At 52.1% G+C, this 44497-nt stretch carries 48 protein-coding genes and 1 rRNA gene (1 of these 49 only partly in view); 31 read left to right on the top strand and 18 right to left on the bottom strand.

Annotated features, from left to right (window positions below; genetic code table 11):
• Window positions 1-129 precede the first annotated feature (129 nt).
• A 5S ribosomal RNA gene (gene rrf / locus ACIGG6_RS07140) occupies window positions 130-245 on the top strand.
• Between the two features lie 97 nt (window positions 246-342).
• On the opposite strand, the gene ACIGG6_RS07135 is transcribed toward rrf, so the two are convergent.
• The 4 genes from ACIGG6_RS07135 to flgA all read right to left on the bottom strand — a co-directional run bounded on the left by ACIGG6_RS07135 (window position 343) and on the right by flgA (window position 2678).
• Complete coding sequence (locus tag ACIGG6_RS07135) at window positions 343-1083, bottom strand: SDR family NAD(P)-dependent oxidoreductase (RefSeq protein WP_399843475.1); 741 nt, start codon at window positions 1081-1083, stop codon at window positions 343-345.
• A 71-nt stretch (window positions 1084-1154) separates the two neighbouring features.
• Complete coding sequence (locus tag ACIGG6_RS07130; protein ID WP_089675587.1) at window positions 1155-1604, bottom strand: flagella synthesis protein FlgN; 450 nt, start codon at window positions 1602-1604, stop codon at window positions 1155-1157.
• Between the two features lie 8 nt (window positions 1605-1612).
• Window positions 1613-1879: a flagellar biosynthesis anti-sigma factor FlgM gene (gene flgM / locus ACIGG6_RS07125; RefSeq protein WP_089675588.1), complete on the bottom strand. Its 267-nt coding sequence runs from the start codon at window positions 1877-1879 to the stop codon at window positions 1613-1615.
• An 85-nt stretch (window positions 1880-1964) separates the two neighbouring features.
• Entirely contained in the window at window positions 1965-2678 is a 714-nt protein-coding gene (gene flgA / locus ACIGG6_RS07120; protein WP_089675589.1) for a flagellar basal body P-ring formation chaperone FlgA, read from the bottom strand.
• Between the two features lie 195 nt (window positions 2679-2873).
• On the opposite strand from flgA, the gene flgB reads away from it, so the two are divergent.
• From flgB to flgL, 11 genes are all read left to right on the top strand, one after another.
• Window positions 2874-3305 (top strand): flagellar basal body rod protein FlgB, encoded by a 432-nt coding sequence (gene flgB, locus ACIGG6_RS07115; protein ID WP_253502247.1) that lies wholly within the window; start codon window positions 2874-2876, stop codon window positions 3303-3305.
• Between the two features lie 25 nt (window positions 3306-3330).
• Window positions 3331-3741: a flagellar basal body rod protein FlgC gene (gene flgC / locus ACIGG6_RS07110; RefSeq protein ID WP_058576990.1), complete on the top strand. Its 411-nt coding sequence runs from the start codon at window positions 3331-3333 to the stop codon at window positions 3739-3741.
• A gap of 2 nt (window positions 3742-3743) precedes the next feature.
• Window positions 3744-4433, top strand: a complete 690-nt coding sequence (locus tag ACIGG6_RS07105; RefSeq protein ID WP_089675591.1) for a flagellar hook assembly protein FlgD — start codon at window positions 3744-3746, stop codon at window positions 4431-4433.
• A gap of 32 nt (window positions 4434-4465) precedes the next feature.
• Window positions 4466-5983, top strand: a complete 1518-nt coding sequence (flgE, locus tag ACIGG6_RS07100) for a flagellar hook protein FlgE (RefSeq protein ID WP_399843470.1) — start codon at window positions 4466-4468, stop codon at window positions 5981-5983.
• A gap of 29 nt (window positions 5984-6012) precedes the next feature.
• Window positions 6013-6771 carry a flagellar basal body rod protein FlgF gene (locus ACIGG6_RS07095; RefSeq protein WP_089675593.1) on the top strand — a complete coding sequence of 253 codons (759 nt, stop codon included), beginning with the start codon at window positions 6013-6015 and terminating at the stop codon, window positions 6769-6771.
• A 30-nt stretch (window positions 6772-6801) separates the two neighbouring features.
• On the top strand, window positions 6802-7584 hold the full coding sequence (flgG, locus tag ACIGG6_RS07090; protein WP_089675594.1) for a flagellar basal-body rod protein FlgG: 783 nt from the start codon (window positions 6802-6804) through the stop codon (window positions 7582-7584).
• Window positions 7585-7621: 37 nt separating this feature from the next.
• Entirely contained in the window at window positions 7622-8311 is a 690-nt protein-coding gene (locus tag ACIGG6_RS07085; protein WP_083026288.1) for a flagellar basal body L-ring protein FlgH, read from the top strand.
• Between the two features lie 114 nt (window positions 8312-8425).
• A complete protein-coding gene (locus ACIGG6_RS07080; protein WP_244154957.1) occupies window positions 8426-9481 on the top strand; it encodes a flagellar basal body P-ring protein FlgI in 1056 nt (351 codons plus the stop codon).
• Window positions 9481-10500 (top strand): flagellar assembly peptidoglycan hydrolase FlgJ, encoded by a 1020-nt coding sequence (flgJ, locus tag ACIGG6_RS07075; protein WP_399843466.1) that lies wholly within the window; start codon window positions 9481-9483, stop codon window positions 10498-10500. Before ACIGG6_RS07080 ends, flgJ begins: the two co-directional genes overlap by 1 nt.
• Before the next feature lie 63 nt (window positions 10501-10563).
• Complete coding sequence (gene flgK, locus ACIGG6_RS07070) at window positions 10564-12507, top strand: flagellar hook-associated protein FlgK (RefSeq protein WP_399843464.1); 1944 nt, start codon at window positions 10564-10566, stop codon at window positions 12505-12507.
• A gap of 18 nt (window positions 12508-12525) precedes the next feature.
• Entirely contained in the window at window positions 12526-13818 is a 1293-nt protein-coding gene (gene flgL / locus ACIGG6_RS07065; protein WP_399843461.1) for a flagellar hook-associated protein FlgL, read from the top strand.
• 52 nt (window positions 13819-13870) lie between these two features.
• Here the strand turns inward: flgL and fliR are convergent, their stop codons facing one another.
• The 13 genes from fliR to fliF all read right to left on the bottom strand — a co-directional run bounded on the left by fliR (window position 13871) and on the right by fliF (window position 25304).
• Window positions 13871-14662 carry a flagellar biosynthetic protein FliR gene (fliR, locus tag ACIGG6_RS07060; RefSeq protein WP_399843458.1) on the bottom strand — a complete coding sequence of 264 codons (792 nt, stop codon included), beginning with the start codon at window positions 14660-14662 and terminating at the stop codon, window positions 13871-13873.
• A gap of 3 nt (window positions 14663-14665) precedes the next feature.
• Complete coding sequence (gene fliQ, locus ACIGG6_RS07055) at window positions 14666-14935, bottom strand: flagellar biosynthesis protein FliQ (RefSeq protein WP_044629584.1); 270 nt, start codon at window positions 14933-14935, stop codon at window positions 14666-14668.
• A 27-nt stretch (window positions 14936-14962) separates the two neighbouring features.
• Entirely contained in the window at window positions 14963-15691 is a 729-nt protein-coding gene (fliP, locus tag ACIGG6_RS07050; RefSeq protein ID WP_137092845.1) for a flagellar type III secretion system pore protein FliP, read from the bottom strand.
• Window positions 15692-15738: 47 nt separating this feature from the next.
• Window positions 15739-16224, bottom strand: coding sequence for a flagellar biosynthetic protein FliO (fliO, locus tag ACIGG6_RS07045; protein WP_399843455.1), 486 nt, complete (start codon window positions 16222-16224; stop codon window positions 15739-15741).
• The gene (gene fliN / locus ACIGG6_RS07040) at window positions 16221-16739 is read right to left on the bottom strand and encodes a flagellar motor switch protein FliN (RefSeq protein WP_253502276.1); all 519 of its coding nucleotides are present in this window, start codon (window positions 16737-16739) and stop codon (window positions 16221-16223) included. The genes fliO and fliN overlap by 4 nt, the downstream gene beginning before the upstream one ends.
• Window positions 16736-17791, bottom strand: coding sequence for a flagellar motor switch protein FliM (fliM, locus tag ACIGG6_RS07035; protein WP_044629580.1), 1056 nt, complete (start codon window positions 17789-17791; stop codon window positions 16736-16738). Before fliM ends, fliN begins: the two co-directional genes overlap by 4 nt.
• Window positions 17792-17812: 21 nt before the next feature.
• Window positions 17813-18289, bottom strand: a complete 477-nt coding sequence (fliL, locus tag ACIGG6_RS07030; protein ID WP_089675597.1) for a flagellar basal body-associated protein FliL — start codon at window positions 18287-18289, stop codon at window positions 17813-17815.
• A gap of 159 nt (window positions 18290-18448) precedes the next feature.
• Window positions 18449-19912: a flagellar hook-length control protein FliK gene (locus tag ACIGG6_RS07025; RefSeq protein ID WP_399843454.1), complete on the bottom strand. Its 1464-nt coding sequence runs from the start codon at window positions 19910-19912 to the stop codon at window positions 18449-18451.
• Between the two features lie 22 nt (window positions 19913-19934).
• Window positions 19935-20387 carry a flagellar export protein FliJ gene (gene fliJ, locus ACIGG6_RS07020; RefSeq protein WP_399843452.1) on the bottom strand — a complete coding sequence of 151 codons (453 nt, stop codon included), beginning with the start codon at window positions 20385-20387 and terminating at the stop codon, window positions 19935-19937.
• The gene (gene fliI, locus ACIGG6_RS07015; RefSeq protein WP_253502287.1) at window positions 20388-21776 is read right to left on the bottom strand and encodes a flagellar protein export ATPase FliI; all 1389 of its coding nucleotides are present in this window, start codon (window positions 21774-21776) and stop codon (window positions 20388-20390) included.
• A 4-nt stretch (window positions 21777-21780) separates the two neighbouring features.
• Window positions 21781-22545: a flagellar assembly protein FliH gene (locus ACIGG6_RS07010; RefSeq protein WP_253502290.1), complete on the bottom strand. Its 765-nt coding sequence runs from the start codon at window positions 22543-22545 to the stop codon at window positions 21781-21783.
• Window positions 22538-23542: a flagellar motor switch protein FliG gene (fliG, locus tag ACIGG6_RS07005; RefSeq protein WP_083026272.1), complete on the bottom strand. Its 1005-nt coding sequence runs from the start codon at window positions 23540-23542 to the stop codon at window positions 22538-22540. The genes ACIGG6_RS07010 and fliG overlap by 8 nt, the downstream gene beginning before the upstream one ends.
• On the bottom strand, window positions 23535-25304 hold the full coding sequence (gene fliF / locus ACIGG6_RS07000; protein WP_399843449.1) for a flagellar basal-body MS-ring/collar protein FliF: 1770 nt from the start codon (window positions 25302-25304) through the stop codon (window positions 23535-23537). Before fliF ends, fliG begins: the two co-directional genes overlap by 8 nt.
• A gap of 257 nt (window positions 25305-25561) precedes the next feature.
• Between fliF and fliE the strand changes: the two genes are divergently transcribed.
• Window positions 25562-25888: a flagellar hook-basal body complex protein FliE gene (gene fliE, locus ACIGG6_RS06995; RefSeq protein WP_253502296.1), complete on the top strand. Its 327-nt coding sequence runs from the start codon at window positions 25562-25564 to the stop codon at window positions 25886-25888.
• A 105-nt stretch (window positions 25889-25993) separates the two neighbouring features.
• Here the strand turns inward: fliE and ACIGG6_RS06990 are convergent, their stop codons facing one another.
• A complete protein-coding gene (locus ACIGG6_RS06990; RefSeq protein ID WP_052509943.1) occupies window positions 25994-26353 on the bottom strand; it encodes a flagellar protein FlaG in 360 nt (119 codons plus the stop codon).
• Window positions 26354-26619: 266 nt separating this feature from the next.
• On the opposite strand from ACIGG6_RS06990, the gene ACIGG6_RS06985 reads away from it, so the two are divergent.
• From ACIGG6_RS06985 to cheZ, 18 genes are all read left to right on the top strand, one after another.
• The gene (locus ACIGG6_RS06985; RefSeq protein ID WP_253502299.1) at window positions 26620-28311 is read left to right on the top strand and encodes an HD domain-containing phosphohydrolase; all 1692 of its coding nucleotides are present in this window, start codon (window positions 26620-26622) and stop codon (window positions 28309-28311) included.
• Between the two features lie 172 nt (window positions 28312-28483).
• A complete protein-coding gene (gene fliS / locus ACIGG6_RS06980; RefSeq protein ID WP_058577008.1) occupies window positions 28484-28900 on the top strand; it encodes a flagellar export chaperone FliS in 417 nt (138 codons plus the stop codon).
• 7 nt (window positions 28901-28907) lie between these two features.
• Window positions 28908-29315 carry a flagellar protein FliT gene (fliT, locus tag ACIGG6_RS06975; RefSeq protein ID WP_083026298.1) on the top strand — a complete coding sequence of 136 codons (408 nt, stop codon included), beginning with the start codon at window positions 28908-28910 and terminating at the stop codon, window positions 29313-29315.
• Window positions 29312-30529: a flagellar hook-length control protein FliK gene (gene fliK, locus ACIGG6_RS06970; protein ID WP_399843445.1), complete on the top strand. Its 1218-nt coding sequence runs from the start codon at window positions 29312-29314 to the stop codon at window positions 30527-30529. The genes fliT and fliK overlap by 4 nt, the downstream gene beginning before the upstream one ends.
• Window positions 30513-30806 carry an EscU/YscU/HrcU family type III secretion system export apparatus switch protein gene (locus tag ACIGG6_RS06965; RefSeq protein ID WP_044629567.1) on the top strand — a complete coding sequence of 98 codons (294 nt, stop codon included), beginning with the start codon at window positions 30513-30515 and terminating at the stop codon, window positions 30804-30806. The genes fliK and ACIGG6_RS06965 overlap by 17 nt, the downstream gene beginning before the upstream one ends.
• Before the next feature lie 107 nt (window positions 30807-30913).
• Window positions 30914-31246, top strand: coding sequence for a flagellar transcriptional regulator FlhD (gene flhD, locus ACIGG6_RS06960; protein ID WP_044629566.1), 333 nt, complete (start codon window positions 30914-30916; stop codon window positions 31244-31246).
• Window positions 31243-31767, top strand: a complete 525-nt coding sequence (flhC, locus tag ACIGG6_RS06955) for a flagellar transcriptional regulator FlhC (protein ID WP_083026267.1) — start codon at window positions 31243-31245, stop codon at window positions 31765-31767. The genes flhD and flhC overlap by 4 nt, the downstream gene beginning before the upstream one ends.
• A gap of 225 nt (window positions 31768-31992) precedes the next feature.
• Window positions 31993-32862 (top strand): flagellar motor stator protein MotA, encoded by an 870-nt coding sequence (gene motA / locus ACIGG6_RS06950; RefSeq protein ID WP_062360448.1) that lies wholly within the window; start codon window positions 31993-31995, stop codon window positions 32860-32862.
• Window positions 32859-33779 (top strand): flagellar motor protein MotB, encoded by a 921-nt coding sequence (gene motB, locus ACIGG6_RS06945; protein ID WP_253502305.1) that lies wholly within the window; start codon window positions 32859-32861, stop codon window positions 33777-33779. Before motA ends, motB begins: the two co-directional genes overlap by 4 nt.
• Before the next feature lie 45 nt (window positions 33780-33824).
• A complete protein-coding gene (cheA, locus tag ACIGG6_RS06940; RefSeq protein ID WP_399843440.1) occupies window positions 33825-35927 on the top strand; it encodes a chemotaxis protein CheA in 2103 nt (700 codons plus the stop codon).
• Complete coding sequence (gene cheW / locus ACIGG6_RS06935; protein WP_062360450.1) at window positions 35924-36424, top strand: chemotaxis protein CheW; 501 nt, start codon at window positions 35924-35926, stop codon at window positions 36422-36424. Before cheA ends, cheW begins: the two co-directional genes overlap by 4 nt.
• 102 nt (window positions 36425-36526) lie before the next feature.
• Window positions 36527-37834, top strand: coding sequence for a methyl-accepting chemotaxis protein (locus ACIGG6_RS06930; protein ID WP_399843439.1), 1308 nt, complete (start codon window positions 36527-36529; stop codon window positions 37832-37834).
• Window positions 37835-37909: 75 nt separating this feature from the next.
• Window positions 37910-40087: a methyl-accepting chemotaxis protein gene (locus ACIGG6_RS06925; RefSeq protein WP_399843437.1), complete on the top strand. Its 2178-nt coding sequence runs from the start codon at window positions 37910-37912 to the stop codon at window positions 40085-40087.
• A complete protein-coding gene (locus ACIGG6_RS06920) occupies window positions 40084-40956 on the top strand; it encodes a CheR family methyltransferase (RefSeq protein WP_399843434.1) in 873 nt (290 codons plus the stop codon). Before ACIGG6_RS06925 ends, ACIGG6_RS06920 begins: the two co-directional genes overlap by 4 nt.
• 84 nt (window positions 40957-41040) lie before the next feature.
• Window positions 41041-42102: a protein-glutamate methylesterase/protein-glutamine glutaminase gene (locus tag ACIGG6_RS06915; RefSeq protein WP_253502320.1), complete on the top strand. Its 1062-nt coding sequence runs from the start codon at window positions 41041-41043 to the stop codon at window positions 42100-42102.
• A gap of 57 nt (window positions 42103-42159) precedes the next feature.
• Entirely contained in the window at window positions 42160-43863 is a 1704-nt protein-coding gene (locus ACIGG6_RS06910; protein ID WP_399843431.1) for a methyl-accepting chemotaxis protein, read from the top strand.
• Between the two features lie 53 nt (window positions 43864-43916).
• Window positions 43917-44306, top strand: a complete 390-nt coding sequence (gene cheY, locus ACIGG6_RS06905) for a chemotaxis response regulator CheY (protein WP_044629557.1) — start codon at window positions 43917-43919, stop codon at window positions 44304-44306.
• A gap of 42 nt (window positions 44307-44348) precedes the next feature.
• On the top strand, window positions 44349-44497 hold the beginning of the coding sequence (cheZ, locus tag ACIGG6_RS06900) for a protein phosphatase CheZ (protein WP_399843428.1). The gene runs 547 nt beyond the window's last position; only the first 149 of its 696 coding nucleotides appear in the window; it begins with the start codon at window positions 44349-44351; the stop codon falls past the right edge of the window.

Genomic DNA, 44497 nt, shown 5'->3' with positions numbered 1-44497 from the left:
AGTGATAACGAACGAGTGTGAACGCACTCAGAACACCGGATACGCAGCCGCCAGCCAAGGCGCTGACGGAAAGAGACGATCACAAAACACGTCACTAACGCATCAGCATGATATGCATTACCCGTTACGCCTGACGACCATAGCACGCGTGAACCACCTGATCCCTTGCCGAACTCAGAAGTGAAACCGCTTAGCGCCGATGGTAGTGTGGGGTCTCCCCATGCGAGAGTAGGTCATCGTCAGGCACTTATACCGCAGAGAACCCAGCCAAATGGCTGGGTTTTTTGTTGCGCCGAAGAAAAGCCCCGAACATGCTGTGTTCGGGGCTTTTTTGCTCTGCTTTTACCAGTCAATAGGTTCACCTGCCCAGTCCCAGAAGCTGCCGGTCTCTTCGGGCGAGCGCTTGGCCATGACGTCAATTAACTGTTTCGCCACGAACTCTGCGCTAAATAGCTTTTCGGTAGGTACACGGGCTTGAAAAGGCTTTGAGAGAGGAGTGTCCGTAGTGCCGGGATGGAGGCAGAGAACAATCGACTGTTTATTAAGCCTCTTAAGCTCAATAGCGGCGGTTCTCAACAGCATATTATGCGCGGCTTTACTAGCACGATAGCTATACCAGCCACCATACCCATTGTCAGTGATAGATCCTACACGAGCAGAAAGGCTGGCAATAATGGTAGCGTGCTTGCCCTGTAGAGAAGGCTTTAGAGCAGCGAGTAGCAGGGCTGGGGTGGCCGCATTAATATGCATCACCTGGGCAAATGATACTTCATCCAACTGCTCCAAGCGCTTTTCTGGCTGTATGCTTTGGGAGGCATCGTGAAGCAGCCCGATCGCGTTGAAGAGTAGGTGGACAGGTCGGCCGTTTACCCTTTCACAGAGTGCTTGTCGGCCTGTGGTGGTGGTGATATCCGCAGTGATTGAGTCAAGCTTGGGATGTTCAAAAACGAGGGGGGAGCGGCTAACCGCAATCACATGCCCTGTTTGCGGAGATGAAAGCAGGCTTTGCAGTATGGCGCTTCCTATACCGCCATTTGCACCTGCCACAACGGCGGTGAAACCTTCTGGAAGATGAGGCAGCATAACAAGCTCCGATGGTGAACGATATTGTTCCCATTGAAGCGCTTTGTATAGTATTTGTCTATGGTTGCTTGTTAAGCAGAGGCATTAATGCGGCCCGGCTGAGCACTATTGCGCCCGTTGGGCTTGTAGAGCGTTTTTTCTGCAATTTGGCGAATGTAGTCCAGCATCTCCTGGTTATGCTTCATACGCAATGAGAGCATTTGCCCGGTTAATGCATTCATTCGTGAAACCCGCTCGCTTTTTTCTAGCAAGCTTTCCCAGGTTGCTAGGCATTCAGCATCTGTGGCCGCCAGCTTCGCGCCAGGAGCGCCTTCTGGATAGCCAAGCTTTGCCTGTACACCGCGACGTAATACCTCCATGCGTTCTAGTTCTTCTAGAAGCGCCTGTTTCTTACCCGCGATATCAGTCAATATATCGCCATCAATACTGCCTTTGGTCAACTGCTCTTGTTCGCTGGAGAGTAAAGCAATCAAATCCTCGAGGCGTTGCAACTGACTGGAGAGTAGGCGTGAAAGGCTCATAGGTAGATTTACTGATCTTTCAAGTTGGCAATTAGACCATCCGCAATACGGTCGGCACGCACTTCGAGCCGTCCCTTACGAATAGCATCACGAATTTCCTGTACCTTAGCCATGTCGATATCCTGGCTGCTATCGATGCTAGATTGGCTGAGCTGAGTCGCTTCACGGGTAGTATTACCCGTTTCAGGCTGCTTTGCTTCACCTACCTTCTGTGCGTCATCACGCTGCTGCGCTGGAGTATTGCGAAGCAGCGGATTAAGGTTATCAATTTTCACGTTGTTGGCCTCATCGTCAACGTTGGGGCGCCGCGCGCTGTATTACTATCTATCGGCCTAGATGCTAAACACTTTAGGTCTTAGGCTAAAAATCCACCATTAATGTGCCTTGGCCGATCACCCGCGCCGTCATTATTTCACGAGAACCAAAACGCACACGAATGGTTTCTCCTTGTGCCCCATCAGCAAGCGCCTCCCCCTCTCGAGAGACACGAAAGCCAGTTCCTTCTGCTATGACTGTTACGCGCTGCCCGCGTTCCACGAGGCTAGGTGCTTGCAGGAAATGCGCCTGAAACGTGCTGCCACTACGGATAGGCCGCTGAGCTACTTTGCCGACAATATCGGCCTGGTCGGTCAGCGATTGGCTAGATAAATCGCTAAGGTTGCCTTCTCGCTGGTCGAGCATAGCTGCGGTAACCAACGTGCCTCTATCAATATCTTGGCTTGCCACAACGTAGCTGCCAATGACATCTACTTCTGCCTGCAGGTAGCGTACTTGACGCCCATCAGCTCCACACCTAACGCCTACAGAAACACGCCCAATAGGAGCTTGGTTAGGGTTAGTAAGAAAGGGTGTTGGCTGTATGCAGGTGGGTAAATGGGGGGATGGCGGTGCGATATTGATGACTGCCTCTTGTCCCAGGGCCTGTGCTTCTTGATAGAGAAATTGCTGGACGCTTTCAACAAGTGACTGATCGCTTGTTTCTGCCCAGGAGGGTTGGGATAGGCCAACACATAGCAGTAACAACAATGACTTAACTGCTGAGTAGCGTGCAACAATGTGCAGCAAATAGCGCATGGGTAAAGTCGCCCAGTATAGAAAATCAGATGGTAAACATCAGCATGGGAGTGTAATGCAAAAGTATCCTACGCATCATGGGAAATGCTGGTGTAAACGGTAGCTGTTCCATGCTTTAAGGTGAAAGAGTGGAGCATATTATTCATCATCAACAATTTCCGGTTTATTTCTGCCTCTCAGCGAGCGAGGGTCGGCATGATTGATCAGCTTGAATCTGCCTTTAACTTCCATCAGCAGGCGCTGGGCCTGCGCCAAGCACGTCACCAAGTGCTAGCCGCTAACATTGCCAATGCGGATACGCCCAACTATAAGGCGCGCGACATTGACTTTGCTAGTGAACTGAAAAAAGCCGTTGAAGGCGGACAGTCTCAACAGCAGCCAAATGGCGGCTTAGCGTTAGCGCGCACCTCCGAACAGCACTTGGCAGGAGAAGGCCCCGCATGGCGTGGTGCTGGAAGCACCGAGCTGCTCTATCGTGTTCCGGATCAGCCGAGTCTGGATGGTAACACCGTTGACATGGACCGTGAGCGAACCCAGTTCGCGGATAACGCTGTGCGCTACCAGGCGGCGCTCACCATTATGAACCGTCGTATTCAGGGTCTGAAAAATGCGATGCAACCTGAATAACCTAGTAATAGGAGAAAAATAAGCGATGTCGATGTTTTCAGCGTTTGATATTGCCGGTTCTGCGATGAGCGCCCAAGCGCAGCGTATGAATGTAACGGCAAGCAACATGGCCAATGCCGATAGCGTGGCAGGGCCCGATGGTGAAACCTACCGCGCAAAGCAGGTGATGTTTGAAACCCAGGCACAGTCTAACCGCTACGGTGTTGGCGGCGTCCGGGTTACTGAGGTTGTGGAAAACGATTCACCGCTGCGCATGGAGTATATGCCGAACCACCCAGCGGCTGATGAAGATGGCTACGTTGCTAAGCCGAATGTTGAGCCGGTCCATGAGATGGTCAATATGATTTCGGCATCGCGCTCCTATCAGGCCAACGTAGAGGTTTTCAACACAACCAAGCAGATGATGGTTCAGACTCTATCGCTCGGTGAGGGCTAACGATGAGCACAATTAACCCAGCAACGTTATCCAATATTAATGGTGGTGGCGTTCAACTACAGCAGAGCCAGTCAGAAGAGCTACGTAATAGTTTTATGACGCTGCTTATCACCCAGCTTCAGAACCAAGATCCTCTGAAGCCGATGGAAAACGCGGAGATGACGTCACAGATTGCTCAAATCAACACCGTCAGTGGCATTGAGCAGCTCAACTCGACGTTGGAAAGCATTACCAGCCAAATGAATGCCAACCAGGCGCTGCAGGCGAGTGGGCTAATTGGCCAAGGCGTCATGGTGCCTGGTCGTCAGATCATGTTGGAGCAGGATGGTGAAGGCCAGCCTTACTCTACGCCCTTTGGTATTGAGCTAGCGCAACCAGCAGCAAATGTGCAGGCAACGATTTTGGGTCAAGGCGGCCAGGTAATCCGTCGCTACGACTTGGGCTCTGTTGAAGAGGGCGTGCAGTCTTTCCAGTGGGATGGAAAAAATGATCAGGGTGATGTTGTCGCCAGTAATCGCTATACAGTGCAGCTAGAAGCAACGGACGCCGAAGGCGAAGTGATTGAGTCTACTGCCCTTAACTACGCCATTGTTAATAGCGTGACACCCAACGATGGCAATGGCGGTGTTCGGCTGGACCTTGGGGCCATTTACGGGCAAATCAGCCTGAATGACGTGAAACAAATTCTTTGATCTCTAACATAGCCTGTTTCTAGGAGAAAAAAATGAGCTTTTCTCAAGCATTAAGTGGTCTGAATGCCCAGTCCGAAAACCTTAAAATTCTCGGCAATAATATTGCTAACTCGCAAACCGTAGGCTTTAAAAGCTCAGGTGCAATATTTTCTGATGTATTTGCCGGTGCAAGTAGCCAAGTGGGTCTGGGGGTAAAAATTTCGGATGTTCGTCAAGACTTTACGGCAGGCGATTTGGAAACCTCAGGTCGCACGTTGGATCTAGCGGTGGCAGGCGAAGGTTTTTATCGTATAGAACAAGCTAACGGTGAAATCGCTTATACTCGTAATGGCCAGTTTAGCCAAGATAATCAAGGGTTTTTGGTCAATGCGTCAGGGCAACGGTTAACAGGTTATGGCCTTTCTGATCCTAATGATCCTTTTTCAGCTGTTGTTCCAGGCGGAGCTCCTCAAGCACTAAATATTCCAACAGCTGATATTCCCGCAAAGGCGACTGCTGATGTGACGGCTACCTATAACCTGGATGCGAGCACAGTGCCTGGGCAGGGTTTGCAGCAAGCAACTGTTCAAGCGGTGGATGGAAATGGGGCTTTAATAACAGTCGATAATGACGGCGCGTATGATGCTAATGGCGATCCACTCGAAATCGATGTTTCGTATCATTACTCAAATAGTTTCACTACCTTCGATTCTTTGGGAAATGAACGAAATGTCACAATGTACTATGAAAAGGTAGATGATAATACCTGGAAAGCATTTCAAGCCGTCGATGGGAAGCTTGCATTTGATGGGGATCCTAATGTTGGGCCAGTCGATTTGGATAATTCTTTTTGGCTAAGGTTTAACAGCAATGGCCAACTCCTTAAATATAGTGATGTAGGAGTAACTGGAGCTCGAGATGAAGATGCGGTTATAGGTGTTGCGGATGCTGGGTATCGACTTACTTTCGGCACTCCCGGCACTCCCGGTACTCCTGCTGCGCTTGCAGAAAATGGTGCATCAGCCAATGGCCAAGCCGCTGCTGATGCATTCAGTGCAACAGCAGCTGATAATCCAGGTGCTACAAAAGCCTTTGCAGATTTAGAATTTATCGTGGGTGATGGTGCAGACCCGCTTAATTATGACTTTACTTTGACCGGTACTACACAATTTAACAATAACTCTGTACAAAATACGCTCACGCAAGATGGTTATACCTCTGGCAGCCTTGCTGGCTTAGAAATAACGCGCGAGGGTCGTGTTATTCGTATTTATACCAATGAAGAGCGCCGCGATGCGGGGCAAATTGTATTGGCTAACTTCGCTAACGAAGAAGGTCTACAGTCTATAGGTGATAATGCATGGCGTGAAACTAACGCATCGGGTATCGGCATTCTAGGTACTGGTGGTACCGGCGTTTTTGGTACCATCGAATCTGGTGTGTTAGAGAACTCTAACGTTGATCTTGCTAAACAGCTGGTGGATACCATTGTTGCGCAGCGTGCCTACCAAGCGAACTCGACGTCGATCAGCACTCAGGACGAGCTCCTGCAGACCATTATTAATCTTTGATGATCGTTTGTTGATAAGGAGTTAGTGCTGTGGACCGCATGCTATACACCGCCATGAGTGGCGCTAAACACACGATGGACCAGCAATCGGTAGTGAACAATAACCTATCGAATGTATCCACCGCTGGTTTTCGTGCTCAGTTGCAGGCTGCGCGCTCGGTACCCATCGAGGGCGCAGGTATCCTGCCAACAAGGGTGTCGGCGGTGACAACCACGCCGGGTACGGATTTCTCACAAGGCCCCATCGAGCGAACTGGACGTATGTTAGATGTGGCCATGCAAGGAAACGCCTGGATGGCGGTATTAGCAGAAGATGGCACAGAGACCTATACCCGTCGCGGTGATTTGCAGCTCGATAGCGACGGTGTGCTACTTAGCGTGGGCCGCCCTGTGATGGGGGACGCTGGGCCGATTGCTGTTCCACAGGGCGCGCAAATCTCATTTGGGGCAGATGGCACGATTAGTGCCATTCCTCAAGGAGAGGGCCCTGAGGCAATGGTGGACGTTGGCCGCATCAAACTCGTTACACCGGATGAACAGGCCCTGGAGCGTGGTGAGGATGGTTTGTTCAGGGCGCCTCCTGGCGATGATGGTGCGCCAGGCGTACTTCAAGCTGATGAAGAGGCGCGTCTGGTAAGTGGCGCTCTAGAGGGCAGTAACGTCAGCGCCGTGGATGCCATGGTCTCCATGATTGACGTGGCGCGCCGCTACGATATGCAGATGAAGATGCTAAGTACGGCGGATGAAAATGCTCAGCGAGCTAACAGTATTTTATCTATTCAGGGCTAATCGCAGCCACTCAGCCAAAGGAATTTACGTATGATTAAGTCTTTGTGGACTGCCAAGACCGGGCTAGAGTCTCAGCAAACCAAACTAGATGTTATTTCGAACAACTTGGCGAACGTCAGCACCAATGGCTTTAAACGTTCGCGCCCGGTATTCGAAGACCTACTCTACCAAAATATGCGCCAGCCTGGGGCCCAGAACAATATTCAGGACCGCCTACCGTCAGGTATGCAGATTGGTACGGGTGTACGCGCCGTTGCCACCGAGCGTTTGCATACGCAGGGCAGCTTGGAAGAGACAGGTAATTCCCGTGATCTAGCGATTGATGGTGAGGGGTTTTTCCAAGTGTTGATGCCAGACGGGACGCTTGGCTATACCCGCGATGGCAGTTTTCAACTCAATGAAAATGGCCAGATGGTCACGGCGAATGGCTACCCGCTGGAGCCAGCTATCTTTGTGCCTGCCAATGCGCTATCGGTCAACATCGGTGAAGACGGTACCGTGAGTGTTCGTCAACCTGGTATCGCTCAGGATGCTGATATTGGGCAGATTAACGTTGCTTCTTTTATTAATCCCGCTGGCTTAGAAAGCATTGGTGGAAATCTTTATCTGGAGACCGGTGCCTCCGGTGCACCTAACCAGAATGCGCCTGGCAATAACGGTGCCGGACGACTCTTTCAAGGTTATGTAGAGACCTCTAACGTAAACGTTGTGGAAGAAATGGTGAATATGATTCAAACACAGCGTGCTTATGAAATTAATAGCAAGGCTGTATCCACCAGTGACGAAATGCTAGCGCGACTGAGTCAGCTCTAATGTCATTGATCATCAGGGCATCTTAACGGGTCGCGTTATGTTGGAATTAAACGTTGTGTTACGCCGCTGCATACTCGCTAGCCTAGCGCTGGTCGTTTTGGTTACTGCAGGGTGCGCGCAAATCCCGCGTGCCTCTGTCGTCGGCGAACAAGAGCAAATCACTATCATCGACCGTCCGCCACCTGTTCCTAATGGCTCTATTTATCAGGCGCGTCGCGGCTATCAGCCGCTTTTTGAAGATCGTCGGCCGCGCACGATAGGAGATATTCTGACCATTGTGCTGGATGAAGAAGTCAGCGCTAGTAAGAACTCTCAGTCCAATGCGAACCGTGCTGGTAGTGCAAGTCTGGAGCTAACTCAGTTGCCCGACGTGCTAGATACCCTGGCGGAGTATGGCTTTGATATTGAGGCGGCCAATGACTTTACGGGAGGCGGTGGCTCCCAAGCGAACAATACGTTTACAGGCACGATTACGGTCTCGGTGCTGGAGGTCATGAATAATGGCAACCTCCGTGTGCGGGGTGAAAAGCAGATTGCTATTAATCAGGGAACTGAGTTTATTCGCTTTTCAGGCGTAGTAAACCCTCGCACCATCACGGCTCAAAATACCGTGCCCTCCACCCAGGTGGCTGATGCGCGGATTGAGTATGTTGGCGATGGCTATATTAATGAAGCGCAGCATATGGGTTGGCTGCAGCGCTTCTTCCTCAATGTGTCGCCGTTCTAGGCGTGTTAATAAGTTCGACAACAGAGACCTGGTGAAATGGCTATGCAGTGGAAGGTGTATCAACGGATTCAAGCAACCGCGCGCTTCGCGACTCTGTTGGCTCTCTGTTTTGTGATGCTGCCAGCACACGCCGAGCGGGTGCGCGAGCTAGCGAGCTTTGCTGGTGTTCGTGATAACCAGCTTGTTGGTTATGGCTTGGTGGTGGGGTTAGATGGCAGCGGTGACCAAACCACCCAAGCGCCGTTCACCAGCCAAAGTTTAACCAACATGCTGTCGCAGTTAGGCGTGACCGTTCCGCCTGGAACCAACCTTCAGCTGCGCAATGTCGCTGCTGTGATGGTGACTGCAGATCTACCGCCATTCTCCCGTCCAGGGCAGCGTCTTGACATCGTTGTTTCTTCGATTGCCAACGCCAGTAGCCTGCGTGGTGGCACACTATTGATGACGCCACTTAAAGGTGCCGATGGCGATACCTATGCGATTGCCCAGGGCAATATGTTAGTGGGCGGCGCCGGTGCGCAGGCGGGTGGTAGTAGCGTACAGATTAACCAGCAGGCCTCTGGTCGCATTCCGAACGGGGCTCTTGTTGAGCGTGAAGTGCCGCTCAATCTTGGTGGCAACGGTGGGGTGCTAGAGTTGCAGCTGAACGACGCTGATTTTGGCACCGTTCAGCGCATGGTAACGGCAATTAACAATGAGTTCGGCCAGTCTGTTGCCTATGCACGCAATGGCCGAGTCATTGCCCTCGATGGCCCAATGGATGCCAACGCTCGGGTTAATTTTATGGCTCGGGTTGAGAATGTTCAGCTAACACCAACTGAGGCACCCGCCAAAGTGGTGCTCAATGCACGTACAGGCTCTGTGGTTATGAACAGCGCAGTTACCCTGCGTAGAGCCGCAGTAGCCCACGGTAATCTGTCGATTATGATTGATACCCAATTTGGTGTTAGCCAGCCTAACCCACTCGGGGAGGGTGAAACCGTTGTAGTGCCTGATGCGGATATCAATATTGAGCAGCAGGAAGCCTACCTGCAAATTGTTGAAGGAGCCGACTTGGCAGACGTGGTGAATGCACTGAATGCATTAGGTGCGACACCTCAGGATTTAATGTCGATTCTAGAAGCGTTGAGGGCATCAGGCTCTCTGCGTGCTGAGCTGGAGATCATCTGATGAGCATGGGCGATATGACCAGCCAGTTCGCGCTGGATATGAACGGCTTCCAGCGGCTGCAGCATAATGCGCGCGTTGATCCTGAAGCGGGTGTTCAAGGCGCGGCTCAGCAGTTTGAAGCGCTCTTTATCCAAATGATGGTAAAGAGCATGCGGGATGCTACGCCTACCTCAGGGCTGTTGGAGAGCCGAGATACGACGTTTTATCAATCCATGCTGGATCAGCAGTGGTCGCAAGTCATGGCTTCTCGTGGGATTGGTTTAGCCGATGCGCTAGTGGAACAGCTTCAGCGCCAGGGGGCGGTCGGGCAAGTCGCCAACCCTGACCAAGAACTTCAGACGTTGATTGCGGGTATTCCTCGCGGCACACCACGCGTTCTGGATAGTCCGTTACAGCCTGATAGTGGACAGGTGTCTAATAGCACAGGCAGTGGCCAGTTTTATAACGAGCTAGACGCTATTCGCCAACGGCAAGCGAGCAGCGCACCCGCCACGCTGGCAGAAGCCCCGCGTCCGGCGGCTTCTTCACACGACCACGTCGAGCGTTTCATGCAAACGCTGGCCACGCCTGCTCAGGCGGCTAGTGCTGCAACTGGCGTACCTGCTGAGCTCATTTTGGCTCAGGCAGCCCTAGAGACGGGCTGGGGGCAGCATGCGATAGCGACCCAGCAAGGCCACAATAGCTATAACGTGTTTGGGATTAAAGCGGGTAGCCAGTGGCAAGGCAAAACCACCGATATCGTGACCCACGAGTATGTAAATGGCCGTCGTACTCAAATCGTTGATACATTCCGTGTGTATGACTCCTTTGAGCATGCCTTTACCGATTATGCCAGTCTGATCGGTAACAATCCGCGTTACGCCGGTGTTGTGCAGGCGTCTAACGCAGAGCAAGCAGCGCGTGAGTTACAGCGTGGCGGCTATGCCACCGACCCGCGCTATGCCGATAAGCTGGTATCGGTAATGAATACGATGGGGCCGCTGAGTTCTGCGGGTAGCCTGTTGGCGGATTCTCGCTAGGCAACTATTCAAGTTTTTCTGCGCACTGCCGATAAGTAGAGAATCGGCCTAAGGAATTGAACCATGAGCATGTTTTCGATCGGCTTAAGCGGCCTCAATGCGGCGCAGAATGCCCTCAATACAACGAGCAACAACATTAGTAACGTCTATACTCCTGGCTACAATCGGGAGATTACGGTACTCAATGAAAGCCGGAACAATGCCGGTGTCCGCGTTGCAGATATTGAGCGTCAGTTCAATACGTTCGTTGCCGCGCAGTTGAACAATGCCAAGTCGCAATCAACCGCCCTAGAGACCTACAATACGCAAATATCTCAGATCGATAACTTGCTTGCAGATCGTGAAGCAGGTCTCTCTCCTTTGATGCAGAATTTCTTTTCCGCTCTTGAGGATTTAGCAAGCGCTCCTTCGGATCCTGCCGCCCGGCAGGGCGTGCTTGGCGCTGCGGATACGCTAACGGCTCAATTCCGTTCGTTTGATGGATATCTGCAGGATTTACAATCAGGCGTTAACGGCCAAATTAAAGACGAAATTACCCAAATAAATAACACCACAAGCCAGATTGCTAATATTAACCGTGAAATAGCACTTTCGCGTGCACAGCTTGGTGAGGCACCAAATAGTTTGCTGAATCAGCGCGACCAGCTGATCTCCGAGCTGAATGAAAAGATGAACTTGCGCCTTAATATTCAAGATGGCAAGACTTACAATCTTTCTCTTCCCAATGGGCAGCCGCTCGTCACGGGGGATACTGCCTATAAACTCGAAGCTGTTACATCACCGAATGATCCACAACGGATGGTCGTTGGCTACCGTGAAGGGGCTCGTGGTAATGGCAACCTTGTCAGCCTAGATGAAGGTTTAATTACAGGTGGCTCATTAGGTGGCTTAATGAGCTTTCGAGCTGAGACATTAGATAAAACTCAGAATCAGATAGGGCAGTTGGCGGCTTCTGTTGCACTCGAATTTAATACGCAACACCAAAAAGGTGTTGACCTGAACGGTGAGCAGGGCCAAGAGTTTTTTAGTATTGGTCAATCTAATGCTTACTATAATACAGATAATAAGGGATCCGCAGAGGTCAGTGCTATGATCGACTCTGCGAATACTAGCGCATTACGAGCAACCGACTATACGGTGCGTGTTATTAATGCATCGACTGAAGAGTTTGAAGTGATTAGAAAAGATACCGGTGAGGCGCTAGAGGCGGATGAATGGTCATTTAGCGACAATGTTCTAAGTTTTGCCGGTGTTGATGTCAATTTCAACGATATTAATCTTGCCCAAAATGGCGATAGCTTTGAAATTCAACCACTACGACGTGCCGCTGGTGGAATGGAAGCCATTGTTTCAGACTTAGATAAAATTGCTGCAGGTAGCTTAGTTGAGCAGAGTGGAGACCTAGAGGTGAGCAATGTTCGCTATGAGAATGCGCTTGCCAATACGTCGGAATCACTACAAATTGAACTTAATGAAAATAAAAATTTGTCTGTCAGTGGGTATACTGGTCCGATCCTTGTTAACGGTGTAACGCTAAGCTTAGATGCTAATGGAGTCGTCCAAAATTCATCAGGTACAACCGCAGCAACACTGACTGATGATGATGAAATCACTATTGATGGTGTCTCATTTGTATTAGCTGATGTATCTACAGAAGGGACTCTAACATTTCAGCAAGGGAGCGCTGCTGCAGGCGACAATCGCAATGCCTTAGCACTCCAAGACCTCCAGAGTAAGGATATCGTAGGTGGCTCTGCCTCTTTGAGTGGAGCTTATGGGGCGCTGGTCAGCGATGTGGGAAATCGTACCAACATTATTCAGGTCAACCTTAATGCACGCCAAGGTTTAACTGATCAGCTGCGTGCAGTGCAGCAGTCGGAGTCTGGTGTTAACCTGGATGAAGAAGCGGCAAATCTGATTCGCTTTCAGCAGTTTTATCAAGCCAATGCCCGCGTCATCGATACGGCCTCTACTATTTTTGACACTATTTTAGGCTTACGTAGCTAACGGTTAGGAGTCTGCCTCATGCGTATTAGCAGCGTTACCATGTATGAACAAAGTACGGCTTCAATTAACCGTCAGCAGAATGACTTTCTAAAAATTAGTCAACAGATTGCTAGCGGGCGCCGTGTGGTTAACCCTTCGGACGACCCACAGTCAGCAGCGCGCGCCGTGCGTGTTGATCAATCTAAGGCGATTACCCAACAGTTTGAAGACTCTCGCGTATCTGCGCGTAACTCTCTAGCACAGACAGAAAGTATACTTAATAGCATCAGTGACTCTGTTATTAGTGCAAAGACAAGACTAGTTCAAGCATCAAGCGATACCTTAAGCGATGTTGACCGAGAATCGATTGCCAGCGAGTTAAAAGGTATTTACGAAACCATGATCGGCCAAGCAAACGCGACTGATGGTAACGGACGTTACTTATTTGGTGGCTATGCTGATAATGCGCCTCCCTTTGTTAAAAATAGTGAAGGCAATATTGAGTATAAAGGGGATGATAACGCTCGCCAGCAGCGTATTGATGCCTCTCGCTTAATGCCGGTTACTGAAAATGGCATTTCAATATTTCAAAGTGTGCCAAGTGGTGCGGGTTACGTAGCAGAGGCAGTAAAAAGCAGCGATGGTGGTCAGCCGATCGCCGGTGTGCTGGGAAGGAATGGCGGTAGCATAACGTTTAGTGGCCCACAGGTGAGTAATGTCAATGACCCTGGATATGGCGACAGCTACCGTGTTGTGTTTAATGAAGATACGACGGTGGATAGCGGCGTCAGCTACCAAGTACAGCGTTTTAGTGAAGGCGAGTGGCAGGAAGATCCTGATGATTTGGTGGTTACTGGAGAATATGTCGGTGAAGGTCAGCAGCTTAGTTTTGGGGGTGTTAATGTCACACTCACTGGCAGCGCTGAGCCTGACGACGAGATTCTTGTTGCCCAGTCAGGTAGCGAGCAGCGCCCTGCGGATCTGTTCCGCACCATGGAAGCAGCAATACGTGTTTTAGAAAATCCCGCCACTACCGGTGCGGAAAAAGCAGAATTGCGCAATACGCTAAACACATCTATGCGAGATCTAGATAATGCCCTTGATAATGTTTTAACAGTGCGCGCTTCGGCAGGGGCAAAACTAAACGAGCTAGACGTGGTGGATGCAGTAGGTAGTAACCGGATGCTCAATTATGAGCAGACGCTTTCTGACTTGGTGGATTTGGACTACGCAGATGCTATTTCAGAATACAGCTTGCGCCAGGTTGGTCTGCAAGCGTCTCAAAAAGCGTTTGTGGATATTAAGGGGATGTCGCTATTTGACTTTATGTAATGTCTTAGCGAGCAGTCACTCTTTTGCTATGCCCTGGCCATGTGCCGGGGCATTAATTTAAGGGTGCCATGGTCTCAATCAGGCTTTGTGTAAAGTTAATTCCCTGGCTAAACAGCAGCTGAAGAAAGCTGCCGATATCGCTCATTAGCACCATGAGCAATACTATGCCAACGGTGAGCGAGGTAGGAAAGCCAATATTAAACACGGTTAGCTGCGGTGCTGAACGGTTTAGGATGCCTAGCGACAGATTTATAATGAGCAACGAGGCTACCAGAGGCAAAGCGAGCAGCATACCGGAAGCAAAGATAGTACCTGCGTAGCGTGCCAGTAGTTCAAACGCATTAGGATTAAGGCTACCAATTCCAATTGGAAGCGTTTCAAAGCTCATCACTAGTGTTTCTAACACCATCAGGTGGCCATTAAAGGCGAGAAACATGAGCAGGGTGACCATATAGAGAATGCGTGATAGCACCATAATGTTGGTGCCACTAGACATGTCAAAGAAGCTCGCAAAGGCGAGCCCCATCTGAAGGCCGATAAACTCACCGGCCGCTTGGACAACGGCAAACATAATGTGCATCACCAGCCCAATCGCAATACCGATCAGCATTTGCTCAATGATAATGCCCAGACCTGCCCAAGACATGAGCGGTACACTGGGCATCGGTGGGAGAACGGGAGCAATGACGACGGCGATCACTGCGGCAAGCGCTACTTTAGCTTGATTGGGAATGCTGGAGTGGCCCCATAAAGGCGTCGCTGTCATAAAGGCCGTAATACGCACAAAGGGCCAAAAAAAGGCCACCAGCCACCCCTGAAGCTGGGCAAATGTTACTTCAACCACAGGCTACATCACCATTGCGGGTATGTTGGTAAATAGCCGCGTCGTGAAGTCGGTAATTAAGCCGATGAGCCAGGGGCCCGCTAGTACCAGAACGGCAAACACCGCTAAGATTTTCGGGATAAATGTCAGCGTCATCTCGTTTATTTGGGTAGCGGCCTGGAACAGGCTAATAATCAGACCTGTAAATAGTGCTGCTAACAGCATAGGACCAGCTAGAAAAAGTGTCACGCGCATACCCTGATAAGCGACGCTCATCACCATCTCGGGTGTCATGATTACGCTCCTCGTCGCCCCGCGACGTTAAATCATATAAAAGCTCTCTGCCAACGAACCAATAATGAGCTGCCAGCCGTCAACCAATACAAAAAGCATGAGCTTAAATGGCAGCGAAATAGTGATCGGTGGAACCATCATCATCCCCAACGCCATTAGCGTACTGGCCACTACAAGGTCAATGATCAAAAAAGGGATAAAGATGGTAAAGCCAATTTGAAAGGCCGTCTTGAGCTCGCTGGTGACAAAGGCAGGTAGCAAGACGCGCATTGGTAGCTCTTCTGGCCCTTGCAAGGGGCCCACATCGGCTAAACGAACAAATAGGGCCAGGTCTGGCTCCCGCGTTTGAGCCAGCATAAACTCTCGGAAAGGTAGCTGTGCGCGAAGCAGGAACTCTTCAAAATTGATCACCTCATCCGTCAACGGAACCCAGGCGGTGTCATATACCTGGTTAAGTACTGGCGACATAATAAAAAACGTTAAAAAGAGCGCGATCCCCAGCAGTACCTGGTTAGGCGGCGTAGCCTGAGTACCCATCGCTGTCCTTAGCAGGCTGAGTACAATGATGATGCGGGTAAAGCTGGTCATCATCAGCAGCATTGCTGGCAAGAACGCCAACGAGCTTAAGAACAGCAGTGTTTGTAGAGAGAGAGACCACTGCTGACCACCACCTTCCGTTGGTTGCGAGACTAACCCCGGTAGTTGCTGGGCGTGGCTAGGAAAAGCCACGAGGCAGCCGATGATGAGAATACTCATCAGCCACCAGTGACGCGAATAGAGCCAGGCAAAATGCTGAGCGTATTTCATGAGGTATGCTGAGAGTCTGAGGGAGTACTGTCGCCCTTGCCGCGACTATTAGCTATAGCGTTAGCTAAACGCTGTGAGAAGCGGGTCGGCGGACTAGGGGGCGTGGGTCCACGATCAGTAGGTCCACGATCAGTAGGCGCTGGTCCACGATCAGTAGGTCCACGATCAGTAGGCGCTGGACGTTCGTGTAGTTTACTAATACGGCCACCACTAACGCCCAGAACGAGCCATGTGTCTTCAATTTCGACAACCACAATTCGCTCGCGATTGCCTACTGCGGTGGTACCTACGATGCGTAAACGTGCACCATGGTCATAGCGATGATGTTGCCAGCGTTTGAGCAGTGATGTGCACAGCAAAATAATGGCAATCACCAACGCTAGTGCGGCGGCTGTTTTGCCTAATGCCGCCATGCCGATTAATGCATCACCGCCACTTAATGCCTCAAGGGGGGCTTGCGCACTAGAGGTCGCAACACTCATCGGTTTAGTTTATGAATGCGCTCGGATGGTGTAATAATCTCAGTAATACGGATACCGTATTTATCTTCGATAACTACTACTTCCCCCTGAGCAATTAGGTAGCCATTGATCAGGATATCCATTGGCTCACCCGCTAATCCCTCCAGCTCAATGACAGATCCTTGAGCGAGCTCTAATAGCTGCTTAATCGTCAGTTTGGTGCGCCCTAACTCAACGGTAAGCTTAACCGGAATATCCATGATCATCTCAAGATCACGGGAGGGAGTCGTACTTTTTTCTGCGCTCAGCGGGCGAAATACATCGTCGCTGGCTGGCTTGGCTTGAGGTGCCTCTGATTCAGGCTCATCTTCCGTATCGGCCTGCTCTGCAGCCTCCTGCTCTGCCATGGCAGCTGCCCAGGGGTCATCATCATCGCTTGCGGCATCAGCACTAGACGACGGCTCTTCTTGCTCAGACATGGCTTCCGCCCAATCGTCATCAGAGACTTTTTGATCGGGTTTATTAGGGTCAGTCATGCTTTGGGTTCCTTGGCTTTCTGTCGCGTTGAACCTTTAATAAAGTCCTTGGACGATACGTTATTCATAGCAGCATGGTCGATCATACGCACAACACGCAGGGCGCGCTGCTGGCGTTGACTGCCGTATTCACACTCCATCACAGGGACGCCGTCAACGCTGGCGGTGATCGTACTGGGAATGTCCATCGGCAAAACATCCCCCTTTTTTAGCCCCATGACGTGAGCAATTCGACTCGGAATTTGCGCAAAGTCAGCGACCAACTCAACTTCAGATTGGCGCAGCTCGCTGGCCATGCGACGTGACCAAGAGCCATCACTGTCATGATTGCTATCGTTGATCGGGTTAACCAATAGATCGCGCAGCGGCTCAATCATTGCGTAGGGCATGCAAATCTGAAAGCTACTGGATAGGTTGCCTACCTCAATATTGAACTTGGTATTGACCACAATCTCATTAGGTGAATTAGTAATATTGGCGAATTTAGACTGGACTTCGGAGCGCAGGAAGTGGACATCTATCGGGTATACTACCTTCCAAGCTTCTTGATAGGCATCAATCGCAAGATTGAGCAGGCGCTGGATAATACGTTGTTCGGTATTGGTAAATTCGCGCCCATCTGATTTCGTAACGAATCGCCCGTCTCCACCGAACAGGTTGTCTACTACCATAAACACGAGATTTGGTGGAAATACCACCAATGCAGAGCCCCGCATCGGTTTCATCGACACGATATTGAGGTTGGTCGGCACCGGAACGTTACGTGAGAAGTCGCTAAAGCTTTGATAGCGCACGGACTCGACAGTGATGTCTGAGCTGCGACGAATTAGGTTAAATAGCCCGTTGCGGAAATAACGAGCAAAACGCTCATTAATAAAATCAAGCGCATGCAGACGTTCGCGTATGACCCGATGTTGAGTCGACGGGTCATACGGTCGAATTTTTGTTTCGTCCTGAGACTTGGACGACGCCGGAGAGGGCTCTTCGTCTCCACTGACACCCTTTAGTAAGGCGTCAATTTCTTCCTGGGACAGTAGATCGTCCTGTGACATGAACGGCTCCAGTTCCCGAGGTTATTGCACAATAAATTCGGTAAACAGCACTTCCCTTAGATCTAGGGGGGGCTGATTTTCGGTGAGGGGTACGTTCAAACGACTAATAATTGCCTGTGCCAGCTCCTCTTTCCCCTCTGTCGAGGTGAGTTCGTTGGCTTGTTTGCCCGATAATAGAATTAGTAAGCGGCTGCGCACTTGCGGCATATGCTCTTCGATAATTGTTTTACTCTGTTCGTTACCCACTCGCAGCGTAATACCCGTATAGAGCAGGCGTGAACCATAGCGGTCATCAGCTAAATTAACAGTGAATGGCTCAATGCGTGTAAACACAGGGGGGGTAAGCTCGACCGTTTGCTGTTGAGCTTCGCCACTGTCGCTGCTGTTGCGCTGATCCAGCACTAGATAAATAGCCGCTGCTGCCCCTGCAGAGGAAAGCAGTACGAGAATGATCATTACCCAGAGCAGTTTTTTAGATCCGCCGCTTGATTCTGCCATTGTTGTTCCCATGATGTTCGCACATGACGCTAGCCAAGCATTATGCCTAACGCGGGTGATAATGAAGAAACGAACAGGCTCTCTTGGAGAGCCTATCTTTTGGTTTAGCTAGTTAACACGGTACTTACAATTAAACCATACTCATAGCGTGGTTATGTTTTAAGCATAAAGGTCCACACGCCCATCGAGTGCGATGGAGGAACCCCCAGATGGAGGTGTCCCGGTTTCACCCTCAACGCTAGTGACCCCGCTTTCACCACCAGCGCTTGAGCCTGTGCTTTGCTGAGCAAACGCTTCCTGTTGATTAGAAAAGCCTTGCTCACCCACTGATGTGTCACTTAGTGAAATTCCTTGTTCCGCCAGTGCTTCACGCAGTTGAGGAATCGCTTGTTCAATCACTTGTCGAACCTGAGCGTGAGCGGATAAAAATTGAGCTTGTGCGCCGTGTTCTGTCATTTTTAACGAGATAGAAAGTGGCCCAAGCTCAGCAGGATGTAGTTTCATTTGAACATGCTGCTCCCCCCCTCGCTGGACAAGCTGAACGAGCTGTTGACCTAGCTGTGACGGCCAGGCGGGGTGAGAGACAGGGGTGCCGATAGAGGAGGGCAGTGAGGCTCCCGTTGCTGCAGCAATAGGCTGTGGTGCGGCGTTAGCGTTAGGCAGGTTAAATGCTAGCTCGTTACCGCCGCTAATGCGCGCTGCTGCTTCTCCAGAGGCACCGCTAACCGCCAGAGCGCTAGCCATGGCTTCACTGCTGACGTGCACACTGGTGGCCATTGTTTGCATGGTTGATGCGGCAAGCGTATTTGAGGTTGTCTGCTGAGTGCTCGTATCTGTATTAGCAGCATTACCCAATGAAAGCGCTGCTATTTGCTGGCTGAGCGTTTCAGGGCGCTGAGCAGACCCATTAGACCCTGTGCTACTCGATAGCTGTTGGTAAGCATTGATGAGAGCTATCGCGTCTTTTTTGCCAATCGCTAACTGTTCGGCGATAGCGGCGACAGACGTTGTTTGGGTAGTAGTGGGGGACGGTAGGCCTGCGTCATCAGTAAAGGCAGCGACTAATGTCAGCCGACTGGAAATTTCCTGTAGAGCAGGTGATGGCATGTCCAACGTGTTGTCGGTAGCCGCCGCTGCAGCTAATGCTATTAGCGGTTCTGGGGTGCCTTGTTCAGCCGTTTGTAGCTGAGCAAAAAGCTCTGCAATCTCCTCTTGATTGAGCTTAATATCAAGTGACTCAAGTTGCTTGACTAAGCCATTCATCGTTTGAGCAGTTGTCTCAGCGGTTACTTGTTGATTACTAAGTGCTCCAAGACTTTGACTGCTTAATTTTTGGTTCATAGCCTGTGTAGTCAATTGCAACTGCCCAAATAGATCGGCAAGTGCACTTTCATCTAGCTCAATACCCAGCGATTCTAGGAGCGAGGTAAAATCACGCAGCGCCTGTTCTCCATCGGTGGATGGAGCGTTAGAAAGTGCGCCCATTGGGCGTTGGGTGTCTGTAGCCTGCAGCATGGCTTGGCGGAATAGCCCAGTGGGAAAGCCTTGAGCCTCCGTCGCTTGTGAGGCTGATGCGCCACTGCCCTGGCTGGGGTTCGCAGAAAGTAACAGTTGAATATTCATGGATAGGCTTCCTGACCCGGCGCTAAAGTGGTTTATCAGACTGTTGGCGAGCTACACGACTATTGACAAAGTCATCGGTTGATTTTTGCTCGTAACGCGCTTGGCGGCGATGCTCTTCTAATAGCCTACGTGAGGCCAGTGTATCGTAAGAAGAGAGCTTGCGCTGCTCTTGTTGCCAATGCTGCTGGCTCTGTTGTACGCGTTTTTGCTGTGCAGTCAGCGCCTGTCTAGCACGCACAAGGGCGGCATCCAACGAGGCTAAGAACTGCTGATAATTATACATGGTAGCGGGGTCAATGCCCTCACGCATGGCGTGCTGCAAACGCTCTGCATACTCTACTCGGTAGCGGTTGAGTGACTGCAGCTGGGCTTCCGTTTGCTGTTGGGTTTGACGCTCTTGGGCCAGCAGTTTTCCTGCTTGGTCGCGAGCATCACGGGCCAGGTCCGTCAGCATATCAAGCTGGTTATGACTCATTTAGCCTCCCACTACCGTGTGCAGGGCTTGGTAGGACTCCTCAAGCGTTGCACACTCGTCAATGTTCTGTTGAAGAAACCGCTCTAAGGCTGGAAAGCGATTCACCGCTTCATCCAGCCGCGGATCATGGCCTGGGCTGTAGGCCCCTACGCTGATCAGGTCGCGGTTACGCTGATAGCGTGAAAAAATCTGTTTAAAGGTACGCGCTTTTTGCTGCTGCTCCTGCGTCACGATGGCGGTCATTGCACGGCTGATAGAGGCTTCTATATCGATAGCAGGATAGTGCCCGGCTTCTGCCAGTGTCCGCGACAGGACGATATGACCATCCAAAATGGCCCTGGCGGAGTCAGCGATCGGGTCCTGCTGGTCATCGCCTTCTGTTAACACGGTGTAGAACGCGGTAATGGAGCCGCCGCCCCGCTCAGCATTGCCCGCCCGCTCTACCAAGCCGGGTAGCTTGGCAAAGACGGAGGGCGGATACCCTTTAGTGGCAGGGGGTTCGCCAATGGCTAATGCGATCTCCCGCTGTGCCATGGCATAGCGTGTAAGGGAGTCCATTATTAGCAGCACGTTGCGGCCAGAGTCCCTAAATCCTTCGGCGATACGTGTGGCGTAAGCGGCCCCTTGCAAGCGTTGCAGCGGCGAGGTATCCGCAGGCGCGGCGACAACAACAGCGCGTCGGCGCCCTTCTGGCCCCAAGATATTGTCAATAAAGTCCTGTACTTCACGGCCACGCTCGCCAATCAAGCCAACGACGATCACATCGGCCTGGGTATAGCGTGCCATCATGCCTAACAGTACTGACTTACCGACGCCTGAGCCGGCAAATAGGCCCATGCGCTGGCCGCGGCCAACGCTGAGTAGGGCATTAATGGCACGAATGCCGACATCGATTTGAGCATCAATAGGCGCCCGGGACAGCGGATTCAGTGGTCTGGATTGCAAGGTGGTGCGCTGGGCATCCTCAACACCTTCACGATCATCAAGCGGGTTACCATTACCATCCAGTACGCGGCCTAAAAGCTCGTCGCCTACTGGGAAGCGCCGGGCACTGTGGCCATTGCCATCAACAAGAGGGGTAACCCGTGCACCTGGCATCAGGCCAGAGATTTCTTCTAGCGGCATTAAAAACAGCTTTTCACCGGAGAAACCGACGACTTCAGCTTCTGCATGCTTGTGGCTATCGTTAAGCCGGCCATCTGCTCCTGGCAGTTCAATGTGGCAAGCGCTACCTACCGCCACTCGTAAGCCAACCACCTCAATCACCATGCCAGTCGCGCGCACAACCCGCCCACTGGTTCGGTAGTGGGGGAGTCGGCTCACACGCTGGCTGGTGCGCTGCAGTGCTTTACGCCAGCGGTGTTGGTGAGGGCAATTGAAGTGATTCATCGCGTTACTCGGACGGTGTCGCGTTGCCGCTATGTCGTTTGCGCAGCTGTGCATTAATATTTTGCCAGCGGCTCTCAAACGTCGCGTCCAGTTCGCCTTGGGCACTGGTAACGCGGCAGCCGCCACGGGCCAACTGATCGTCGGGTTGCAGTACCCAGCCAGCAGCCTCTAGCTCGCCACCAAGATGCTCTTCAACCAAGGTGTGGTCGTTTGGGTTAAGCCATAAACGCTGTTTACCGACTAACGGTGGCTCGGTATGCAGCAGCTCGCGAACGATGGACAAAATATGCTCAGGTTGCTCAGTTAGCGCGTCTCCTGCTAGCTGTTTGCCTGTTGCCAGGGCAAGTTCAGCAAGATCATGGGCGATTGTGTCATCAAGACGCTCAAGGGCATCTGAAAACTGCTTTGCCAATGATCCTAGCGGTGCGACCGTTTGACGAATTTGCTCTTTAAGCTCTTCGGCTGCTTGGTCGCGTCCCTCGCTCAGGCCTTTAGTAAGGCCCTCTTCGTGCCCGCGTTTCAGGCCCGCCTGATAGCCTTCTTCTTCGGCTGCCTGGCGAAGTTGCTCATAAACCTCTTGCCGCTGCTTTTCCTCACGTGCCCTTGCTTCTGCGGCGGCGCGTTGGGCAGCTTCCACTTTGCGCTGGTGAGCCGTGGGGCCTGAGGCATTTTGTTGAGATTTGTCACTAGCAGGCGTTACCAGCTCATCCATTTGCCAGCGTCGCCACTCGCCGTGGCGATCAAATTCAGGCGAATGAGTATTAGACATACTCGTCGTCTCCGCCCGCCAGGACGATCTCTCCGGAATCCGCTAAGCGGCGCACAATTTGTAGAATCGCTTTCTGCTCGGTTTCCACTTGCGAGACGCGGATAGGGCCGCGAGCCTCCATGTCTTCGCGAACCAAGTCGGCGGCGCGCTGCGACATGTTGCGTAGGAATTTGTCCACTAGGGCATCTTGAGCGCCTTTGAGCGCCACCACCAGCGAGTTGGTCTCCACTTCCTGAAGTACCATCTGAATCGCGCGGTTGTCCAGGTCGAGTAGGTTCTCGAATAGGAACATCTCGTCGATGATCTTCTGGGCAAGGTCTTCGCTGTGCGAGCGGACGGTTTCGATGGCCACCTCTTCTTGAGAAGAGTTCATCAGGTTGAGGATCTCTGCCGCAGTTCTTACGCCACCCATTTTGCTGCGCTTGAGGTTTTGGCCGTCCAGCATGCTGGTAAGCACTTCGGTAAGCTCCTGAAGCGCGGCTGGTTGCACGCCGCTAAAGGTGGCGATCCGAAGTACCACGTCGTTACGCAGTTTCTCTTCGAAGAGCTCGAGAATATCAGCGGCCTGATGGCGATCCAGGTGAACCAGGATGGTAGCGATGATCTGCGGATGCTCGTCGCGAATCAGCTCCGACACCATGGAGGCTTCCATCAGGTTGAGTGCATCAATACCTGAATTCTCGCCCGTGGTTTCGAGAATATCTTCAATTAGGCTAGTAGCTCGTTCACTGCCCAGTGCCTTAGTCAGTACCGAACGGATATGCTCGCTAGAGTTGAGGTTAAGCGCCACGAACTCTTCAGTTTCTTGATGGAAGGCTTCTAGCACGGCTTTCATATCATCATGGGAAACTTGATGAAGCCGTGCCATTTCCATACTGATCTCTTGCACTTCGCTGGCGCTAAGGAACTTAAAAATCTCAGCGGCGCTGTCTTCGTCCAGGGCCAGCAGAAGAATGGCGCTTTTACGTGCGCCGCCCATTTCAGCAATGCTAGTCATTAGCGTTCATCCAGCTGCGAATAATCATCGCGACCATACGGGGGTCTTCTTGGGCCATTTCTCGTAGGTCGTTAAGATTGTGTTCGTAAAGCGACGTTTTGCGACGGCGCTTGGGCTTGTTGCTATAGGTGTCCTCATCATCGCCCTCGCCTTCACCCTCGCTTTCCTGGTCATCTTCGTCGCTACCAACACTGGTGCTCAACGTGCTTCCAGGCGCTGCAGCGGCCATCACGGGCGGCTGGGTGTAGCGCTTGATTAATGGGCGCAAAATCAGCAGGTAGAGTAGCAATGCGGCTAGCGCAACCAGTAAGTAGCGCCCCAAATTGGCAGCTATCGCTAGGTTGTCGGGATGTTGCCACCAGACCGGTTCGACGCGGGTATCATCATCGCCAGCGAAGGGCGTGTTAACCACTTCCACTTGATCGCCGCGCAGATCCGAAAACCCCATTGCTTGTTGCACCAAACGCTCAATTTGGGCGATCTCTTCATCGCTGAGCGCGACTTGTTCAACCTCACCTTCTTCATTAGTAACGTCGCGAAAGTTAACAACAACAGCCGCTGAGAGGCGTTGTATCTGGCCAAGGCGGTGCTGAATATGCTCAATACTACGATCTACTTCGTAATTAACGACATCTTCTTGGCGCAGGTTGCGCAAAGCGCCTGGTTCGGTACCTGCATCGTCCGCAACATCACCCTCTTCCGGGTCTGGCTGGTTGATGGGGGAGGGGGCTACCCCAGGAGGAGTATTGCTTAACGCCCCAGGAATGCCGGTGGCCAATGGATCTTCGCCATCGTAAGAGAGGCTAAGCTGACGGCTGCGGACTGCTGATTCGTTAGGCGCCTGGTTTGGGCTGTAACGCTCGGAGGTTTGCTCACGGCGTGAAAAATCGATCTGTGCCGCTACTTGGGCGCGAACATTGTTGCTGCCAACAATGGGCGAAAGAATGTTCTCAATACGCTGCTGATAGGAGCGCTCCACTTCGCTGATGTACGCTAACTGCGTACCATCCAGGTCGTTACCCTGGGCGCTGTTGACAGTGAGTAGGCGGCCGTTCTGATCGACCACCGTCACATCTTCAGTAGCAAGCTCAGGCACACTGCTGGATACCATATGCACAATGGCGCTAACTTGCCCCTCGCCAAGGACGCGACCTGGCAAGAGATTCAACACCACAGAGGCTTTGGCAGGTTCGCGGTCACGGATAAAGACGGACGGCTTTGCCATCGATAGATGCACGCGCACACTTTCGACGGGGCCTAGTGATTCGATAGAGCGTGAAAGCTCGCCTTCCAGGCCACGCTGAAAGTTCACCTGCTCAGCAAATTGGCTAATCCCAAAAGCTTGGGTTTCCATAAGCTCTAGGCCAAGATTGCCGCCGCGGGGCAAGCCTTGCTCAGCTAACTGGAGCCTAAGTGTATGCACCTGCTCGCCGGGCACCAGCAGTGCCTGGCCCCCCTGGCTAAACTGATAGGGTACGCTGCGGCTATCAAGCTCCGAAATAATTCGTCCGCCATCCGCTTCGCTCAGGTTGCTGTAAAGCACACGGTACTCGGGGCTGCTAGCCCACATAAATAAAGCAGCCACAACGGCGATAGAGGCCGCTGCCGCAATCAATACAACCACTAACGGATTGCCGCGCAGCTGTTTCATGGTGCGCGCCAAGGCAGAGGGGTTGCTGGATTCGTTTTCCGCCGCTCCACTGCGAGAGGCGTTTGGTGTCGTGCTGTTTTGACGGCCTGCCGTAGCACCAGTTTCGCTCATGCGTCCCTCCAGAAGGGCAGGCAAAACGGGTGTCGGCCCAGGCGCATCACCAAAGAAGGCATAGGCTATATCCGTCAATCGCGGTTATCCGCTAAAAAGATGAAGCGGAATTGTGATGAACGCCATTATCCGGGGGTGTGTCGACCATAAATGAACGAAAAGCTTGGCTTTTTATACTCATTTGTACGTATGACGCTACTCCTACCAATGGTAGGCTTTTTGTACTAATTAATTTTCCGCAAAAATGAGGCCTGCGTATGAGTTCACCTTCTATACAGTCTGCGCTGCAACAGATGCAGGGGCTAGCGGCACAAGCGGCTCAGCCTATTAAAGGGGAGCATGTGGCAACCGCTGTTGGTCAAGGTGGCTTTGGAAGTGAGCTGCAGTCCTCTATACAGCGAATTAATCGGTTGCAGCAAGCGGCTAATACCAAGGCGATGGCGTTTCAGGCAGGCGAGCCAAACATCGAGCTAAACGATGTGATGGTAGATATGCAAAAAGCCAGTGTGGCCTTTCAAATGGGCATGCAGGTGCGCAACCGCCTAGTAACTGCCTATCGTGATGTGATGAATATGCAGGTATAGGGGGCGTAAAGTAGTTATGCGGCTAGCTGGGTGGGTAGTGGGAAGGCGAACGCTTAGGCTGGTACGTTATCGCTTTTCAAGGCGCCCGCAGCGTTCGCTTGGTTTCTATGCTTTAAGAGAGATCAGTTTTCCTTGCAGTTCTTCTAGCCGCTCGGCCAGTAGCAGCACTTCTTCTGCTGGTATTTGTCGTATGACGTCACCCGTTTCTCGATCAATGACCCTTGTAATGATGCGAGCCGATTGTTCGCTAATATCAAATTCCAACCCACGGGGACGCATGACATCGTTAATGCGCTGTATCGGTTCAACAAGCGCTTCTTTTGTGGCCTTATTGCCATCTGCTGCTGCTTCATCGCCGCTTGGGGTGACTGGAGGTAGGGGATCGATAGCGGGGCGCGTAGAGCGTTCCTGCGATAAAGCGGCTGTTATTGCTGGTGTGGCTGAGTCAATGGATAGTGGGCTCATGTACAACGTTCCTCTATTAAATAAGCCCGCCGGGGGGCTAGGCAACGTAACCGAGTAAAGGCATTGAGGCCGTTTACCGTCTGGTGATGAGCCTCTTTTTCAATCTATCGGCGCGTTTGTCACAAACTTTATCCTTTTACTATAGATGAAAAGAAAAGTGTTATGAGTCCTATGGCGGACATGCGGCTCGATAAAGGCTTCTGTTATGCTCTGCTGCTTTGTGATGAGCGTTAACGTATAACGCGTCTGGGGAAAGCGAGGCACGCATGGCAGTCCAACAAGATGAGTACGAGAGCGTCACTAGCCCATCGGTAATCAGCTCTCTTCTGAATACTATGATAGAGAGCGGTGGGGTGACTCTCTGCTTGGCCACTCCTGATGCGCGTCCAGAGCCAGTGGTCTTGATGGAGCAGCACGCGGGCGAAACGCTGGTAATGGATCTGTCATCGGTTGACTACCTGCTAAGTCGTTTACAGCAGGGAGAGCAATTTTTTTTGCGGGGTCAGTCACAGGGAAAAGTGGTGCGGACACCGCTGTTATCTTTGACGGAGACCCGTCGTTCTGGTGGTCGTTTTCTTTGTTGTAGTAATTACCCAAGTTCGGTCGAAGTGCTGCAACGACGCGAGTCATATCGTGCTGAATTGCGCATGGGAATGGTGGTGTCTGCACTGGTTGTTGGTGAGAGTGGTGAGAGTGCCCAGGGGGAGCTCCGTGACCTCTCCCAGGATGGGTGCCAGCTTGAGTTGCCATTAACAGCAAGCGGTGTTTTGGCTGAAACGCAATACTCGCTCAAACTTGCGTTTACCTTTCCAAACGGCACTTACTTTGAAGTGAATGGCGTTGCCCGCCATCAGAAAACTGATCCCGAGCGGCACATGCTACGCGTTGGCTTTCGCTTTGCAGGGTGCACTTCCGAGCAGGAACGGCAGATTTGGTACTTTGTCTGCGAGATTGAGCGTGAAGCTGCGCGTTATAAAAAGGAGGCGCAGGAGGAGCGGCAGCCATCGCCTCTGTTTGAGCAGCCGGGCAAACGCACTCCAGATACTGAGCACATAGGACGGCGCGATATACGCCGCTATGCCACACCGATGGCAAGGCGTTTGGTTAAGGTAGCTGCTTATCTTGATGCACAGTTGCTCATGCTTCAGCAAGGCAGTGATATTGATTCAAGGCAGCTCTCTCGTAATGCGGACCGCTTACTGATGCTGCATGAAGAAGATCGAGAGGGACTGCTGTTTGCCTCCCGCTGTTTGTCTTTAGAGCCGCTGCTGGTAAGGCACGGGATTGCTGTTGCAGTCCATTTGCTGGATTTAGTAGGAGCCAATATGCCGCGGGATGTGCGCAAGGCGATCGTTGCCAGCGGGCTGGTGCATGATTTGGGTAAGGCGCTTATTCCTCAGGTCGTGTTCAAAGCGCCAAATTTTGAAGCGACACATCGGCAGGCATTAAGTGAGCATGTTTCCCTCTTGATGGCTCGGCTACATACCTGCCAATGGCTGTCTGCTACGGTGGCGCAAGCGGTCATTGGGGGGATCAACGAGCGGCTTGATGGTAGTGGCTATCCGGCAGGAATCACCGGGGATGATATTAACGAGTTGGCGAAAGCCAGTGCAGTGGTTGACGTTGTTGAGGCGATGCGGCGAGATCGCCCAGATCGCCCGGCCCGCACGGCGCAGCAAATTTACCGCCACTTGCTGGCTCATCCGCATCAGTTTGATCGCCGTTGGATGAGGCGTTATGTCGAACATTTCAAGGTCCTGCCGGTGGGGTCGTTAGCGCTTTTCTCTAGTGATCAGCTTGCCTGGATTTTGCGCCTTGATGATAGTGGGGCGCCAGCAGAGGTGGTGCTGGCCCAAGCAGCTGAGCCGCCAATGCGCGATAATTTAGGGAGTGTGTTGCGTGGCGATGTTTTTGAGCGACTAGGCAAGCCTGTCAGAGAAGTGGCGGTTTCTACATAGGACGCCGAATTCAGGCAAGCAGCTAAATTAAAAAGTAATCAGGCATTAAAGTCTGCTGTGGCTTCGCCGATATATTTAATAGCTGAGCATATATGCTCAACCTTGAATGATGAACAGCACGACTGGCTTTTTGCCCTAGCTGTTGTTACACCCTATAAAGGAGTGCCCACTAATGACCTACACTCGCGGTGGCGCCGCTAACGGACGAGGCGCTAATGCTTATGCCCGTGTCGGTGTTGAAAGTGGTGTCATGTCAGCTGATCCTCACCAGCTGATCGTGATGCTATTTGATGGCGCTCAGGCGGCAATCCGCGCAGCGCGAATTCACATGCAAGCTGGCAACCGAGCTGAAAAAGGCAAGTCAATTTCCAAAGCGTTGGATATTGTTAATAACGGTTTAGCGGCCGCCCTCGATCAAGAGCAAGGGGGTGTCATTGCAGAGAGGCTCGCCTCACTTTACGATTATATCGCCCGCTTGCTGTTAACAGCTAACTTGCGAAACGACGAAGAGAGCCTCAACCAAGCTGAGCGGTTGCTTGAGGATATCGCCTCAGCATGGCGTGAAATCGGTCAACAGCAGAGTGCGTGAGGCAGGCATGGCAGCTCCCGAAGCAGTTCGTGATATTTCTCAGCAAACGCTGCTCGATGCATACGAAAAGCTGTTGGTGCGTGTGAATGACATGCATGAGCTTGCAGATGCTGAACAGTGGGCCGAGTTGATCGAGCAACGCAGTAATTATGTGATGCTCGTAGAAGAGCTCCGTGAGCTGGATGCACACGTTACGCTTGACGCTGCAGGTAAGCAGCGTAAAACAGAGTTAATAGAACATATCTTAGAGCATGATGTGGAGATTCGTCGTCGCCTGGTGGCACGACGCGATGAGCTTGGCAGGCTGATTGGCGTCACCCAGCGCCAGCGGGACCTGCACCGAGCTTATGCTCCCCAGCAGGGAGCTTATAGCGCCTTTGATGTCGATGCTTCTCAGAATAAGGGGGCATCGTGAGTGGCATTACGCCGCTTATTGATACCCTCTTACATCAAGTGCTTGGGCGCCAGGGAGAGGTGTCCTCTCAGCGTGTATTAAATGCGCCAGTACAGCCAGTCTTACCGGGGGAGGGGCCACGTGCCTTGCAAGGCGATGCAGGGTTGGATGGCCGTCCGCTTGCTCCCCTGCTTGGTGACCTAAAGCGGTTGCCAGGTGCGTCTGAGGGGGCGCGTCAGTCTCAGCCTGGAAGTCCTCCCACTGGTAATGGCGCACCCACCTCAACACAGACACACTTCAGCCCTGCTGCTCGCACGATTGCGGATGTATTACTGCGTTTCCCGGCACCTCCAGCGGTAATGAAGCCCCAGGCCCCGCTGATGTCGGCTCAAGACGCACCATCGGCGCAAGTGCTGGCAAGTCGTTTAGAAGCAAGCATCCGCGATAGTGGATTATTTTATGAGTCCCACCTGAAGCGTTGGTTTCAAGGTGAAACTCCACGCCAGCAACTACTGCGTGAACCACAAATGCAACCTGGGCCTCGCCCGACAGCTCCTTTTTTACCAAATTTTGCTTCTGCGGTATTAGCCACAACCCCCTCAATAGCCGCTTTACGCTCAAGCGCCACCCCCGGTATTTTGCCCAATACGTCCCTAGTGCCTATGAATGGCGATAATAAACTGCTCTTAGAGCGCCCTGTTGTCATGCTCCCAGCCTCGACTTCGCCGACGCCAGCTGCTGCGGAGCGTCGAGAGATTAATCCAGCCTCGTTGACATTGCCGGCTGCCAGCGAGCCGGAAGCGCTTAGCCGTGGCTCACGAGAGGTCGTTCATGAGAGCTTACAGGGGTTGGTGCGTCAGCAGTTGGAGATGTTGGTGATGCCAACGCTCCGCTGGGAAGGTGATGTGTGGGCTGGGATTTTTATGGCGTTAGTGATCAACCTGCCTGGGCGTGAAGGGGGGCAAGGAGGTTCATCGGAAGAGGAGGGTGCGGAGGAGAGCTGGCGCTCCGAAATGCAGCTTGATGTGCCTAACTTAGGTAGCTTCAGCGTTGCACTATGGCTTCATCAAAAGACGCTGAGTATTGATTTGACCACTGATAATGCTGGCACGCATCAGCGTCTTGAGGAAGGGGTTAGCTCATTGGAGCAGCGTTTAAACGCCCTTGATTTTCATAAAGTTCAGATCAAGGCTAGGTATGTAACATTGGAGCGCCATCATGATGACATCGGGTGATCGGCGACGGCAAGCGGTTGCACTTGCGTATCAAGAAGGGGAGCAGGCTCCACGTGTAGTAGCCAAAGGGTATGGTGAGCTGGCTGAGCGAATTATGGCCGAAGCCCAGCGCCAGGGTATTTATGTTCACGATGCACCAGAGCTTGTGGCGCTGCTCATGCAGTTAGATTTGGATGCCGAGATCCCGGCGAGCCTATATCAAGTGGTCGCTGAGCTGCTTGTTTGGGTGTTTGAGCTATCTGAGAATGGGATAAGTCATCGTGAAACGCTCAAGTAGCCAATACAAGCGTTGTATGCAACCATGGTGCTGGGTAAAGAAAAAAGTCATCAATGGCGCCAGTATAACGGTCACAATGTCGCGCCTGTGTCGTTCGATGGGACACTATGAGTCAAACAAGCTTTCTCGATGAAATTCAAGAAATTAACTTAGCGTACTTGCTTCTTGCGCAGCGTTTGCTGAGCGAGGATCGCGAAGCAGCTATGTTTCGCCTGAAAATAGACAGTGAACTTGCCGATTTATTGGTATCACTGAATGCCTGGCAACTCACTAAGCTGGCGCGCAGCAACCAGTTAGTCTGCCGATTTAGCCATTCGAGTGGGCGACGTTTGCGCGAAATTTTAGAAAACCCCAGAGATCAAGGGTTATCTGGGTTACATGCATCACTGCTTTCGGCTTGTGAGCCCTTGGAGTCTTTGTCGTCGGGAGAGTCGGAGTGAGCCAGAAGAGCTTGGTTGATGAAATGCACCAAGTGCAGCTGGCCATTGAGCTGATTGAGTTGGGTGCACGGCTACAGGTGCTGGAGACAGAAACAGAGCTTAGCCGTACCCGGTTGATTAAGCTCTACAAGGAAGTGCGTGGCATGTCTCCACCGAAAGGGATGTTGCCATTTTCAGCAGACTGGTTTGTTACGTGGTTACCCAATGTGCACTCCTCGTTTTTTTACAATATTTATACAGGTTTATTGAAGGGGGCTGACTGCGAGCGTATAGACGCGTTTGTTAAAGCTTATCGTTTGTACGAGGAGCAGATTTCACTGGAAGGCGTGGAGCCGGTGCTGGGGCTTACTCGTGCTTGGACGTTGGTGCGCTTTTTTGAAAGTGATTTGTTGCAGCTAACGACTTGTACAAGATGTGAAGGTCGCTTTGTTGCCCATGCTCATAGTCCGACACATGATTATGTGTGTGGTATTTGTCAGCCGCCTTCGCGTGCAGGGAAAACCCGTAAAGCACAGCGTTGAACGTATAAAATTGTCACGCTACTAGCAGCAGGGTATAGAACGAATACACTACCTCTTTAACGTTTAGATAGCGGTAAAAGACGCTGGTAATTTCTCATTAAACATTGCATGCGCCTTAGTATGATATTGCTAAGTTGCACTTGGGGTGGAGCTGCTCATGCCTTCTTGGTGAAGAAATGGGTGTGGCTTCGTCGATAAAAAACTGATATCGCAAGGACACTGCTTGTGCTGATTCCCTTAGGTTATGTCGTCGTACTGCTATCTGTATTTGGCGGGTATGTGTTAGCAGGTGGTAGCTTGGGGCCGCTGTATCAGCCCACGGAGTTGCTCATGATTGGCGGCGCAGGGGTCGGTGCTTTTATTGCTGCCAATAATGGTAAAGCCATTAAAGCTACTTTTAAGATACTGCCCAAGCTCAAGCGAACCAAAAAATATAATAAAGCGCTGTACATGGAGCTAATGGCATTGCAGTACAAGATTCTTTCCAAGGTGCGCCGTGAGGGTATGCTAGGGATTGAGCGCGATATCGATAACCCTCAAGAGAGTCCTTTATTTCAAGAGCACCCAACCGTGCTGGCGGACCCACACATCATGGATTTCTTAACTGACTATTTGCGCCTCATGGTCAGTGGCGGCATGGAGCCAATGGAAATTGATGAGCTTATGCTGCATGAAATCGAGGCATTCGAACAGGAAGCTCATATTCCAGTTGATGCGATCTCTAAAGTGGGGGATGCGATGCCTGCATTCGGTATCGTTGCTGCTGTTATGGGGGTAATTAAGGCTTTGACCTACGCTGATGCCACACCCGCTCAGATGGGTGAAATGATTGCGCTAGCGCTAGTAGGTACCTTTTTAGGCATTTTGTTGGGGTACGGGTTTATAAGTCCAGTGGCCAGCTACGCCGAGCGACAAGCAAAAGAAGCAGAAAAAATGTTGCAGTGTATCCGCGTCACCTTACTAGCAAGCTTGCACGGTTATGCGCCTCAATTAGCTGTTGAGTTTGGTCGCAAGGCACTGCATACCGCAGAGCGTCCCAGTTTCACTGAGCTTGAAGAGTACGTTCGTGACGCCAAAAAAGGCGGTAGTGCATGAGTAAGGGTGGGGATAAGCGTCCGATCATTATTCGGCGTAAAAAAGTCGTCCATGCTCACCACGGGGGAGCTTGGAAGATTGCCCTAGCGGATTTTATGACCGCGTTGATGGCGCTATTCCTAGTGATGTGGATTTTGAGTGTCTCCAGCGAAGAGACCCGCCGAGGTGTGGCGGAGTATTTCAGTACGCCCCTGGTTACTGCAATTACAGGCGGCGACATGTCAGGTAGTACCAGCGTGATTCCTGGTGGTGGCCCTGATCCTACTCATAGTGATGGTGAACGCGCTCGTATTGATGTAATGCAGCATACACGCCCTAGTGCTCAAGAACGGCGCTTCTTTAATGATTTGCAGGAGCGCATTGAACGTGCGATTGAGCGCGACCCCGAGTTGCGTGAACTACGTAACCAAATGCGTTTTGATCTAACCCGTGAAGGGTTACGGATCCAACTCTTGGATACCGAGCAGCGACCCATGTTTGAGCTTGGTAGTGATCAGGTCGCTCCCTATATGCGTAGTTTGCTACGCACCATAGCTCCTCTTCTCAATGAGTTGCCTAACGATTTAAGTATTAGTGGGCATACTGATAGTGTGCCGTATGCTGGAGGATATCGTGGCTACAGCAACTGGGAGCTCTCAAATGATCGAGCGAACGCCTCGCGCCGAGAGCTTGTTGCCGGCGGGCTTGATCCAGATCAATTGTTGCGCGTATCGGGCTTTGCTGATCGTGTGTTGTTGGCTGACACTGCGCCAACTGATCCGATCAATCGGCGTATTGAGTTGGTTGTATTGTTACCTGAAATTGCCGAAGCCATTCGTAACCCTGGTATTCTAGCGCCTGATGCTCAGTTTTCTGAGGAAGAAGTGCCGGAAGAGCTAGTGCCACAAAACACCCCACAAGCCAACGACGACCAGTAAGCGCGGCTTGTCACAAAAAAATATGACGTTCACGTGGAGCGGTGCATGGATATAGCGGATTTTTTTGACACCTTTTTTGAAGAGGCTGAAGAGCTGCTGGCTGATATGGAGCAGCACTTATTGGAACTGGATGTCGATGATCCGGATAGCGAGCAGTTGAACGCTATCTTCCGCGCAGCCCACTCTATCAAAGGTGGCGCAGGAACCTTCGGTTTTAGCGTGCTACAAAAAACCACGCATATTTTCGAAAACCTGCTGGATCACGCTCGCAAAGGGGAACTCACCCTGCGTGCTGACCTCGTGGATACCTTTTTAGAGGCCAAAGACATCATGCACGAGCAACTCGATGCCTATCGCAACGAGGAAGAACCCAATCAAGAAGCGTATGAGCGTATCTGCCAAACGCTGCAGCAAATTGCCCTCGAAGAGATTGGCAAAACACTTGATGCCCCTGCGGCGGCACCGGCCCCTCAAAAATCAGCGCCTGCAGAGGACGACAAAGAACCATCGGCAGCCGCTAGCTCCAGCGAGCATACCCTCAAAGTGGCGCTTCTCAATGTGGGCGATAAAGATCGTGGGCTGCTGGTAGAAGAGTTAGAGCAGCTAGGCGATATTCAATCCCAGTCGGGGGATGAAAAGCGTTATGAGGTCACCCTAAAAGGGGGCGTCAGCGCCGATGATATTGAAGCCGTAATGTGCTTCATTATTGAGCCAGAACAAATTGAAATCACCACGTTAGCTGCGGAGGAGGCTGCTTCGGCAACAGAGCCCGCAACACCTGTACTCAGCGCACCGGCTGAGCCCTCTGCGTCAGAAGAGAAGCCAGCCGCGCCAGTGGCCGAAAAAGCACACGCTAGCAAGTCGTCTGCTAGCAGTAAACCAGGTAAAGCGGCTCCGAAAAAGGCAGCAGCAGAGTCCTCCTCTATTCGGGTGTCCGTGGATAAGGTCGACCAGATTATTAACTTGGTGGGTGAGCTGATCATCACTCAGTCGATGCTGGACCAAACGGTGAGTGATCTTGGCGACCAGTCGGTCGGCAACAGTTCGCTACAGAATGGCATGAGCCTACTGCAGCGTAATGCCCGCGATCTTCAGGAAGCGGTCATGTCGATTCGCATGATCCCCATGGAGTTCGTGTTTAGCCGTTTTCCGCGTGTAGTTCGTGATACCGCTGGCAAGCTAGGCAAAGAGATTGAGTTGATCACCGAAGGTAAATCCACAGAGCTTGATAAAAGCTTGGTCGAGCGTATCACCGACCCACTAACGCACTTGGTGCGTAATAGTCTGGACCACGGTGTTGAAATGCCCGACGAGCGTGCAGCCCTGGGCAAGCCGCGTACGGGTAAGTTAGTTCTGTCTGCCCGGCATCAAGGTGGCAATATTTTGATTGAAGTGCGTGATGACGGCGCCGGAATGGATCGTGATCGCCTGCTAGCGAAAGCCCGCGAGAATGGTCTTAACGTCTCCGATACCATGTCGGATGAAGATGTTTTTCAACTGATTTTTGCCCCCGGTTTCTCGACTGCCAAAGAGGTTACCGATGTCTCTGGACGTGGCGTGGGCATGGATGTTGTCAAACGGAATATTCAGGGCATGGGCGGCCGGGTTGAGATCCAGTCGAAAAAAGGTGAAGGCACTAATACACGTATCGTGCTGCCGCTAACTCTGGCAATTCTCGACGGTATGTCGATTAAAGTCGGAAAGGAAACCTTTATTCTGCCGCTCTCTACCGTACTTGAGTCACTGCAGCCCGCCAAAGGCGATATGTATGCCATGGCAGGGGATGACGTGGTACTAAAAGTACGCGATGAGTACCTGCCCGTAATAGCCATTCATGAAGTGCTCGATGTGGAGAACGCCATTACGGACCCCACTAAGAGCATCGCTGTAATTGTGCAGGGCGAAGGGCGTCGCTATGCCATGCTGGTCGATGAATTGATTGGCCAGCAACAGGTCGTGGTTAAAAACCTCGAAGATAATTACCGCAAAGTGCCCGGGGTATCGGCCGCTACCATCTTGGGAGATGGCAGTGTTGCGCTAATTCTGGATATCACAGGCTTGCATCGCTTAAGCCGTGCCAAAAAAGAAGCAGGAAAAGCCGCTAACCAACCATATCTCTCTTATTACAAGGAGGCTGAGCCGTCATGAGTCAAGCAACTAATGAGGCGGTGCTAGCCGCAGCAGAAGCGGAAAATCGCGAGTTCCTGGTGTTCTCTTTAGGTGATGAAGAGTACGCCATTGATATCTTAAAGGTGCAGGAAATTCGTGGTTACGAAAACGTCACACGTATTGCGAATGCACCCGACTTCATTAAGGGAGTAACGAACCTGCGTGGCGTGATCGTGCCGATTGTGGATCTGCGCATTAAGTTTCACCTGGATAACGTTGAGTACGGTGGCCAAACTGTGGTGATCGTCGTCAACGTGGCAGATCGTATCGTAGGTATCGTAGTAGATGGCGTTTCTGACGTAATGACCTTGACGCCGGATCAAATCAAGCCTGCGCCAGAGTTTGGCGTAACGCTCTCCTCTGATTTCCTAAGTGGCCTCGGCAGCCTGGATGACCGAATGCTGGTGCTGGTCGATATCGATAAGCTGCTGACGAGCGAAGAGATGGCGCTGGTAGATAGCACCAGTAACCGCTAACGACCTGCCACGGGGCACAGGGAGACGTGCCCATCTTGAGCCAAAAAACAACCCACTCTGGCGCGATGGATAGCGCTGGCTAGTACGGTTGTGTTTGGAGAAATGCGTGTGACACAGCTAGTACGTCAACTGATGAGTAATATGACCGTCCGTCTGAGTTGGGGGCTAGTATTGGCCACCTTCTCGCTGCTGGTGCTCATTGCCTGTGGTATCGGTCTTTATGCGCTGCATCACGGGGCGACCATTGTACAAAGTGCCAGCGACCCACAAGTCCAGCAGTTGGCCTTTACTTCCTTTGCCACCCGCATCCGCTGGGTATTGATCGGCGTTGTGGCCATGACCGTTTTAACGGTAGTGGTAGTGGTATGGGGCGTCAGTGCCAACGTACTGCGCCCGCTGGATCGGCTGGTCGGCTATTTTGAGCGCATGGCGCAGGGTGACCTCAATCAGCAGATCCAGTCACCTGGCAACAATGAGATCGGCAAGCTCTATAGCGCGATGGCCCATATGCAAGGTTCCTTGTCGGAAACTGTTGGCGTGGTCAGGCGTAGCGGCACCACGATTTTTGAGCGCTCCCAGCACATTGCCAGCGGCAACAACGACCTCTCCTCTCGCACAGAACAGCAGGCTTCATCGCTAGAAGAGACGGCGTCCAGCATGGAGCAGCTAGCTTCTACTGTAAGTCACAATGCCGATAATGCCCTCCAAGCGAGCCAGCTTGCAGGTGATGTCACGCTCACGGCGCGTCGCAGTGGGGAAGAAGTCAGTAACATTGTTGAGATCATGCAGGAGATTAGCGCCAGTTCTCATCAAGTCGCTGACATTATCACCCTGATCGACAATATCGCTTTCCAAACCAATATCTTAGCGCTTAACGCTTCTGTAGAGGCGGCGCGTGCGGGCGAGCATGGCAAGGGCTTTGCCGTGGTAGCACAAGAAGTTCGCAGTCTTGCCAGCCGCAGTGCCAATGCTGCCAAAGAGATTCGTACGCTGATTGATGCGTCGCTCGGTAAAGTAGACGCTGGCACACATCGCGTGAATCAGGCGGGCCAAACCATGCAGGATCTCGTCGCGGCGGTACAGCGCGTTAGCGACATCATGGATGAGATTGCCTCCGCTTCAGAAGAGCAGAGCAACGGTATTGGCCAAGTTAACCAAGCGGTTGCGCAAATGGATCAAGTCGTTCAGCAGAATGCTCAGCTGGTGCAGCAAGCCGCGCGTAGCGCCAATGAGCTAGAGAGCGAGGCAGCACGCCTGCGTGAAGCCGTGGAACGGTTCCGTGTAGCAGATGGTGGGCAGCCCGACACACAAAAACGTGTAATCAGCGCCCCTTCGCACTCGCCAACGACAACGCAGCGACTACCGGCCACTAAAACACAAGCGCTGACCGAAGAGTGGGAAGAGTTCTAACTTAGCGCTCTCTGCTCTGACCATGGAATGAACCAAGCTATTACCGCGTTAAAACATAAACAATAAGGCAGCATGATGCGTAATAACCAGCCAGTGACTCAACGGGAAGTTGAGCTTAAACAAGACGATTTTCTCGTTTCGCGTACTGATCTAAAAGGGCGTATAACCTACGCAAATCCAGCATTTATCGAGATTAGCGGCTATCAGCATGAAGAGCTGATAGGAGCGCCTCATAACCTAATACGACATCCAGACATGCCGTCGCCTGCGTTTGAGAACCTCTGGAAAACCGTTCAGGCGGGAGGGACATGGCGAGGGCTGGTGAAAAATCGCTGTAAGAATGGAGACCACTACTGGGTAGACGCCAGCGTCACACCGATTGTAGAGAACGACCAAGTAATTGGTTACACCTCTGTGCGGGTGCAAGCGACCCGCAAGGCGATTGCTCAGGCTGAACAGCGTTATGCAGAGATACGAGAAGGGCGCAATAAGCGCCTCTACTTGGATAAAGGGCGCGTGCGCCAAAAGGGCTTGTTACAGCGCATTAAGCGTATTCGTCTCGACACAATACGTGCCAAATTAGTTGGCATGGTGGTCGTGGCAGGGGCCCTGCTAGTAGCGAGCGGTGGCGTGGGGCTTTATGGCCTTAATGTGGCAGGCGAACGATTGGGTGAGCTAAATAACGATGGCTTAAGGGATGTTATTCGCCTTCAGCAAATTGATCAAACGATTGCGCAAACACGTCAGGCACTGATTGAGCCTGAGCGCATGGAGCTGATTAACCAGCGTTTCGAGATGGGGGAGGCGATAGAGGAAAGTGCTACACAAATCGTTGATATCTGGCAGGCGTACTTCAGTCGCGATGTGAATACGACGCCGTTGGACACTTCGTTCAACGAGCAGCTACAAGCTTTTTTGTCTGAAGGCATGAACCAAGCGACTAGCGTGCTACAGGCTGAAGAGACTTACCAAGCGTTCACCGGCCTGGATGCTGTTATCAGTGTGATGAACGAGGAGGGTCGGGAGCTATCCGCTATGGTCAATCAACTGATCGCTCAAAAGCAGGAAGCAGCGGAGGCAATGGCAGCAGAGGCCGAGCGTGGTCAAACCGCCATGCTTAGCGTACAAGCTGGTGTATTAGGCGCAGGACTATTGTTACTGGTACTGATTAGTGTCCTAACGCTGCGCTCTATTATTACGCCACTGAAGCGCGCGTCACGTTTTACGTTGCAAATCGCAGGCGGCAATTTAGCGGCACATGTACCGCCCAAACGCCATGATGAAATTGGTCAGTTGATGGACTCTCTCAACACCATGCGTAAAAGCCTGAGCAACATCATTAGTGATGTAAAAAGTGGCATTGACGTAGTCACCCCAGCAGCTAAAGACATTGCCAGTGGCAACGAAGCACTCTCCACGCGAACTGAACAGCAGGCAGCTTCGCTTCAGCAAACGGCCTCCAGTATGGAAGAAATGACCACTACAGTTAGACAAAACAGTGATAACGCTCAAGAAGCGCGTCGACTGGCCGATAATAATGCAACAAGGGTTACACAAACCGGGGAATTGATGACACAACTGGTCGCTAATATGCAGCGGATAACACAAAGCTCGCAGAAAATGACCGACATTATCAACGTCATCGATTCGATTGCGTTTCAGACCAATATCTTGGCTCTGAATGCCTCGGTGGAAGCCGCCAGGGCGGGAGAGCATGGTCGTGGCTTCGCTGTGGTGGCCGAAGAGGTACGTAAGCTTGCTGGGCGTAGTGCTGGAGCAGCGCAGGAAATTCGCACACTTATTGACGATTCGAGCCAGGAAGTGAGCGTAGGCGCTGGCTTAGTCGAAAAAGCTGAGGCAGCGATTAGTGAGGTTGCCGAAGCCGCACGCAGCGTTACTCATATTATGCACGACATCTCGGCGGCTTCTGCGGAACAAAGCAGCGGTATTACGGAAGTCAACCAAGCCATTGCGGAAATGGATCAGGCAACACAGCAAAATGCTCTGCGCGTTCAAGAAACGGCACGGGCAGCTGTTGCCCTAGAGCAACAAGCAGGACTGTTGTCGCTTTCCGTTGAAGCGTTTCGACTTAACCGAAGCCCGCTAGCGGCCACTGGCTTGCAGCCGCCTGCGGCCGCAACTCCAAAGGCAAACGTGTTGCCAGCGGGGTCTGCACATAACAGCAGTGCCACATCGCCTGTGCCGACTAATAAACGGCAAATGGCCACTGTAGAGGAGTGGGAAGAGTTTTGACAGACCAACGCGAACGGGGAGTTGATGCTGGCCAGTGGGCGTCCAGTGGGCAGATCGAACGAGATCTGGTGCTGACCGATGCTGATTTTGCGCGCATTCGAGAGCTGATTTACCAGCGCGCTGGTATTGTATTAGCTGAGCATAAGCGCGAAATGGTCTATAGCCGCTTAGCTAAGCGGCTGCGCCATCATGGCATGACGCGCTTTACTGACTACCTGTCGCGGCTGGAGCGTCAACCCGACGCGAAAGAGTGGGAGGCGTTTACCAACGCCTTGACTACCAATCTAACTGCTTTCTTTCGTGAATCGCATCACTTCCCATTATTGGCGGAACATATTAGGCATAAGCAAGATCCGGTAACGATCTGGTGTTCAGCCGCTTCGACAGGGGAAGAGCCCTACTCGATTGCCATGACGCTGCTAGAGACACTTGGCGCGAAAGCCTCCCAAGCCAAAGTGATTGCTACCGACATTGATACCGATGCACTGGCGAAAGCACGTCAGGGGATTTACCCCCAGGAACAAGTGCGCAAACTGGACGAAGCGCGAGTGAAGCGGTTCTTTCAAAAAGGTACCGGCAATCACATCGGGCTTGCCCGCGTGCGCCCAGAAGTCTCGGCACTTGTTGAGTTTATGCCACTGAACTTGCTGGCCCCTCAGTGGCCTATCAAAGGCCCTTTTGATGCGATATTTTGTCGTAATATCATGATTTATTTCGACAAAGAGACGCAAGCTAAGATTTTGAAGCGGTTTGCGCCGCTGATGAAACAGGATGGTCTGCTATTTGCGGGACACTCCGAAAACTTCTCGTATATCAGCGATGCGTTTAAGTTGCGCGGGCAAACGGTTTATACCCTCGCGAATAAGTGAACAATAGACGTGAGCTAAGCTCCGACGAGGGCGTTTGCCAGCAGGGAGTGATGCCGCGGTGGATACCGTAAGAGGAGGCGTGCTTTGAGCGCTGCCAAGATCAAAGTGTTGTGCGTCGATGACTCGGCGCTGATTCGTGATTTGCTGACCGAAATCATTAACTCACAGCCAGACATGGAAGTTGTCGCCGTTGCGCCTGACCCCATCGCTGCCCGAGATCTGATCAAGCAGCATAACCCAGATGTACTGACGCTTGATGTCGAGATGCCGAGGATGGACGGCCTCGATTTTCTTGAGCGGCTGATGCGATTGCGCCCTATGCCGGTGCTGATGGTGTCGTCGCTAACCCAAAGCGGCTCTGAAATTACCCTGCGCGCCCTGGAGCTCGGTGCGCTGGATTTTGTAGCGAAGCCAAGCCTGGGTATTCGCAGCGGTATGATGGAGTACGCCAACGAAATTGCTGAAAAATTGCGTGCTGCAGCTCGTTCGCGTCCGCGTCAGGCACGCCATAAAAACACGCCGCCGCCCACTCAGCTTAAAGCACCCATGATATCCAGCGAGAAGCTCATTATTATTGGTGCTTCTACTGGCGGCACTGAAGCAATCCGTGCCGTATTAGAACCTTTACCTGCCAATGCGCCTGCCATTTTAATTACCCAGCATATGCCCGGTGGCTTCACGCGCTCTTTTGCAGAACGCCTGGATCGACTGTGTCGTATTACCGTCAAGGAAGCCACGGACGGTGAGCGGGTTCTGCCAGGCCATGCCTATATTGCCCCTGGCGACCAGCACTTAGAGCTTGCCCGCAGTGGCGCCAACTACGTAGCCCGCCTAAACGATGGACCGCCGGTTAACCGCCATCGCCCCTCGGTAGATGTGTTGTTTCACTCCGCTTCTAAGCATGCTGGCAAAAACGCCATCGGTGTCATTCTGACCGGTATGGGAAAAGATGGCGCGGCAGGCCTATTAGAAATGCGTCAAGCAGGTGCGCCGACGATCGCACAAAATGAAGAGACCTGTGTGGTTTTTGGTATGCCGCGAGAGGCGATTGCCGTTGGGGGAGCAGTCGAGGTCGTTGCACTCGACGATATACCGTCGCGTCTTATGGCGCTGGTTGCTGCTTCAGGGCGCGCGCAGCGCGTTTAAGTACCAAGAAATGTCAAACCCTTCTTGGTCCATGCATTAATAAGGGGAGCCATAACAATGACGCGTTTACTACGCAATTTAAGTATTCATTCGACCGTGGTAACGGCGCTAATCTGCCTCGTCACGCTGATGTTGGTTGTGGGTGGGCTTGGCGTCGTGGCTGACCGTAATGCTCAGAGTAACTTAGCGACGCTAAATCTTATTGGAAATGAACAGCTTAACGAGCTGAACCGCGCCGATTCTCTGCTCAACCAAGCCATGCTAGCCATGGAGACTGCCTCTAATTTACTGATGGTGGGGCAGACTCGCCAATCTAATGAGCAGGTAGAGGTGGCGGCAAATCGTATCGAACGGGCCGAGCGTCGCTTTGAGAAGTATCAGGCCGCGCCGCGTACAGCACGGGGTGAAGTTTTGGGAAGCGCTATCGATGAAAACTTCCGCGCTGTGCTTGATCTGGTAAAGCAGCAACACGCTAGCTTTGAGTTCATGGATATCAATACGTTTAACCAGCTACGAGGCGAACTGGCCGAGCCACTAAACGCACTCTCCGAAAGTATTGATGCCTTCGTCGATTATGGTTTTGGGCGTGTTGATACAATCCGTGTGGATGCTAAGTCTCAGGGAGAGCTGTTTACCTTCATCAACGCGCTAGCGGTAGGCCTTGCGCTGATAGTGACGCTGGCCATTTATATCGGTTTACGCCGCACAGTTATTGCGCCACTTAACAATGCCGTTCAGCGGCTTGATCGTATTGCCGAGGCAGACTTAACGCAGCCGCTGCCAGAGGCCGGTAAAAACGAAATTGGCCGTTTATTTTCGGCTATGGCCACCATGCAGCAAAACCTTAGCGCAACGGTGACACGCGTGCGCGAGGGGAGTCGAGAGATTCACCACGGCACCCGAGAAATCGCCAGCGGCAACGCTGATCTTTCATCGCGTACTGAGCAGCAGGCAGCGTCCATTGAGCAAACGGCGGCCAGTATGGAGCAGATGACAGCCACCGTGAAACAGAATGCTGACAACGCTCGACAGGCCAGTACGCTAGCCGCTGATGCTTCCACCACAGCAGAGCAGGGTGGCCAAGTCGTTGAACAAGTGGTGCAAACCATGCACGGTATCTCCACCAGCTCTCAAAAAGTGGCAGATATCACTAATGTGATCGATTCCATCGCGTTTCAGACCAATATTCTGGCACTGAATGCTTCGGTTGAGGCAGCGCGGGCTGGCGAGCAGGGGCGCGGGTTTGCGGTGGTGGCCGGGGAAGTGCGTAACCTCGCTAGCCGCAGTGCGGATGCGGCAAAAGAGATTAAAACGCTGATTGAGGCGTCTGTTAGTCAGATCAACCAGGGGTCATCTCTGGTAGAAAAGGCGGGCCAGACAATGACGGAAGTCGTCACCGCGGTGCGCCGGGTTACAGATATCATGGATGAGATTTCAGCGGCGTCCCAAGAGCAGAGCGACGGTATTGAGCAGGTGAGTCAGGCAGTGGGGCAAATGGACCAGGTGACTCAGCAAAATGCCGCGTTGGTCCAGCAGGCAACCGCAGCGGCCGCTTCACTAGAAGAGCAAGCAAATCGCTTAGAAGAGGCGGTCGCGGTCTTTCAGGTGCTAAGTGCTCAACAGGCATCACATGCGTTACCTACGCGTGTATCAGCGTCGCACACGTCAGTTCCTAAGGCGTCTGCTGCTCAGTCAACGGCTTTACCGCCGAATCGTCGAGCAACTGCCCAGCAGCACCACGAAGAGTGGGAAGAATTTTAACCCTGACTGAATTCCCAGTCACCCTATAGATGTCGTTATTGAGAGGATGACCAATGGCCGATAAGAACATGAGTTTCTTGGTAGTAGACGATTTTCCCACTATGCGCCGGATCGTACGTAGCCTGCTGAAAGAGCTGGGCTTCACTAATGTTGAAGAAGCCGAAGATGGTCAAGATGCGCTTAATAAATTGCGCGCGGGCAATTTTGAGTTTGTGGTTTCCGACTGGAACATGCCCAACCTAGATGGCCTGGAAATGCTGAAAGAGATTCGCCAGGACAATGCGCTAAAAGACTTGCCGGTACTGATGGTAACGGCCGAAGCAAAGAAAGAGAATATTATTGCTGCCGCACAAGCGGGTGCCAATGGTTATGTCGTCAAACCGTTCACTGCCGCGACCCTGGAAGAGAAGCTGAATAAAATCTTCGAGAAAATGGGTAAATGACGCGGCTGAGCCAAGGCGCTCGGTTAACGAGGAGACAACACAATGAGTCAGAATGAGCAGGGTGGTTCTGCCCAACTGTCTGAAGAAGCCGCAGAAGACCTTATCTTTCGTATTGGTAAGCTTACCCGCATGCTGCGTGACAATATGCGCGAGTTGGGCTTAGACAAAGAGATTGAAAAGGCCGCTGAAGC

The organism is Vreelandella lionensis, assembly GCF_044543515.1.
Classification (GTDB): domain Bacteria; phylum Pseudomonadota; class Gammaproteobacteria; order Pseudomonadales; family Halomonadaceae; genus Vreelandella; species Vreelandella lionensis.
This window is presented reverse-complemented; position numbering and strand designations above follow the sequence as displayed.

Bases quoted from the DNA above. Each gene is read 5' to 3' on its own strand.
- ACIGG6_RS07025 (WP_399843454.1), bottom strand. From the start codon at position 19,912: ATGAATATTCAACTGTTACTTTCTGCGAACCCCAGCCAGGGCAGTGGC.
- flgG (WP_089675594.1), top strand. From the start codon at position 6,802: ATGATTAAGTCTTTGTGGACTGCCAAGACCGGGCTAGAGTCTCAGCAA.
- ACIGG6_RS07080 (WP_244154957.1), top strand. From the start codon at position 8,426: ATGCTGCCAGCACACGCCGAGCGGGTGCGCGAGCTAGCGAGCTTTGCT.
- flgK (WP_399843464.1), top strand. From the start codon at position 10,564: ATGAGCATGTTTTCGATCGGCTTAAGCGGCCTCAATGCGGCGCAGAAT.
- flgL (WP_399843461.1), top strand. From the start codon at position 12,526: ATGCGTATTAGCAGCGTTACCATGTATGAACAAAGTACGGCTTCAATT.
- fliO (WP_399843455.1), bottom strand. From the start codon at position 16,224: ATGAGTGTTGCGACCTCTAGTGCGCAAGCCCCCCTTGAGGCATTAAGT.
- fliT (WP_083026298.1), top strand. From the start codon at position 28,908: ATGGCAGCTCCCGAAGCAGTTCGTGATATTTCTCAGCAAACGCTGCTC.
- flgC (WP_058576990.1), top strand. From the start codon at position 3,331: ATGTCGATGTTTTCAGCGTTTGATATTGCCGGTTCTGCGATGAGCGCC.
- ACIGG6_RS06925 (WP_399843437.1), top strand. From the start codon at position 37,910: ATGCGTAATAACCAGCCAGTGACTCAACGGGAAGTTGAGCTTAAACAA.
- ACIGG6_RS06990 (WP_052509943.1), bottom strand. From the start codon at position 26,353: ATGAGCCCACTATCCATTGACTCAGCCACACCAGCAATAACAGCCGCT.
- fliI (WP_253502287.1), bottom strand. From the start codon at position 21,776: ATGAATCACTTCAATTGCCCTCACCAACACCGCTGGCGTAAAGCACTG.
- fliM (WP_044629580.1), bottom strand. From the start codon at position 17,791: ATGTCACAGGACGATCTACTGTCCCAGGAAGAAATTGACGCCTTACTA.
- ACIGG6_RS06985 (WP_253502299.1), top strand. From the start codon at position 26,620: ATGGCAGTCCAACAAGATGAGTACGAGAGCGTCACTAGCCCATCGGTA.
- flgA (WP_089675589.1), bottom strand. From the start codon at position 2,678: ATGCGCTATTTGCTGCACATTGTTGCACGCTACTCAGCAGTTAAGTCA.
- ACIGG6_RS07135 (WP_399843475.1), bottom strand. From the start codon at position 1,083: ATGCTGCCTCATCTTCCAGAAGGTTTCACCGCCGTTGTGGCAGGTGCA.
- flgB (WP_253502247.1), top strand. From the start codon at position 2,874: ATGATTGATCAGCTTGAATCTGCCTTTAACTTCCATCAGCAGGCGCTG.
- fliG (WP_083026272.1), bottom strand. From the start codon at position 23,542: ATGACTAGCATTGCTGAAATGGGCGGCGCACGTAAAAGCGCCATTCTT.
- ACIGG6_RS06910 (WP_399843431.1), top strand. From the start codon at position 42,160: ATGACGCGTTTACTACGCAATTTAAGTATTCATTCGACCGTGGTAACG.
- fliF (WP_399843449.1), bottom strand. From the start codon at position 25,304: ATGAGCGAAACTGGTGCTACGGCAGGCCGTCAAAACAGCACGACACCA.
- flhD (WP_044629566.1), top strand. From the start codon at position 30,914: ATGAGTCAAACAAGCTTTCTCGATGAAATTCAAGAAATTAACTTAGCG.
- flgE (WP_399843470.1), top strand. From the start codon at position 4,466: ATGAGCTTTTCTCAAGCATTAAGTGGTCTGAATGCCCAGTCCGAAAAC.
- fliJ (WP_399843452.1), bottom strand. From the start codon at position 20,387: ATGAGTCATAACCAGCTTGATATGCTGACGGACCTGGCCCGTGATGCT.
- ACIGG6_RS07010 (WP_253502290.1), bottom strand. From the start codon at position 22,545: ATGTCTAATACTCATTCGCCTGAATTTGATCGCCACGGCGAGTGGCGA.
- cheW (WP_062360450.1), top strand. From the start codon at position 35,924: ATGAGTCAAGCAACTAATGAGGCGGTGCTAGCCGCAGCAGAAGCGGAA.
- fliQ (WP_044629584.1), bottom strand. From the start codon at position 14,935: ATGACACCCGAGATGGTGATGAGCGTCGCTTATCAGGGTATGCGCGTG.
- fliS (WP_058577008.1), top strand. From the start codon at position 28,484: ATGACCTACACTCGCGGTGGCGCCGCTAACGGACGAGGCGCTAATGCT.
- flgJ (WP_399843466.1), top strand. From the start codon at position 9,481: ATGAGCATGGGCGATATGACCAGCCAGTTCGCGCTGGATATGAACGGC.
- fliP (WP_137092845.1), bottom strand. From the start codon at position 15,691: ATGAGTATTCTCATCATCGGCTGCCTCGTGGCTTTTCCTAGCCACGCC.
- ACIGG6_RS06965 (WP_044629567.1), top strand. From the start codon at position 30,513: ATGATGACATCGGGTGATCGGCGACGGCAAGCGGTTGCACTTGCGTAT.
- ACIGG6_RS07085 (WP_083026288.1), top strand. From the start codon at position 7,622: ATGTTGGAATTAAACGTTGTGTTACGCCGCTGCATACTCGCTAGCCTA.
- fliE (WP_253502296.1), top strand. From the start codon at position 25,562: ATGAGTTCACCTTCTATACAGTCTGCGCTGCAACAGATGCAGGGGCTA.
- fliL (WP_089675597.1), bottom strand. From the start codon at position 18,289: ATGGCAGAATCAAGCGGCGGATCTAAAAAACTGCTCTGGGTAATGATC.
- ACIGG6_RS07105 (WP_089675591.1), top strand. From the start codon at position 3,744: ATGAGCACAATTAACCCAGCAACGTTATCCAATATTAATGGTGGTGGC.
- cheA (WP_399843440.1), top strand. From the start codon at position 33,825: ATGGATATAGCGGATTTTTTTGACACCTTTTTTGAAGAGGCTGAAGAG.
- cheY (WP_044629557.1), top strand. From the start codon at position 43,917: ATGGCCGATAAGAACATGAGTTTCTTGGTAGTAGACGATTTTCCCACT.
- ACIGG6_RS07130 (WP_089675587.1), bottom strand. From the start codon at position 1,604: ATGAGCCTTTCACGCCTACTCTCCAGTCAGTTGCAACGCCTCGAGGAT.
- ACIGG6_RS06930 (WP_399843439.1), top strand. From the start codon at position 36,527: ATGCGTGTGACACAGCTAGTACGTCAACTGATGAGTAATATGACCGTC.
- fliN (WP_253502276.1), bottom strand. From the start codon at position 16,739: ATGACTGACCCTAATAAACCCGATCAAAAAGTCTCTGATGACGATTGG.
- motB (WP_253502305.1), top strand. From the start codon at position 32,859: ATGAGTAAGGGTGGGGATAAGCGTCCGATCATTATTCGGCGTAAAAAA.